Raw genomic sequence first — 57,671 nt, forward strand, 5'->3', positions numbered from 1 at the left:
TAAAATTTCCTTGCGAGAGTCGGTTTCAAGAATATCGACACTTCTTTTCTGAAAAAATAGAGCTTCTAGCCGTTTAAGCGCATGTAATTTTTGCTTTCTAGAAGCTTCTCTGACAAAATACCCTTGCCAAAGGTGGAAAGCATGGTTGAAAAGTTTCTTTAATCGCTGTTTAAGCAGCGGTTTATCCTCCATGTTTTGCATTTCTGCTGCTAGAGAACCCACGAGTTTTTTAACTCCCCCTTCTTCAAGTTGTTGATGAGCCGCCTTAAATAATTCTCTTAGCTCTTTATTTGTTAGAGAAGGGAGATTTAAGTTTTCAAAAGGCACCTCTTCTCTCTCAGGAATGGATTCAATAGCAGGAATAGGATGAGAGGTCCACCCTTCTTCTATAATCCCTTTTTCTTTTAACCATTCCCATAAGGTGTCTTTTGCAGGTCCTGGGCAAGAGGCGATAAATAACTTACCTTGTTGTGAATCGAGCAAAGCAAAACAATCGGATCGATCAAGCTGCTCGGAGAGAATATCGATCCCGCATAAAACTTCAATTCCCTGTTCTCGCAATGAGCAAGCAGCATGAGAAGTGGTGGCCGCAGAAATCCTCGCAAAAATGGCTTTGGCCGTGGATTTGCTATCCTGAAGATAATGATTAAAACCTTTTTCCAAGGTGGCATCTTGGATCAGCTCATTGGCTCGCGTTAATAAAGTGACTCCCCCTTTTGAAGCAATCGTTTCCCCTTGATAAACCGAAAAATCTTGCACATGTTCGCGTAAACGTTGTTCATTTACAAAAGTAGGGCTTAGCTTCTTAGAAGAGATTAAGGGGCGCGCCTGCACCAAAAAAAGGGTTTGATTCGAATAAACCCATTCCACTTCCATCGTTTTTTGAAAAAAGGACTGAATTTTTTCAGCCAAATGATAAAAAATAAAAAGCAAGGAAGGGCTTAAAGTTGCACTCGTGCGCAACTCCCACGGATTGTCAATGGTGACAAATTCCCCTGCTAAGCTCGCAACCATCCTTTTCTTTTTGAAAGGGATAATCGAATGAATGTCATCTGGATACACATAAAAGGTATCAAAAGGCTGGATGTTCTTCACCAAAGCTTCATTATGTCCGTAAAGAGCCTGAAGTTGAATAAGCTGGGGAGTATACCCTAAAACTTCTTGAGTGTGTAAAATCCCTGACACCGGAATGCCTAGGCGGCAACTGCTTTCGTAAATTTCCCCTATCATCACCTGGATAAATACTGCTAAAAAAGGGGTAGAGTAAGGATCATCTTCTCCCAAAGCACGCAAACGCAAAGATTTCACCGAATGATAAGAAGCGATAACTTTTCCAATCCCCACTGAAATGGCGGCAATATCTGGCAAAATTCCCGATTCCGAACGATTTCCCCCCGCATTTGAAAAAGTTTCCCCATCTTCCCGTCCCGTACTGCGTACCACTAAAACCTGATCTTTTTCCACCTTATGGGTTAAAAACTCCTCCAAGGCAGCGGAATGAAAAGGGTAGTTTGTAAATACGTGGATCAGGTTCTCTTGAATTTTCCACAAGCAGAGCTGGGCATCCGGACTAAAGGAGGCTTCTTCGGTTTGGATTTGAGTAAATATGGCCCAATCTTCTAAATATTCCGGGTAATACTGATCAATATGAGCAAATATTTCAGCATGAGCAAAACAAATAAATGGAGGGACACACACCTGAATTTCCGGGATGGATAACAAGTGGCACAATTCATTTAATTTAATAAGATTAGCGGCTTTATGCCCAAAATTAGTTTCCGGAATCACTCTCAGTTTCTACCCTTGATAAGCGTGTTGATCAACGTTGATATTTCCCGATTAAGACAGCTTTTGCAAGGATATGTCCTTCCATAGCCTCTAATACCCTTTTTTTTGAACTTCCTGTGGGTAAATTTAACTGAATGTCTAAGGCATATACTTGAATGACATACCGATGAGGACTTCCAGGCGGAGGACAAGGGCCCCTGTATTTATCAACATGAAAACTATTTTTACCTTCCATAGGAACTTGAGCCCCCTCTGCTAAAGTCATGAGATGAGGAGGGAGATTCCATACAATCCAATGGTCAAATACTCCTCGCGGCGCATCGGGATCTTCCATAATCAACGTTAAGCTTTTAGCATTTGAGGGAACATCCTGAAAAACAAGAGGGGGAGAAAGATCTTCCCCTTCACAGGTATATTTTTTTGGAATGGGGTGTTCATGCTTAAAGGCTGGGCTTGTAATCTCCATGTCCTTACTCGATTAAAAGTTACTCTGCGGAGTCGAGAGAATCTAATTTTTCTACCCGATCTCCTCGTTTGTGATCTTTATCTAAATTTTTGATCAAATTTTGGAAATCTTTAATGGTTTCCTGAAAAAGAGAAGCTTGCACAGCTCCCACTTTTTCCTGGGTAACTTTATCTTTAATCTGGTGAATTTCTGTCAAAAGTTTCCGCAGGTTCTTTATTTCTTCCTCAAAAGTAGGATGAGATCCCTGCATAGCTTTCACCTGATAATCCCCAAGATCCTTTAAACTTTTTAAAGCTTTTTGGGTCTCTTTTAAATGGAGAGAAAAGTCCTCTTTAGAAAGGGAAGTTTTAAATGCCACACTTTTAATAAAGCTCTCCAGTGTTTTGGAGGCTTGATTTAAAACTTGATAAATAGAATTTTCCATTTTTCCACCTTAAAGGTTTTTGCGTAGATCATGGGCCATTTCTAACAAGAATTATTTCAGAAAGCCCCTTTTATAGACGAGCATTTGCATGAGCTCGCCTGCCCAGCAAACGAGCTTTTTTCATATATAAGAGACAATCATAAATGAGAGGGAGACTTTAGTTTTAGAGGGGAAAGACAAGCTCAATTCCCCTCATGCAAGAGATGCCCTTCAGTGACAGCCAAAGGAGACGAGCCTCTATGACTGGATTCCACCTACCCCTCTTGTTATTGCTAAAAGCTTTATCTCTGTTTTTGGTGCATATTCAGCAACCTAGCTGATCTTTTTCTTTCTGCAAAAGCGCTATTGCCAAATAAATAGCTTAGTCCGTGCTGCAATTTCAAAGCTGGAGTTAATGAACAGCCCCCATGCTTATTTATAAAAAAGAAAGGTTAGAAGCTGTCTCGAAAAAACATTTTTAAAAAATGAAATTCGCAAAAAGATAATTTAATCCTGTTTTGGCTTCAACGAATGAGTGGATTTTTTAGGCGTACACGGGCACGCATATCCTTTTGCTTGAGTTAAAACAAACACCCCAATACCCATTCGATTAACTCAACCCCTTGGAGAAGTTACGCCTTACAAACCAGGCCAATCAAGGATATTAAGCACTTTGCCTAGGAAAGGGCAATTTTCACCCAAAACCTCGAGGGCCAACACGGCCTGTGCATTTTCCATCAGTTGGCTTTATCTCTTTTTAAGCCCTAATTTCTCTCTCTAGCCGCTTAAATAATCATGCTGCGTACAAGCCAGAAAAGGGCTAGTTTGCTAACTTTGCAAAAGCCAAGGATAAAGAGTGGATGGCTTCCAGAATTTAAAAGTCCCTTATATAGGGAAGCGTGTGAAGAAGCTCTTTTAGTTTCACCTTTGGGGTAACCAATACGCTATATTGGCTATCACAAACCTATCTTTCCCGACCCATGTAAAAAAAGAAGAATCATCTAATCGAGTTCCTCAGACGCATCCCTAAGCAGCCTTAAATCGCTTATTGTTTAATCATTCAATAATTTTAAGGTTTGCCCCAACCCCTTCTATCTCTTCATCTTGTTCTTCGATAAAAGATTGGGCCCCTTTTAGCAGATAAGCTGCTAAAGCAGTATCACCTTCATAACTCATACACACTTGCATATTTCCATCCGCAGAAGGCGGATCACAGGTGATAAGGACATAACAAGCATGGTTTTTTGCTAATTCTTTTTTAATTTGACTTGCGTCCAGACGCTTCATCCCCTCTCCTTAATAATGGGGTGTCCAAGAAAAAAATGAAAAAGAGCGTTCCTTTATCATTTGGCAAAAGTCTCTAAAAGGCCTCATCAATCCGGATTTGGACCACTATTCGTCACATTAGCCGAAGCGCAGATTTATTACAAAGTCAAAACAAGAATTTTTTCGGGCGCCTCCCTCCCTTCCCCATTCCCCTTGCAAAAAAGAAAAAAACATTTGTCATGCGATCTATTTTCTTTATATAGTGCGATAAGAATCCTATTAACTTGGAGCCATCCAATGGCAATGCATACTTTTTTTCATGATGGCAGATGGATCCAAGCTAAATTCAGCCATTTCACTTATAAAATGACCTTAAATAGAAACAAGATTGACCGTGGAGAAGCTATAAGGGGGGCTTTAGAAGCTGCTTTATGCCGTTTTAATAGTCGGTCTTTTCTTTCCAAAGAAAGGAAGCCCCGTACAAAAGCTGTACAAACTATTTTAGGAGGGCTAAACGCTTTACAAGAAGCCCTCAGGCTCCTTTATGCGTATGGAAAAAAAGCTGCTAAAATCTTTAGCAAGCCATATTCGATGTTTTCCAAAAATCCTAGAAAAGCCGCTCAGGAAGCAGGCAAACACTTTTGGGAATCAAGCCATAAAGTTTATGCAAGGGTGGCTAAAATTTCAATTCCTCAAGCCGATAATGGCGTTAAGGGCCTTCATAAGCCTCGTGGAGTGACAGCTGCTTTAGGACTTTTTAGATTGCCAGGCCAGCTTCCCAATGGCCACATGGTTGCCACCCTACTGGCTTTTAAACCTAGTGAGCCGGCTCCTTTGCACAGCCTCGGTATACAGCTGATTATTATAGCGATTTTGTTATTTCAACTGAAGGGCGTCTTTTACAAATGTCAACAAAGTTTTTCCCAAAATCATTCTATCGACAGGGTTTACAATGAATCAAGCGTACGAAGTCAATTTTGATGGATTAGTGGGACCTACCCACGCTTATGGCAACCTTTCATACGGAAATGCCGCACCTTTAGAAACCCAAAATCTTCCTTCTAATCCAAAAGCTGCAGCCTTGCAAGGATTAGAAAAAATGAAGAGGTTGCATGACTTAGGTATCAAACAAGGTGTACTTCCCCCTCCTGAACGCCCTCATATCCCTACTCTGCGCAACTTAGGATTCACTGAGGTAGAAGAGCGTTTAGGCGCAGCTGTTTTTAAAGCTTCTCCGGAAATTTTTTTCAGCTGCTTTTCCGCTGAAAACATTTGGACAGCCAATGCGGCCACCATTTCTCCTTCTATAGATTCTTCCGATAAGCACGTACACTTTACCCCCGCAAATTTATGCAGTAAATTTCACCGAGCTTTCGATTACCAAACCGCCCAAAAAATCTTAAAAACCATCTTTTCCAATCCTATTTACTTTACCCACCACGACGCGCTCCCTTCAAATAGCTATTTTTCGGATGAAGGATCAGCCAACCATACTCGCTTTTGCAGCCGCTATGAGCATCCAGGAGTGCAGTTGTTTGTGTATGGAAAATCAAGCTTTCACCCCACAATTATCCAACCTTCTAAGTTCCCTCCTCGTCAAGCGGATGAAGCCAGCTTCGCCATTGCCAGAATGCATAAACTATACCCAAAACATACCATCTTCGCTCAGCAGAATCCAGCAGCCATTGATGCAGGCGTATTTCACAATGATCTTATTGCCTTGGGGAACCAATATGTATTTCTTTATCACGAAAATGCCTTTTTTCAAACGGAAGAAGTGATTGAAAATTTGCAAAAAAAAGTTCAAGAAGTTTGCTCAAGAGACCTATTTTTAGTCAAAGTGCCCAAGAAACGGATTTCCCTTTCCCAAGCCGTGAAATCGTCTTTATTTAATTCTCAACTTGTCACTTTAGAAAACCAGTCGATGGCAATTTTGGCCTCTCAAGAATGTCAAAAGATCCCAGCAGTTGAACTTTTTCTACGCGAGCTTACCGAAGAAGCTCACAATCCCATAAGCTCAGTGCATTATCTCGATCTCCAAAACATGCAAAATGGAGGAGGGCCTGCTTGCTTGCGATTGCGAGTGGTCCTGACAGAAAGGGAATTAGCCGAAACACATCCGCACGTGTTATTCTCAAATACCTTGTACCAAGTACTTACCAAATGGATTCATAAACACTATAGGGATCGCCTGGCTCCAAGTGATCTCATGGATCCCAAGTTAATTAAAGAAAGTCGTGAAGCTCTAGATGAGCTCACAAAAGTTTTGCAGCTTGGTTCCATTTACTCGTTTCAATAGAATTAACGCTCGATTGCTGTTGCAAAAGCCTCTCAGCAGCTGTGCGGATAGCCTGGCTTTGCGTAGGAAAAGGGTGTATAGATTTAGCTAAGGCCAGTAATCCCTTTTCCGAAGCCATTGCGACGCCAACTTGCGCAATTAAATCGCCAGCATGCTCCGCCATAATATCTGCTCCAATGATTGCATGCGATCCCTTTTTCACCATAAGCCTTACAAACCCGGTGGTTTCTTCATCCAAAATCGCGCGATCTACATCTGCTAATTCAACAACCGCTATTTCTGTAGCAATTCCACGCTCTTGAGCTTCTTCTTGACTCAAGCCGACATGAGCAATTTCAGGAGAAGTAAAGGTACACCAGGGAACAATTAAGGCATTTTTTTGTTCTTGGCCATCTTTTAACGCGTTTGTTACCGCTATAGAAGCTAATTCTTTAGAAATATGGGTAAATTTATATTTGGAGGTGACGTCCCCAATCGCATAGATATTAGGATTAGAGGTCTGCAGAAAATCATTCGTTGAAATCCCTTGATGACTGTCATAGCTCACCCCTGCTTGGTCAAGTCCTAGTCCTTCCACTACAGGTGCTCTGCCTGCAGCGATGAGGATTTCATCCACGGGGATGCTCGTTGAGTGCTGATCTAGGTATAAAACTTTTTCTTTCCCTTTTTTCTCCACACGCACGACTTTAGTTTGAGTAAAAATCTGCATCCCTTCTCTTTCCAATTCTTTCCGCAAACGCTCTGTTGCCATAGGGCTATCTTTCGGAAGCAGATGAGAGCCATGTGTCATTAACGTTACCTGAGAGCCAAAGCGCAAAAAAGCTTGCGAAAGTTCACAGCTGATGGGCCCTCCCCCTATCACCCCTAGCCGAGCAGGTAAAGTAGATAAGCTAAATATGGTTTGATTCGTATGGTAATCGGCCTCACTCAAGCCAGGAATTTCAAAGGGAACAGGTTGGGTACCAGTCGCAATGATGGCTTTTTTAAAATTAATGATTTGTCCACTCACTTCCAATTGATTAGGCCCGATAAAACGTCCTGTTCCTAGAAAAACATCTATGCCTAATTTTTTAAAATGCTCGGCAGAATCGTGCGGAGAAATAGTAGCTTGCAAACGATGCACTCTTTGCATGACTGCATGAAAGTTTACCTTCCAATTTGGAGGAATCTCCACTCCAAATTGCTGAGCATGACACACTTCTGCAACCAAACGGGAGGAACGGATCATCGCTTTGGAGGGGATACATCCATAACTTAAGCACTCGCCTCCAAAATGTTCTTTTTCCACAAACGCAACCTGGGCATCCAATTTTTTTGCTAAGGTAGCTGCCGTCATTCCACCCGGCCCGCCCCCTACTACGAGAAGATCATAAATGGCTACAGGCTTAGGATTCTTCCAATTTAAGGGAAATACGTCTTCTTGTAATTGGGCGCTAAATGAATGTGGGGGTGTATTTGAATGGACCATGGAATCCTCCGGTTATATCAAATTTTCTTTTAAAACATGCAAAAAAAATTGTCAATCCATGCCCTTCATTCCATTTGTTTAGCAAATTTATTCTATTCTCCTTATAAATTAAAAATTAAACAACCTAGCGCTATTTTCAAAAAAAATAGTTTTTAAGTTAAAAAATAACTGCAAAACAAAAAAAGTCTAAAATCCAGGTAAAAAGCAAGGCGGAAGAAGTGATCCGCCAGCATATTTGACATAAAAAAGGAGGAATCATTATGCAACGCAAAGGTTCAGCAGTATGGCAAGGAGATTTAACCCAGGGAAAAGGTATCCTTTCCACCGAAACGGGCGTCCTTCAACAAACCCCCTATTCATTTAAAACTCGCTTTGAAAATGAGAAAGGCACTAATCCCGAAGAATTGCTAGCAGCCGCTCATGCCGGATGTTTTGCTATGGCAATCTCTAATGAATTAAGTAAGGTAGGAATTACGCCTAAAGAACTTCAAGCTACTGCGACTATTTCCCTAGATAAAGTTCCAGATGGCTTTTCTATTACCAAAAGCCATATTGATTTAATTGCCGACATCCCTAATGCAGATAAAGCCAAATTTGAGGCCGCCGTTAAAGCTGCAGAGAAGGGCTGTCCCGTTTCAAAACTATTCAAAGCAGAAATCACTGTTTCCGCTAAACTTAAATAGTTTTTGATAAATAGACATTCACCCCCTGGCTTAAAACTAATCCAGGGGGCAGCAATTATACGAGAGGTGCTTTCGCATTTTACGCGCGATTGTAAATTTATTTAATACCGAAAAACCATTGGACTTGACTAACAATTAATTTATATTTCAGCGCAAATGAACAAAAATCGCTGTTGACCTCAAAAATTCAAGTTTGCAATAAACAATAATTGAGGCAAGGATAGGGTTCTTCTGTAAAAGAGAAGCTTCAGTAGGAAACTTTTCTATCCTTGCATTTGGTAGCAAAGTCCGATAAATATAGTTGCAGCCACTTGGCATTGAGCTCAATTGATAGGTCCTTATGTATTCTTAGTAGGACCGAGGCTATCTAGCTGTTTTCGCCATTTTACAAGCTCCAAAGGTAGCTTTTTTCTTATTTTCTTGTAGCTGAGCTTCAGTTTATGCCTGGAAGAATACGTGATTCTTTTGTCTGAAATTTGAAATCGTTGGCCTTTCAATGAGAGGCTATCCTCGGCAAAGAAACAAACCCTAGCGATTAAAGGAAATACCCTAATGCCCATTTTTAATAAAGCATTTCTATTGACTATGGTCAGAATATGATAGGCAATATGCCTGTTGACAGCAGAAACATCCTCCTGGAGAATTTGGATAAGAGTAACTAGCCCTTCCTCAGGAAGCTCATCTCCTTGCTCTGCTACGACTCTTAAGACACTGGCAACACGCCATTTTTCATCAGAATCACCTTCCTTGAGAATTTGAATAAGAGCTGCTAGCACTTTTTTAGCAAGCTTGCCTCCTCGTTTTGCCACCGCTTGTAAGGTATCGATAGCACGCCCTTTGGGAACGTAATCTTCCGTCTGGAGAATTTGGATGAGAGCAACTAGCGCTTCTTTAGGAAGCTCATCTCCCTGCTCCGCCGCTGCTGCCAGGACATTGACCACACTCGTTTTGGTAAGAGAATCAGCCCCTTGGAGAATTGGGATGACAGCAACTAGCACTTCCTTAGAAAGCTTGCCTCGGCTGTGCGCCGCTGATCCTAGAGCATGGATGACATAGTTTTTAGCCTCGGAATCTCCCTCCTTGAGAATTTGAATGAGAGCAGATAGCGCTTCCTTAGCATCCTCGCCCCTTTGTTTTACAGTTGCTGCCAAGGCATGGGCTGCATAACGTTTAGCATCACAATTATTCTCCTTGAGAATTTGAATGAGAGCATCAAGCGCTTCTCTAGGAAGCTTGTATCCTTGCTGCGCCACTGTTCTTAGAGCATGAGCAGCATGCCCTTTGTCATCCAAATTGCCTTCTTTAAGAATTTGAATGAGAGCAGATAGCGCTTCCTTAGCAGAATTTCCTCCTCGCTCTACCACTGCTACTAAAATAGGGATAGCATACCCTTTGGCCTCAGAATTATCCTCCTTAAGAATTTGGATGAGAACATCTAGCGCTTCGCTAGCTGAGTTTTCTTCCCGCTTCGCCAAGGCTCCTAGGGTTTCGATAGCACACCCTTTAAGAATAGAAGTGTCCTCCTTGAGAGTTTGGATGGCAACAACTAGCACTTCCTTAGGAAGCTTGCCTCCTTGTTCTGCTACTACTCTTAGAACATTAGCAGCACGCCTTTTATGATCAGAATTACCCTTCTTAAGAATTAGGGTGACAGCAATTAACGCTTCGTCAGAAAGCTCGTCTCCTCGTTTTGCCACCGCTTGTAAGGCATCGATAGCACACCCTTTGGGAAGGGGATCTTCCGTCTGGAGAATTTGGATGAGAGCAACTAGCGCTTCCTTAGGAAGCTCATCTCCTTGCACCGCCGCTGCTGCCAGGACATTGGCCACACTCGTTTTGGTAAGAGAATCAGCCCCTTGGAGAATTGGGATGACAGCAACTAGCACTTCTTTAGAAAACTTGCCTCGATTGTGCGCCGCTGTTCTTAGAGCATGGATAACACGCTTTTTAGCCTCGGAATCTCCCTCCTTGAGAACTTGAATGAGAGCAGCGAATGCCTCTTTAGCATCCTCGCTTTTTTGCTGTGCTGCTGTTACCAGAGCATCGGCTGCATAAAGCTTAGCATCAAAATTATTCTCCTTGAGGATTTGAATGAGAGCATCTAGAGCTTCCTTAGGAAGCTTGTATCCTTGGTGTGCTATTGCTTTGAGGGCACTGGCAACAGATATTTTGACACCAGAATCACTCTCCTGGTGTATTTGAATAAGAGCATTTAGCGCTTCACTGGGAAGTTTGCATCCTTGGCACGCCAGTGCATAGATAGCATACCTTTTGACCTCAGAATTATCATCCTTGAGGATTTTGAGGAGAACATCTAGCGCTTCCTTAGCAAAATTACCTCCTAGATTTGCCCCTATCCCTAAGGCACGGATAGCATGCCTTTTGGCCTCAGAATCGTCCTTCCTTAGGATTTGGAGGAGAATATTTAACGCTTCCTTAGCAAAATTGTCTTCTTGGCCTATCATTATTCCTAGGGCATCGGCAACGCACCTTTTGACATTAGGATCGCCCTCTTCGAAGACTTGGGCAAAAACATCCAGCATTTTCTTAGCAGAATTGCTTTCTTGACCTGTCATTATTCCTAGGGCATCGGCAACACGCCTTTTAGCATTAGAACCATCCTCTTGAAGAACTTGCGGAGTTGGCGCCTTCTTAGGAAGCTTGCCTTCGATCTGTGCCACTGCTCCTAGGGCATCGGCAATATGCATTTTGGTATGAAAATCGTTTTCCTGAAGAATTCGAATGAGGGCAACTAGCGCTTCCTTAACAAATTCCCCTCCTTGGTCTACTATTGCTATCAGGGTAGAGGCAGCAGAATCTTTCGCAAAGCCACGACTCTCGCTAAGTATTTGAATGAGAGCATCTAGAGCCTCCCTAGCAAATTCGCCTCCTTGATTTACCATCACTGTTAAGTCAAGGATAACACGACGCGTGATAAAAAAATCGCTCTTATTGATGAGAAGTTGTGTAAGAGCGGTTATAGCTTCCTTAGCAAGCCTGCCTGCTTGCTGTGCCACTTTTCCTAGAACACAGGCAGCAATATTTTTGGCAGTAGGATTACCCTTCCTAAGGGCTTGGATGAGAGCATCTACTGCTTCCTTGGCGAATTTACCTCCTTGTTGTACCACTTCTCCTAAAGCATCGGCAGCACAACTTATGGCAACTACATCGCCTTCCTTACCTCCCTTAAGAATTTGGATGAAAGCATCTATTGTTTCCTTAGGAAGCTCTTCTCCCTGCTCTACCGCTGCTTTCAAGATATATCCAGCATTAGTAGTAGAATCGTCATCAGAATTCTTAAGAAATTTAGTAATAAGCCTTACTATTTCAGGAGGTAACTTTTGCCCTGTTCGCATGATCTGTCCTAAATTGCTTAACACATTTTCTTTTGTCTGAGGGTTGGATAACAATTCTCCGATGGCGTACATTACTTTAGGATGGTTAAAAAGGTTTCTATTTCTGATTAGTCGTCCGAAGTCTAAGCCTAAAGAGGAGAGACACGTAATATAGCTCTCCATGAGCTTAATAAAACCTGTATACTGCCTCACTATAGCAGGATTTTGGCATTCTTCAAAGCACTCTGCAATCAAATTAAGTTCGCTTCTGACTGCTAAGTCATGAGGCTCAGAAAAAAGGTCATCGAAGAAGGACTGGAGGACACCCGAATTCAAATACTTCCGATCGCTTGATGTAGCGAGGGAAAGATAGCCAGCAATCATACGCAAAACTAGGCTATAGCGGGGTTCAAACTTATACTGCCACACAAAGTTTTGGCATGCTTGCCTTTCTCCTTTAAGATATTGCTTGGCAACTTTTGAAGCGGTTAGAAATTCTTGAAAAGTTAAGTGAATAAAATACCCTTTTTCTTCCGCTTCGGGGATGCGAAGAATTCCACAATCAGTAAGCTCATGGGACGAGATTTCATTCTCTTTACTAAAGCGGACGATTTCTCGTTTGTTCAAATAAAGGGTGTCTTTTTCCATGGCAAAATTGGCCATTTCTTCAAAAGCGGTGGCAATTTTGCTAACTTCTGAATTTTGGCGCAGGTTTTCTTCTGTTAAAATGTGCTCTTGAGTTGGGCTAGATGGATCCTGGCCAATTCTTCGTAACAAAAACCGCTGATACATCCAGTTAATCATCCGCTCATAAATGGCAGTCATCGTAATGGGATGGTTAGAATCAAAAAATTTTGGGTCTTCATGAAAGAGACAGCACAGTAAAATTAAGAGCATAGGAATGCGGGCAAGACTTGAAACTTGGGGAGAACTCTTTAAGAGGAGACGAAGCTTTTCTTTTTTCTCTTCGGCTTTGTCTTGTGTGAAAAATTTATCGATATAACAATCGACTCCTTTTTTATCAAAACCTAGAAGCTCCAGATCACAAGAGCGTTTAAAAAAACATCTGCCAGGCCGTGAAGTGATTAAAATATGAGGAAATAATTCTTTTAGCTCCTTAAAAGCTGTAGCAAGGCTGCTATTACCTTGGGCACCTGCTGAAAGCTCATCATAGCCGTCTAAGATAAGCAAAGTTTTTTCCCGAAAGGCGGGATCTTTTAGGCAAAAGTCGATGACTCTGCGATCAATTTTGCCTTTATATTCTCTCGCAATCAGATCTGCTGGAGTGTAATCTTTATCCTCGGGATATTTACTTAAGGTCAGATTTCTTAAGGGAATCCAAAAAAGGCAGGCAAAGATGCCTTGCCAAAGCTCTCCTTTTGCCCAACGGTAGCTAATATAGTGGCATAGGGTACTCTTACCGCTTCCAGCAGAACCTTGGAGGTAAATTTTTTTAGCATTTTCTTTTTGAAGGCTTTCGTGCTCAAAGAGCTTTTCAAGTTCAATCTCCTGCTTAGGCTCGAAGATGGTTTCATAAGTTGGAATACGCTCATCTTGAGTATAATTAGAATGCTTATCCAAAGCTTGATCGCGGGTTTTTCTTTCTTTATTTTCAATAATACCTAAACGCACATAAATTTCTTCTAACCGGACTTTAAATTCCCCCTCTTGCGGCGTTTTAATTCTAAAAATGGAAATAGTTTTTTGAGAAAGGTAATGGTTTCGAAGAAAGCTTACGAGATATTCTGGATCTAGTTCTGCCTGCGATAAGGACGGCCCTCCATTATATTGAATAATAGTTTGTACATTTAGCTTAGCTTTTTCCTCTAGGTAGAAATTTTTAGCGCTAGCTCGTGGGGTGTTAAACGCAAATTTGGTTTGTAAATCGGGCCCCAGGCTAGGTTCACAGTAATCAGGATTACCAAAAGAAGATTGTTCTGCTAGGCTAATTACTTTTTTCTTATGCTTTTTTGCTAATGCTAATTTTAGAGCTGTTTCTGCCGGATAGCCTGCAGCAACTAAGGCTCGAGAATGCTTTTTGTAAACCCCTCCCTTTGCCCTGGCTTCGCTTGTACCCAGTACTAAGCTTTCTGCATGCTCGCCTACCTCACGATCTATGTCTATAGCGATCCCTTTCCTGGTAGGTTTAGGAGGCCTAGCACTTTCAGTAGGCTTTGGAGTAGAAAGAGGAGTTGGCTGAGCAGCCACAAGCGTGGCATCTGCATAATTGGGTCTACCCTTAGTAAAATCATAGATTGCGACAAGAATGTTTCCTATCACAGGGATTAGCAGTACAATACAACGAGAAAAGCTTTTTTGCTGTAAATGCGCGTAGTAATGATTTTTTGAAACATTTACTTTTTGCTTCCGTGAAAGCACCACATATTTTTGGAATAAATCAATCAAATTAGTTAGGGTACTTATCACAGGGATATAGTCAGATACTTGATCTGCTTTTAATAAAAAGTTAACATTTTTTATCGGCATTGGAATTGTCTTATTTAATTGTTAAAAATAATCTATTTACAGGATAAGTTAATGTCAATGGCAAACGGAAACTTTAAATAGCAATAAGCGCAGGGGCATCCCAATGTTGATACAGGAGTTTTTCTGATTGTTTGTGCAAAATTGAAAATGCCAATTTATCTATGTAAATCAGCCCAGGCATTTGCTAGGCATAGTCTGTATCTATAAGCCATAAAGCATAGAAAAATGCGATGATGTAACCCCTTCCAAAATCCTCCTTCTTAATTTGATGTAATCTAACAAGTACTCAACACTTCTTTCATTTCCGGCAAATACAACTAAGGGTAAAGGTGCCTGTTTTCCACCGTTTTTAGCTTCCACAAGGATAGGATGGTATCGCAGTAAAATGTGAATAATATCGATGCGATTGTTTAGCGAGCGACAAGCGTAATTCAGAGCATTATATTGAGAGCTATCGAGTTTTTTTACATCTGCATTTTGGTTAAGCAAAAATTGCATAATAGGCATAGATCCACTCTTGTTAGCAAAATGTAAAGGCATTTCTTTAGTTGCTTTTCCTGCTAAAACGCCGCGGCGAGATTTTATATTTTGACTTCCAGCGAAGAGATACATAAGAATATTTAGATATGGCCGTGCGGCGAAATAATAGATTAAGTTTTCTCCCCTTTTCTCTAAGCTGCCTGGGTATTCATCAAGAGTTTCTCGATCAAACCTGTATTCTCGCATGTTAAAAGCAAAATATAATTCATAGGCGGTGCTTAGATAAAAAAACCCATGTAGAGAGGCTTCCTTTTTTGCCTCTCTTAAAAATTTGTATCCTTGCACAATTAAATTTTTATGCAGCTGGGGCGCTTTAGTTGCAGCCATTCTTTAGCCATTTACCCTGATAAACTAGAGGCTGTGGTCGTATGATAGTGAAAAACGGAGATAGATTGTATAGTCTGCTGAGAATATTGCCCTAACCGGATATTTTAGCACTAGCCTGGGGATTGACAAGCCCAGGCTTAGTTGGCAAATCAAAATAAAGAGCCATAGAAGGCTCTTTAAGGCTATGTTCATAGTCATAGCCAGGCTCTCTAAGAGAGCCTGGTTTGATAAACTACTTAGTTGGCTATTTTCTTTCAAATGCCATTGCTGTTATTTCTCGGAATGTTTCTCCGGAATAACCTGCGGCAATTATAGATAGAGACTCATCTTCCTGAACCGCATCGCTTGCCGATACTTCCGTTGCGCCCATCACCACGCTTTTTGCATTTTTACCTAGCCGACGGCCTATATCCTCAACTCTTCCTTCTCTACCTGTAGAAATCTCTTTCTTGGTAGGCTTAGGAGCCTTAGGAGCTTGAATGGGCTCTGAACGGGAGGTAGCAGAGGCTGAACCTTCTCCCTCTGGTTCTTTAGCTTCATTTCGCAAAGGAATCCGTGGGTTTTGTCCCCATAGATATCCCTTTTTCTCTAGTCTAGAAGCGTAAACCAAACCACTTAATTTAGCGCTAAGCGATAAATAAAGCCTTTTTTCGTTTTCAAAGTAATGCTTTTTTTCCTCTTCAGTCGAAAAAGGATACAACTTTCGAATTAACTCAAGCGTTTTTTCAGGCTTTTTGGCATCTGAAATAGAGTTGTCCGCTTTGATGCGATGGACAATTTCTGCTTGGTTATTTAAAAGGGCTAACTCTTCCTTTTTTAAGGTGGAATAAGCGTTTTGCCTTACCTGCTTAGATTTAAGATAGCTAAATTGGGGAAGATTCTTTCTTTTTTTCCCTTTTGCTAATGCTTTTATAATCTCTTGAGGGAATTCAGCTTGATGCCCACTAAAGACTAAGTTAAAAATCCGCTGACCATACTTGGCGGTATAGTAAGCCACCTCTTCAGGAGAATAATTTTTATGAGTTAGTTCTTTAGTATGCAAAAGCTTAAAGCCTACTTGCTGCAAGGCCGAGCCCAACAGGGTTTGTTGGGTGATGGCAAGGTCTTTAACACCACTTTGCCCATTTACCACATGGTAAACCGCTGAACGACACACATAGGCCTCGTTGGCAAATGTGCTGGCTAAGATTTGGTGAAGATGGTAGTCTGTTTGCAACTGAGCGATCTTTTTAATGTTTTCACGCAGAGAATTTTGCAAATCCTTGCATTTTTTTTCTAATAAAGCGCATTTCTTTTTCTTTTTTTCGATCAGTTCTTGGGTATCTTCATCATCAATACTATGATCGTATTTATTCAAGACAGCTAATTCCTTATCTAATGCTTGCCTTGTTGCCCTTAATTCCTTTATTAGAGGTTCTTTATCTCTCTTTAAAGCTAGGATATTTCCACGGCAGGTCGTAGATTTCTCTAAATACTCCCCATATAGCCTGTTAAGAGCCGCGACTGTCATATCTTGTTTGCGTACTGGTAAAGAGTCTAATTGCCTTAACTCCTGAATTTTAGAATTAAGTTCGGTTGTATGGTGGAGATGTAAATTCTCTACCCCTTGAAAAATGGTCTCATAGTCCTTCTGGCAAAGTGAAATATGGGTTTTTAAGCCATCCTCATGCAATTCTGCAGAAAGTATTTTGTTGAGTTTTTTCTGAGCCAGCTCTTTAAATGCTTGCCACTCCTCTTCTTCCAAACTAAACCGGAGAGAAAATAAACTCGCAGTTATTTCTTGCACGTGTTTTTTATATTTATATTCTTTAAATATTTGAGTAAATTCTTCTTCCGAAAAAAGCCGCTTCCCTTGAATTAAGGGATTATTTTCTTCATCGTGCAGAAATTTCGGATAGTTTTCTTGATCGTTTGCTAACGTATCGGTATAGGCATTTGAATCTCTTTGAGAAGACGAAGTCATCTTAAATAGTTCTTCGGCAATTTCATAGAAGCCCTCAATCACAGCGTTCGTGATGCGACCTTCAAAATCGGGACCTCCATTTTTGACTCTTACGGCTGCATGCTCGAAGAAAGAATCTTCTCCTTTAAATGCACTAAGAATAGAAGTGTCAATATCGGAAGTTAATTTGCGGCTTCCTGGAGCTTTAATCGCAATTTTGCACTCTTGCGTCTTTTCTAAGCCTGCAGGCAGCCGAGCTGTTTTCTGCGTGACTACAAAATGATACCATGTGGCCGTGAAGTTATACCCGCCGGTCGACGTTTTTGCTATGTTACCTGCTATTTCGGCAGCTAAATTGAAATAAGCCGAGGGAAATATTCTTAAAATCGCCTCTCGGTAGCTGGCATAGTCGACTATATCGCGGTCCTCTATATGTTCTTGCATCTGCTGTGCAGCTTGCCCTTGAGAGCCATCTGACCGTATAGTCAAGACGTACTTTCTCTTAAGGGTTTCCCAATCAGTGTCTCCTAATTTTTCAAACCTTTGGATCGCCGGAAAATCTTGTGAAATAAACATAATTCAATCTTTGGTTAATGTAATTCTGCTTTATGGAGAAAAATGAATACTAAAACCTGAAATAATTACCTAGTTTATTTCAATTTTAAATTCATTTACGAAACAATTTTAAATAAATTTATACTTTCATGCAACTATTTTATTACAATTGATTTTTTTACTAAAAACATTATTAAACTAAGTAAATCTATACTTGTTATTTTGATAGATAAAAAAATTGGCAAATTAAATAGCTTGCTATCTGGATCTTCAGCCATAAATCCGATTTTCTGTTAGGTTATGCTTAAGCCGGATGCTCGATGTTTTTTGTTTACTTAGCCTTGGATACGCTCGTCGCCTTCTTCCCTATTTTTATCTTGGAAAACTGTTTGCTCCCAATTTAAGCTAGGGATAAAAGAGTGATCTCTTCCTAAAACCAGCGAGCATGCTAGAAAAAACCGCATATCCTACTAGAAAGAGTAGCAAAGAAGCTAATGTCGTCATTATTGATAGCCAAATTGCCAAGGCTACCGAAAAGATCTCTGGGGATACGGATGCAGGCAAGAAGGTAGCAAAAAAAGGCTCACAAGCCTTTTTCAGAAGAAAAAATCTTAAAGTTAAGAAGAAATTGGGCAGATGCAGGCTATCAAGGAAGTAAACTCAAAGTTATGCAGGCAAGCATGACAGAAATCCACAAGCTATCAAAAGCCTCTCTTCTCCAAGAGTGGAAATATAGCATTGTGATTAAAAGCTATATGGATACCCACTAGAAGCCGCTAAAAGCACCGTCTAGAAAATGAATAGTAGAAAGAGCATTTCCCCAAATAAACGATACCTAGAATGAATAAAAATTATAAATGCTTTCTAGAAACAGCTCGTAGATGCAAAGGCTGGGATCATTAGAAATTTATCAATTAGTTAAACCTTAGGTATCTTCTTAAGAAATTAAAAGTCTCGATTTTCATAATTTTTTAAGCATACATGAGGAATTCCATTTTTTTGAGGCGTTCTTCTGCTTCTAACCAGGGAAGACGGCTCCCATTCTCAAACATATTGCGATAAGCCAACCTAGCAATCTCTGTGGTAATAATTTCACCTTTTACCAATTGTTCTACAAGCCAAACGGTCCCATGGCATTCTACTCCATATGTCTCAGCTACTTTGCGAAGATACTGATCGCCCGTTAACAACATCGCCTGTTTTTCTTGCGCAAGAACTAGGGCAAATAAATCCATTTTGCTAGGTTTAGGATGGAGTTGCGACAGGCGGAAAACCTCTGCCACAGCTTTAGACGGTAAGCTGCACAGTTTTAAACCCTTACTCATAAAGTGGGAATGATGTTGTCGAAGTTCCTTTTCGAAAAGAACATCTGGTATGCAATATTCAACCTCTGGCAAACAAAACATGGCTGATTCTAGGCCGCCCAGTTCCATATCGATGATGACATTGGCATCGCTAATTGCTATAGCTCGATGTATGTTTTCACCATTGCTATTGACGCTGTTTGTATTCATCGATCATCCTGAAAACCCTGAGCTGATCAAGGGAGATATTGAGTAATTCGGCCGCTTTCGACTCACTGATATAAGATTCCCCTAATGCGTGGAATAGCATTTGCTCAAATATATGCGCTTCATCGGGGGGCAATTGCGGATCAGGCTCTTTCTTACGCCATCCCCTATGAATGAGGTCTCTCCTAAGAAATTGAAAATAGCTTTCGCTGATAACCTGCGCCTCTTTTAGCCGATAAGAAATTGCCGCCATACTAAGTCCATATTTATACTTAGCTAAGGACAATTCTTTCCACTCGACTGCACCGCGCTTTTCTCCAAATTCTTGAATTACCGAGGGTTTAGGAAACAAAAATGCTCCTGCAAAACGATGACAGGCTTTTTCTTCATCCATGTCAGCTGGAATCTTATCGTGCAGAAAAAAATGTCCTAATTCATGGGCTAGGTTAAATCGTTGTCTATCCCCTGGCCAATATTTGCTAATCACAATAAGGGGCTCTTCGTGGACAAAAGCAAATAAACCATCAAAGTTTTTTTCCTCAATCTCTAACCGTATGACCCGAATTCCTTGATTTTCCATCACGTCGATTAAATCGTGAATGGGGGAAAAACCAAGCTTCCAATCCTCTCTTATTTGAAGGGCAACTTTCTCTATATCTTCTAAAGAGTTAATTTTTATTAAGGGAACTTCATTTGGGTTTAAAGGACTTATAGGAGGGATAGGATAACAATGTTCTAATTCTAAGCGACGCTCGAGCTGATCGCGAATATTAAACTCAATTGCTTTAAAAGCCTTAACTCCTAACGCAGCTTTCTTTCTAAATTTAATTTCTCCTAAAGAAACATTTTGCGAGCGAAAGAGATGCTCTAGTGAAATCTGAAGGGAATTTGCGATTTCCATCAACACATCTGAAGAGGGAAAAATTCTTCCAGTCTCATATTTTTGAATTGCAGTTGCGCTCACTCCCACTTTTTGGGCTAAAGTCCTAAAGCTAAAGCCTGCAGCTAAACGAGCCTGGTTTAAACGTATGCCAAATAGATTATCCATTATTAATATTTCTCCTTGGTTTACATTTTCTCATAATTTTAATTAATTTGTAAACCAAAAAAGCTCCACTTATTTAGCTTTTGGATTGCCTCCCTTTCATTCTTGTTAAAATGGTAAAAGACGATCCGATTTTGTGGCCATTTTCCTGCCTTCTTTTTGCACGATTTTGACGGAGAAGCTTTCTAGGAGCCTTGAGATTTTTAGTTCATACAGCCAAGAGTAAGCAAAAGAGGCGGGTATTTTTTTTGAAAGGCGAAATAGACAAGGCTGTTTTACGTTTAACAAGCCGTTGCCTATTTTGCCACTATGCTAAGAAACAAGCCTAAACTTGAAAACCCAGAACTCGCTACTTCATAAGGAGCAGACGATTTCGTCTAAAGGACTGGCATCCTCTCAATTAAATTCTTTCAATGGTAAAAGATGGGCGATGAGAGGAATCCCCCATTTCCCATAGGTCATCTGCCTATTAGGCTGTACTTGAACTAGCCCTAATAAATCCTAAAGATAATGGGAAGGGACTCATTTTCTCCTCTTCATTTAAGAAGATTTTTTAGGAACTTTTGCCCCTTTTTTTCTTGCTTCAGAAAGACCAATGGCGATTGCTTGCTTTGGATTGGTCACTTTTTTGTGACTTTTTCCCGATTCAAGCTTTCCTTCTTTCATTTTATGCATAGCTCTTTCTACCGATTTTTGTGCTTTTGGACTATATTTAGTCATAAAAACCTCCACATTTAAAAGAGTTATTGCTTAACTTTTAAATTAAAGCCCTTGAGCTAAATGCAGGTGATGAGGCCCTGCTCAGGCAAGCTCAAGAAGCCTTCTTTTTCTATCCAGTTTAAGTGTTTATAATTTCCCCTCCGTTCGGATGCAAAAATTGTCCTGTTATAAATGAGGCATCGTTTGAAGCAAGGAAAACATAACAAGAGGAGACTTCATTTGGCTCTCCTGCTCTTCTCAAAGGCACATCCGAACCAAATGTTTCTACTTTTTCAGGGGAAAAGGTAGAGGGGATTAAAGGTGTCCAAATAGGCCCTGGAGCCACCCCATTAACGCGAACTCCCTTTTCTGCTAAATTTAGAGCTAAAGACCGCGTGAAAGCGACAATTGCTCCTTTGGTAGAAGAATAGTCAATTAAATGCTTACTACCCCGATACGCTGTGACAGAAGCTGTATTGATAACTGTCCCTTTAGTTTGAATGAGATGCTTCACCGCTGCTTTTGTCATAAAAAAATAGGCAAAAATATTGGTGCGAAAGGTTCTCTCTAATTGCTCTTTTGTAATCTGTTCGATCGATGGCTGAGGGTGTTGCTCACCTGCATTGTTGACTAAAATATCCAACTTACCAAATTGAGAGATTGCTTTTTGAACTACAGACTCGCAAAATTTTTCATCCCCCACATCCCCTGCTAGTAAGACACACCGCTTTCCCTTTTCCTGCACTAATCTTTCTGTTTCTTTGGCGTCATCATGTTCATTTAGATAAACGATCACCACATCTGCTCCTTCCTTAGCAAAATCAATCGCCACTGAACGGCCAATCCCACTATCCCCACCCGTGATAATAGCGACTTTATTTTCTAGGCGATGAGCACTTGCCGATAATGGTTGCTCTTTTGGCAAGGGCTGCATTTCGCGCTGCTTCCCAGGGGGAGATTGCTGTTGTGAGGGTCTCAACCTTTTGGGTTCTTCCTTTTTCATAACGCTCTCCTCTCGAAAAACATCCCTAAAAGGAATAAGGCTTTATACGCCTTATTCCTATAGGCTTTAGAAATTAGTATTTGCTTCCAATCCTTACATTGCTTTTAACTGATTTGACTCCTTCGATTTTTAATATTTCATCAATCAGATCTTGCAGTTCTTTTTCGCTACCTATAGAACCTGTAATGGTGACAACACCGTTGGAAGTATTTAAGGAAATTTCTTTGTAGCTATCCCAAAGCCATCCTCTACTGATATGGTCACGGATTTTTTTGTTGAGTTGTTGATCGGCTAATGTAGCCCCTCTATCTTGAGGGAATTGCTTTTCTTCACTCCCTCTTGCTGGTGCTTCTTGCACAGAAATATAGCTGGTCAAACTTTTCACACCATCCATATTACGAACTTCTTTTTCAATTTTCTCTTTATCGGCTTGGGTTCTCACCGTTCCTTGTAAAGTCACTGCCCCCTTATAAACTTGTATATTTATCTGATCATAGCCTCTTGAAAACCATCCTGAACTTAATTTTTCACGAATTTTCCTAGCTAGCTCTTGATCGCTACTTTTTTCTGCATAAGTAACGGTAGAAGAGCTAGAGTAAGAAGGGTTTCGCTGGCTAGAATAAGGGGCATTACTTTCAGAAGTATAAGCACTCAGTGAAGAGGCTATACTCAATCCGAGAGCTAGAGTAAGGTAGCTTAGATATTTTTTTTTGTTCAAAAATAATCGGTTAAACATACTGTCCTCCTTTAGATAATTGAGCTAGAAAAGTTCTAGCAATTGTAATAGCAATAACATGCAATACAATGAGAAGAGTGATTGAATAGCTTAATTTTTACTATACTGTAAGCTTATTTCTATCATTCAACCACTAAACCCATAAAATTTAATTTTCGTATAGCAAACATCTCCTAAAAAACTTTCAAAAAATTATTTCCTATTAATTTAAGGCTTTTTTCCGATCAGCTAATAAAATTAGCTAAGCTGCCTTTCAAGCTGAAATCTTTTCTAATACATAACATCATCTTTTATTCATTGCAACCCATGTCGTTTTTTTTCTTGAGGCACATAGTAGAAAAAAGCAAAACGGATTTGTTTATTTGTAAATTCATAGAAAACAAAAAAAGCTATTACAGCTGCTTATGAAGCTAAATAAGAGGATCCCCTCTTTAGAACTTACCGATCATAAAAATTAAGATTAAGATTGCACTCATCACATTCAAAAGCTTTAATAAAACCTTTTAGATCCTTCATTTAAGCGGGTAAATGCAAAAAAATTATCTAGCCTATTTAGAGGCTAAACTTTCGCACTTAAAAACTAAAGGGCTTTATAAAGAAAAAAGGGAAATGACTTCCCCACAGCAGACTCATACTGGCAGCTCAACAAAGTTTCACTTATTCTGTTTTTGAGCTTCCCGCTGTGGGCGTTATTTATGGAACGCAAACCATTCATACACAACTTGAGGAACGGATATCTCACTTTCTTGGAATGGAAGAGATTCTCTTATACTCCGCTTGTTTTAATGCCAATGAGGGCCTTTTTGAAACTCTTTTAGGCCGTAAAGAGGCTATCCTAAGGGATGCTTAAAGCGCGCCAGTATCATCGGGGGAATTCGCCTTTGTAAAGCTCAAAGGATACTTTGCTGAATATGTCAAAACCCTGCCGAAAATATCTTTAGGAGGCCGCCTTCTATTTTCGAGCGGTATTTCAGCGATATTTGGTCCTTATGGCAATGGAGTCCACACGGCCTTACCTTTTAACTTAGTGGGGAAAGATGGGCTTATCACTAGGGCGGTTGGTTAAATAGGCCCTATCGCCCCTCTCCCCTCCTCTTTTTCAATGCGGCAATCCCGTTAGGCGCGCTGCTAGGTTGCCATTAGCATTAAGCAAGGGTATTTCAGAGTAGCAAGGGCTCCCTTTCTATCGTTTGCTAGTTCAATTGAATGAAACCGACAATCTCCCCCTTTTGAAACTCAGGCTTTAAATGGTATTTATCGACAAGTATTTTTAAGGCATGTCTCAGAGCCTTTTTATCCATAAAAATTTTTGTCCACTTCATGAATAAGCTTTCTAACAATGCCCTATTTTTCTCTCTCTTAGTAGGGACTTTCATCACCCAGCAGATATAATCACTTATAAGTGTCATCTTTTTTAAAAAAGTTTCCTCTAAGATAGGAAAATCCATTTTTTTAATAATGTCCAAAAGTTGATCAAACAGATAGCACCCCTCCTCAACCCGTTCTAAAAAAGCCCCTGACTGCAGAGCGTGATATAAAAATACGAAAGCCTCCTCAAAGTAAGGCAAAAACTCGTCTGAACTCCACTCTCCTCTCTTTTGAAATAAATAGATCCAGAGATTAAATGTTTCCATAAACAATCTATGAACGGTCTCTTTGCCTTTTTCAGTTTTCTCAAACATTTTAACTGAAAAGTCAGGATTGCCCGTTAAAACTTGCGTAAAATAAAAAATCTCCGTTTTGTCGTCTATCATGTTTAGCCCTTCATTTTCTAGGAAATCCCCAAAAAGGCGATAGCACCTTAAAATTAAATCATACCCCTTTTCCCCCCTTTTGAGGAGGATATCCTGAAAGTATCTCAGTAATTCAAATCTTTGAAAGCAAGGAAAGGATTTTTTGCTTAAGGTTAGTTTAATAAAAGCTTCGATTAAAATATTTTCAGCGCGGCACAGCTCCTGCTCGCTAATTTTGCCCTTTTTTTCGGTTTGCAGCCTATGCAAGATTTTATTCTGCTTTTTATTTCTTAACGGCTCTCCCTCCCAAAATATTTTTTCAAATGTTTTTAACCACTCCTTTATTTTGCCTAATTTTAAAATTTTTTCCCGCTGGGAAAGTTTTAGGGGGGGAGAATCGTAGAAATCTAGAAAAAGTAGAGAAATAAACTCATTAAACAGCTCGAAATCTCCCCTGAGGCACATTTTAAGGGTTTCTTCTCCAAGGCTATCTAAATAAGGAGAGAATTTCTCGTACTGTTCGGCAAAAATCCCCTTCATAATGGCTTTAGAAAGCAGAAAAGCCTTTATATCCCATAATTCATTTGAACAGTTTCTAGAGGACAAAACATTAAAAAACCTGTCTAAAACTTTTAAACATAGCTCTTGTCCATCTTTGGTTCCGTCAGCAAACACAAAAAAGCTTTGGGAGGCATCAATGACAATCTCTCCATTGGGCCGAAGAAGGACGCTGGGCGTAAATACCACCTCAGTAACTTCATCAAATAATTCATGCCGGTTTGCACTCTCTAATACCCAATCAAGGCATTCAAAATAATTCTCCATGCTCTCTTTTACTAAAGTTCGGCTGTAATTTTTAAAAGCTAGAATGCTTTTTAAGCTGCTTTCTTCATCTGGCTTATTCCTCAGCATCTTAATTGCCTCTCTCACTATGCCAGCCACTTGTGCTTGGGATAAGGAAAGTTTTTCAGGAAAAGCACCCTGCGCGTAAAAATATATTTTACAGAATCTCTCAACGTCTGCTTGAAAATAATGGTTTTCTTCAATAACCCCTATCACCTTCTCTAGAGAATGAGGAAAACGGCTATGGTTAAAACAGATAAGCTTTTCCATTAAATGGAAAAGGACCTTTTGGAGATAAGTCTCAATATGGGGGTCATGAGGATAAGGATTCTGCGGATAAAGATCCCAAAGAAGGCTCGTAAACCGAGTCAAATAATAAGAAAATGTTTCATAATAGAGGGAGGGAAAATCTCCTGCCGAAAAACAGCTGAAAAAAATATCGGTAAATTCAAATAGGCGTAAAAACACCGGCGGATCTAAAAAATAGGGAATCGGTTTGGGAATAACCTTTTCAACCTTTATTAACTGTTCAGAGTTTCTGTTAGCTAACGATGAGTGGTAATCAAACAATACGTCTAAAAGAAAATAAGCCCGTTCTTTTTTCTTTAATTTTTTTCTATATTCTAAATAACCATCGTAAGGAGTTTGTTTAAGCCATAGGTATAACATTAGGTTAAAACATTTTATAAAAGTGCTTTCTTTAATCGGGTTTTCTCTATTATTTTGAAAAATATTTTTAGCAGCATTTGCTAAACAAGTCCTTCTCTCGTTTGGAAAATTCTCAAATTTCAAAAAATGTTGATAAAAAAGCTCAATGGCATACACATGTTTTTTTTGAAGCAATCGGGTAATCCATTCGATAATGATCTGATCGGCCTGCTCTTGGGTAATCACACGAAGGACTAAAGGACTTTCTAATAAGTTAAAGAGAGGCTTTGTGAAGGATTCATCCCACGAAGTAATTTTTTTGCTCCATCGCTGGAAAATGGAGTAACATTCCGCTCCTTTAGCACAAAAAAGAACATCCTGTAATGCAGAAAATTGCCTTCTAATTGCCATATTAGGATGGGTCAAACATGCCTCCGCGATTGGCTCAACGAATTGAAGCTCTCTTTTTGAAGAGTAGAGGTGTAAAATTTTTAAAATTTCCTTAATCAACGCCCGGTGATTCACATGCTGAGCTTCATGCGAGCGCTCTAGCAAAATAAGAAGGCATTCTTCCTCTTGCAAACAAATCTTCTCTTTTTCAAACCGTTTTAACAGCGCTTGAGCTCCCTTATAAACTTTTCCAATTTTTGGATGCTTAATCCGCTTTCTTATGGGAGAGAGAAAACTTTTATGCTGGTAGAGGTATAAATAAAAATCCTCTTTTTGCCTGCTCAAACTTTTATCTGAGAAAAACCGAGCAAGAAAAGGATCTTGTTCCCATTGATACGCATCAAAAGTTTTATCCTTTTCAAATAAGGGCAGGCAATTTGATAAACAAGCTGCCTTTTCATGAGGGTATTGTAAAAGAACATCCTCTTCTATCACTCTTTGGCGAAAAATTTTAAGAAAATTTTCCTGTATAGCTGTAGATTGATTTCGATTTATTTTTTCGATCAAATCTAACCAGTAAAGCGGTTCATTTAACTCGCCTATTGCCAAAATTTGGAGATAGAAGTTTAGATCGTTCGCGTCTTCACAAGCAGAAAGTAAAAACGGGCGTACAAGCTCAGAAGCGTGTAGCATCAAATCTGTGATCACTTGATGGCCACATTGTTCAATTAAAAGGTAAAGAGGGGCGAGTTTTTTTTGCCTTAAACAGTGTTCTGCCAAAATTTTCCAGGCAAGATCGCGGCTTTCTTGCTCTTTCCATTTTTTTTCGTAAAAAAATTTTAACAGAAAATAAAACTCCGTTTCAGAGGACAAGTCTAAACAACAAGCCAACTGAATGCATATCTGGATAACGGCTGGCGATGGCTCCGAAAAATGCCCTAAAAAGTGCTTGATCCAGAAAAGGGCAAAAGGGATTTGAGACACCTCTAACAAACGTGAGATCAACATCTCATAAATTGCCGGATTAAAGAGGGTGGGACCTTTTTTCTCGGTATACTCTTTCCACAAAGAATGGAAAGCTAAAATTTCTTCCGGATCGCAGGACACCTTTAAAAATTTTAGGGACCAGCGATTCATTTTTTTTAAAAAAATATCTGACTGAGGCTGCAAATACTGATGGGCAATCATTAATTGAACGATCTTGGCGAATATCGTTTTAGCAGGTAATTGGAGGCAAAACTCTAAGATATTTAAATTTAAAGTTTTCAAACATTTCTCCAACTCAGCGGGAATACTCTTAAAAGACAGCACAGTTTCTATACAAAATAGCGCCTGTTCAAAGCTTTTTTCCGTATAACTTTTAACAAAAACTTCACGGACCAAAAGTCCTAATAATTTCAAGTGCGGCCTTGTAAGCTGATCTATAAGGGTTTCCCCTGCTAAAATTTGAAAAATTTGAAAAATCCACCCCACTTTTTCCTGTTTATCTTCTTCAAAAAGCTCCGCAAATGCCCTAAGGGAAAGAAGCTTAATCAGAGAATCGGCTAATTTTTTATTTTTTAAGCTCTCCGGGCTTCCCAGAACTCTTGAGAAAAATAGCCTAAAAAATTTTTGCCGAATGGAACGGTTAAATTTAAAAATTTTTACCAAGCTATCGGCTGCTTGGGCGTAATGCCCCCTATCAATTTCGAATTGCAAGGCATTGAGAAAGATTTCTTCCTGATCTTTCTCTGAAAGATAAGGGTAATAGGATGGGAAAGGAACGCTCATGGCAGTCACACGCTTCCCTCCTCCCCTGATAGCCTCGGCCACCAGAGCGGTAATCCGAGAATCTTTTTGAGAATGAGAACAAATAAAATTCAAAATCTCATTTTTTTCCACATTCCACGTTGAGCCCTTATCTTTAAATAAATTTTCCGCCAAGGAGAGGATTAAAGGTAAATTTTGTTGATTCCACACCCCCCATTTTTTCCCTTTTTCCCAAAAAGAGATAGCTCTAGGTAGGTCTTTTATTTGAACCAGTCTGCTGAAAAAATTATTCCAAATGAAATGATCGGAAGGCCCCCAAATTTTTTGCTCCATTAAAAAAAACAAAAAACTACACCCAAATGAATAAGATTGTTTTGCTAGAAGATGTTCAAAAATCTTTGAAAAAATTCGATTATTTTGCGCTCGAAACCTTGCCCGATGTAAAATCAAATCTCTTTCTTTGAAGAGAGAAAAAGAGATTTTCAAATGCTCGACCAGAAAGGGAAACCTCCCTTCTAACAAGGCTTCTGTTAAATCCAAAAATAACTGATAGCGGGATTCTAACTGTTCAACAGGCAAAGAACAAAGCGATCTATACAAATCAAAAGCACATTTTACATCTAGCTGGATCAGTTTATAGATCATCGGAATATAATCACTTTCTTTTTGCTTTAAAACCGTGCGATCTTTTTTCCAGATTTCCGTTACCAATTGATAAGCTCTGGGGCTTTGAATGCCAATAAGAGCCCATACCCAAGCCACTAGGGGAGAAGCACTGTGACAATAACTTTGAAAATGATCATACATGACTCTGGCAGTACTGGCCCAAGGCTCACATCGGGAGTAAATCAACAAGTTTACTAATTGCGTTCCCATTAATTTTTTTCTTAAAAAATCTTTCTCCGCTTCAAATGCATAGGCATACTTCTTTAGAAGAAGCTCTAAACCGCAAGTTAAGGGATTAGAGGTCTGACAGGCTGCTAAAAGGTGATAACTTAAAAGAAAGCTAAACGAGTGTTTTTCAAATCCCTTAAATTGGATAGCCTCCGCTAAGGGGGTCAACAAAAAGGATAAATAATGAGCATAATCAGAAAGTTGAGAGCGTTCATTCCAATTAAAAGCATTTAAAGGAAAATAGGCGTTAAACACTTTTTCAAGATAGGTAACACTCGAAGACCCTCTTGCAATAAGCTCTAAACACAAATGATAGCCTGCGCAAGGTTCTAATGAAAGGAAAATAGTTTTTCCATCTTCTTCAATTTTAATGGCGGGAGCGCCTTCATGCTTAGTTAAAACAATGCTCAATTTCTCATATTTAAAAATTGGCCGCTTTACGCCAAGAGCTAGGATGGCAAAACATTGCTGAACTTGCATCACTTCTTGAAACGATAACCCCCATACCAAGATCCCTTCTTGAATTAAAGAGAAAATCGAGAGGGAGTTTTGATAGCTTGCGTTAGCAAGAAGCGTGAGGCAAATTTGGTCTAATTCCTCAGACCTTACATGATGCCTAATGCTCCAGCAAACATTATAAGCCATTGCCAGGCGCATTTTTATCTCATGTTCTTCATATTTATTCTGGTATTCTAAGATGGCAGAGGTGACCCTTTCTACCGCATTTCTCCCTTTTTCACTCAAATAATGGTTGCAAAATTGCCAAATCAAACTTTTTTGCATGCATACGTCGGAAGCCATCCTGAATCCCCCTCCATAATCTCGCCGTCCTTCAGAAATAAGGGCAATAAGATTGGCAAAAGATTCGTCAGTTATATTGTCAAAATGATTCACATGCAAAATTTTCGTTAAAAAATCGGTTAAACCTTGTAAGGCATCGTTTTGAGCTTCTATTTCAAGCTCTTCGGTTGCCTCTCCAATAGGGGTAACTGGCCAATAGATATTCGGCATAACGGGCAAATTTATTTGACATGCAGAAAAACTTTCTAGGGGGATACCCACTTGCGATTCTAAGAGGTGCAGGGCTTCCCTGCTTTTAAAAAAGAGCAAACATCTTATCTCACCCTGCGCGCTCCTCAATGCAATTTGACGTTTTTGATAACTTTCCACAAACATCTTACCTGGATAGCTTGCTAAACGCACAGCGATAGAGCGATAGGTTCTTTCTAAAAGCTCTTCCGACTGAAAATAAAGCTCTATTATTTCTCTTTGAGCAGCATGGTCCCCTAATTCAGTTTGGCTTTCTTGCTCCCAAGTTTTTTTTTGCCCCTTGGTTAACACATTTAAAAGACGGCAAAAATAACTTTTTCCTAAAAAATGGCATCTTACATCTTTTCCTGCATATTTAACTCTGATCTCCGGATTATCGAAACATTCATTTAAAAGATGTTGGATCGTGTAACCCGCTGCTTTGCCAGAACCTTGAGCAATGATTTTGTATAAAGCTAAGCATACCTTGTCAAATTCAGGTTTATCCAGAGCAAAAAATCCCCTTTCCAAACCTGCTTTAAACTGTTCTGTTAGCCTCCCATATTGATCCGTATTTCCTGCTAGCATCATCTCCCCTAAAATTTGATCGGCTTCATCTAAGACGGGAAAAAACTCGTGGGTTTTTAACTGAGAGAGAGCAGGGTCAGGAGGAAAGGAGGGAGAAGGATGGTCGGGGATGGGACTAATTAAGAAATAGGGATTTAATTGTGTTTGAAAGCTTAAGTTTAAGAAAGGGACGTTCATATTTCTTTTTCCTGAGTCGTATGAGTGATTGATCGGTCCGTGTTGCTCGATTTGCGTTAGAAGAATTTTCAGTTTGAATAAACTAGCAGAGTAGAAATTTAAAATATTTTGCTAAAATGGTTGATCATGATATTTATTTAAATAACGCCTTCCTACTTGGATTTTATTGCTCTTTTCATAAATACGCAGCCATTTCTTGCACAGCTCGCGAACTTTTTGCTTACAATGTTCGGTTATTTCATTTTTTTTCTTTTGATGAATAAAAATTTTAGTGAGTAAAAGTTCCATTAATTCATTGTCTTTTTTATCCTTAAATTTTATGAATTTAGCATTTTCTAGCAAACTAATTAATATCTGATCTAAAATCTCGTAATAGGGATCGAATAAATCGGGCATACCTAGCTCACAAAACATATCGAGAAAAGTGATCATGCTAAAATAAAAATTCACCCAGGTAGAATGATCATGTAATTGATAGCGGGCTCCTTTAAACAAATTTTTAACAATTTCTAGATACAAAATAAATCCCTCTTCTTTTTCAGTTGGAGCCGACCTCTTTTGCAATTCAAGAAGGTTAGTTAAAAAATATACATAGATTTTACTTTCTTCATAGGTTTCAAAGGGGATTTTTTCTAACAAACTTGCTAAATTTTTATAGGAAGATAAAATGAATTTTTTCCCAATTTTTCTTATATTTAAATGGGGATGCTTAAAAAAATACCTTTGGATAACTTTTAAAATGTATAAACCTCTTTTTCTTATTTTTTCGGGGCAGGAAACAAATAATCCTATATAATCGTTCAATAGGGAGGCTTCGAGTAAAAACTGATCTTCAATTTTTTCAGAAATTAGAGACTCTATTTCTCGGCTTAAGATTTTTTGCTTAAGTTCTTTGTGGGAGGAGGGCAATATCTCTGCAAATTTTTTTAAATAAAAATCGCACTCTATTATTTTAATCCTGAGAGGATTAGAAAAAAGCTGATTGGTAAAATAATAGTTTTGAAATAAACACTCCAAAAACTTATCTACATAGTGCTCGGGGGCCTCCCGCATCCGTTCAAGCATGACCGTGCCAATTTTTTTTAAATAAAAGTAAAATAAGTGCATACAGTCATCGAAATAATTTCTCATCGAAAGTTCGCTCAAATAAAACAACCCTATTTGAATAAAACTCTTACAACTTAATCTTTTTTCCATGTAGAAAAATATTTCTTGGGTAATGCTCAGTAAAAATGGCTGTATTTCTGCTTGATCTATTACCGTGCACTTTATTAAATCCAATTTTACGCTATAAAAGTTAATAACTTTCATAAACGAATTTTCATTGGCTAAATTTAAAAGGCATTTTAAAGAATCGAGATAGATGTCTTGCGATTTGACAAATGTTTGAGCATGCTTAACAAAAAATGCAAATCCATCATGAAAACTTGAAAGCCCGGTGTTCCCAATTATGCGTTTTAAAATGCGACTAAGAATTTCTGATTGCTGGAAAGGTAAAATTTCTAAAGCCTTCGGCCATTTTTCAAAAGCACAAAAAAATAATTCGCCGTACAGATCTGCCCTATTTTCATATAGCCTGGTCCTTGCGGCGTCTCCTAAAATTTCATCCAAACCTTCAAAATATTTCTTCTTGTTTTGTTTGAATTGAGCAAGGTAAACAAATTCTTGAATGGTATTGATAAAGAAATTTTTAAGTTCTTCTCTTTTTTCAGGAGTTAAAAAAGAGAGCAATTTAATTAATTCTTTCAAGCTAGCCTTTACAATACTCGCAAACTCCGGATGGCTCGATTTAACGCTAAAATTATACCCCAACATGATTTGCAGGTAATTAAAACAACGCTCAATAACAAGAGGTTCCTGTAAGGAGGGAGCGCCTTCACCAAGTATAGTGTCCAACTTATTTTCCATTAAAAGAGCTAGCACAGGATGAGCATGCGCGAAAACTTTTCTCCGGGCCTCCCCCGACATTGTTTTTCCAGTTAAATAAAGAATAAAAAAAGCCTGGAATAAAATTGGGGTTTGTTGGCTGATATCTTTGCTAAAAATTATTTGTGAAATATTCTGCAAGCCATTTAATCGTTCTGTAGGTAACTCACTGAATCGCTCAAAATTGTCGAAGAAAAGGTGAATCGCCTTTATTTTTTCATAGGGGGTGTCTCCTTTTAGTAGCTTCGTTTCTAACCATTTGGCGTAAAGTAAATCTATTTCACCTTTAGTTAAAAAGCGCTCTAATTTCTTTTCTGCTAGAATCTCAAAATTGGTTTTTGCAAGTGTATAAAATGTCATCTGATGGGTCAGAAGTTGGAAAAAACCTGGCGGAATTTCCCGAGGCTGCTCATGGGTAATAAACTTTAAGATTAAATGGCTTAACACCTCTCTCATTTGGGGATGTTGCAAGGAAGCCATTGATTCCATCATTTTATTTAGCAATTGGGGCTTTAAAATTTTTAAGTAATCGGATAACAATTCGACAATAAGAGGGGCTAGATCTTCTTCAGAAAAATGAACGCGTTTAACTAAAACGAGTAAAAATTTCTCAGCGGTTTGTTCTTCTCCTTCAATAAAACGGCTCTTAAGCACTCTACAGCCTAAAGATACTAAGTTCAAATTTTCATGATTCAACAAAAATGCAATCACGCCGTTATCTGCTTCCCTAAAGGCTTCCCGTTCCTCTTTTTTTAATTTTTTATAAAACTTTTGCCATGTTTGAATATGTTGAGAGGCCTCCTCTATTTCAGATTTAACTAATAAGCCTAGGACGTTTTTAGATATTTGAGTGTAAAAGTAGATTTTTTCATCTCTCACAAGGGGGCTCTCAAAAAAAATAAAGACCGCTTGATTGGCTATCCAGTATTCCACAGAAAAAAGAGGAATGAGGGCAATCAGGCATTCTGATTTCTGTGAAGAAGAGGCAGGAAATTGCGTGTTATGTAGAACTTTTTTAACAAATAAATTATAAAAATATTCATGGGCCTGTTTTGAATTAAACTGCTGAATCTTTTCGATTAAAAAATGCCAATCCTGGAGGGTTTCTATTTTTCCATGCTCAATTAAGCTTAAGAATGGAGGAAAACCAAGCTGTGCGGGAAAATGGTTTAATAGGTCGCGGGTTTGATCTTTAAGTTTTAAAATAACATTTTTTCCATGCTTGAGAATGAGAGGGTATAAAGGTGCATAACGATTCCTGGCGATTAATTTTTTTGCAAAAGAAACCCACTCAGGTTGATAGTCGTATAATTTTTCTAACAATTCATTCTCTTGAAAAGGCTCTAAAGTGCCACTCACTTGTAAACATAATTCAAAATGAGAAGGAGACAAGTTTGATGAGCAGGAAATTAATTTAAGGGTCCAATAGAAAGCAAATGGTTTTGAAACGGGCAAAAAGCAAAAAATAAACTTTTCAATTAATTCCACGCTTATTCGAGAACTAATTCTCTTTTTTTTAAAATATCCTTTACATAAATCGTGTACTCCTAAAAAAGCCTGTGAAGAGGCCTTGGAATCGTTTAAAACTTCCAAGGAAAAAAGTTCTAATTCTTCTTGCGCTGCATTTAAACAAGCATTGTAACTAAGCAACTGAACTAACGCAAAAAATGGCTGTGAACCTGCTTTCGAATAAGCATATTGTAATAAGCGGATGAGATTTTTTTCTAAGTATTCTTTTAAGCGATGAGGGAGCTTTTGAAATTTTTGCAATAAATCTAGGCAAAATTCACCAAAGTCTGAAGATAGGGGGCTATCCAGAGTTTGTTCTATTATCAGGATAAATAAGTTTTGGAGAGGAAGAGAAAACTGCTCCAAATTTAACTTGTAGGAAAAATTTTTAACCAGCTTTAACAGGCAATTTGTCTTGAAATTTTTATCCTGCTCCCCCGTGTAAAATTCGGGCGAAAATATTTTTTGTACACCTTCCAGATGCCTGGCTGAATGCATGCTAATTATTTCTTGTATTAAAGCATGGATTAATTTTTGAAAAACCTCCTGGCGGTCGCCACCAGGCTTATGAGGCAAAATTTGATGGACAAGGACCAAACTTTCATCAATATTTTTGTTCGCAATTTCGCAAGTTAGCGCATTCAACAAAATCTGCAGCTTTTCGTTGCGCGATAAATACGTCAAATAAGCCGCAGGAACTTTTCGCACTGCAGTGATTCCCCCCTGCTGTTGAATATATTTGAGCACTAAAGGATAGATACGATCATCTTTTAAACGAGAGGCACAGATGTAATTTAGGATTTTTGAGAATTCCTCCTGAGGGGGGACGTCTTTTTTTGCTAATTGTTCTGCCAAAGACAAAGCATTTTTTATATGAGCTTCCTTATCGTGCCAAACTTTGTATTTTTTTCCTCCATTCCAAACGGATAAACCTAACGGTTGGAATTTTTCTTCGGATAAAATATGTTGTAAGCAGTCTCTCCAAAGGCTGGAGACGTCTTGATAAACTGGCTCTAGAATATTTTTTTCCGCAAGTACTAATAAAAACTCGCGCGCCACGGCTAAATGTTTGAGAGCAATTAAACGGGCAACAATTTCAATAAAAATAGGTACACTCTGATTTTTGAATTCTTCGAATTCTATGTGCGTATAAAGAGATCTTCCCGCCTCCATATAGGAAATAAGATCTTTAGCCTCACAAGTTTCTTGTAACAACTTAGAACCTAGGTGAATAAAAAGATGAGAACGTTTAGCTCGATTGAGTATGGGAAAATCTTTGTAGCTCTTAAACATGCGCAGAGCGACTAGCACCTTTATATGCGTTAGTTTGTAGACCAACCGAAGGGTGATGTTTTCGTTGTTTTGTAAAGCAGGAGTATTTTTCCAAATTTTTTCTACCCGTTCAGCTGCGTAGATAGTTTTTGAGCTTAAAATTGCTTCTATCCAAGCTAAAATCGTTTTTCGGCCTTCTTTTTTTAGGCTTTCAAAGGCGCTTATTATTTTTACACTCACTTCTTTCCAGGGAGTAACTAAATTTAATAAGCCTTCCATTTGCTTAAGGAGTAAATCTGCTCGATCGAAAGTATCAAAAAGGAACGGAAAATTCTCTAACATGAGATTGATATAAGCAAGCCTAGGCTGGCATGTTTGAGATGCTCCTAAAAGCATATAGCTGAGTTTGCTAGTGAAAGCTTCTTGATTAAATCCCCTTTCCCGAATTTCGCTTTGTAAGGGATCTAGAAGCGGAATAAGCTGCTGCGGATAAGAGGAAAGCTGGGACCCTTCTTTTATTGAGAAAGCGTCCAGGGGGAGATAAGCAATCAACAATTTATTCAAGTACACTTGGGCCCGTGGTTCTTTAGCAAGCAATTCCAAGCAAATGCGATACCCACTTAGCGGATCAAAAGGAAGAAAAATGGAATTTCCCCCTTCTAAAATTTTAACTGCCGGGTTTCCCTCATGTTTTGTTAAAAAAATACGCAGAGCTTTCTCTTGAAATCTTGGATTTTTTACTCCGAAACTTAAAATGGCAAAGCATGCATGTATTTGCATAAGTTCTAGGAAAGATAATTTTTGTCGAAAAATGCCTTCTTTGATCAAGGCAAACACCGAATAAGGAGTCTCTTCTGTTACCTTGTCAATTAAAGAGAAAAAAAGGCGGTCTATTTGTTCCGAAGGAAAAAATTTTCTAAGGCATAAACAGGCATTGCATGCCATAGCAAAAGCCATTTTTTTATTGCGAAAATGGTGTTCTATTAAATGATTTATAATCTTTACTTTTATCTTTTCTAACGCGGCTTCGTCCGCCTGCCCGACCACTCTTTTTAACGTTAATTCCTCTAAAAGACTTTCTGTTTTTCCTTCTTCTAGTGCATAGATGCGCCTTTCTTGCGAAAGAAGAGCGATCAGCATAACCCAGGCCTGTTCATTTAAATGGACCACATTTCCGTGAACAATTCGGGTCAAAAAGTCTGTGATTCCTTGCGAGGCATTCTCATGGCCGTCTTCTTCCTCTAAAGGAATACCCAGCGGATAAACTGAAGCTGCCTCAAGAAAATGGCTTACTTCAATAGAAAGCTCTTTTTCAGGGAAAGAACGGTCTCTCTTAGAAGAAAAAACTAAATCGCTTATTTCGAGACTGTTTTCCCAGGAAATGAGAGAAAAATTTGGCAGAATTTTTCGGTTTTTTAAGCCCAACTGCCGAATCGTTGAGTAATCGGATTGGGCTACATTTGCTAAAAAGTTGATAGTTTCATCAACCATGAATTTTGCGGAAGATGCAACCCGAGGGTTCCTCAGCAAAATAAAGTAGTCTCCATCATGTTTTTGGTGGGATAGTTCTTGGAGGCTTCCCTCATCTAATTCTGTAAGTTCGCCATGTGAAATCATGCTTAAAAAAAGAGCAAAATACTCCTTCAAGTATCTTTTCACTTCACTTCCGACATAATAAGCTTTGGCCGTGTGAGCATATTGAACTTCCGCTTTAGCACACAAAGCTTCAAGCATATTGCCCATACAAAAGTGCCCCTTGTGAAATTTTCTCTGCAGAAAGAGATTTTTCCGTATCTCATCAAGCTGTTGTTCTTGAAGCGGCGGAGGCCCTTTAAATGTTTCATAAAATTTTTTTGTTAGAATCCCCTGAATATCCATGTATCCTAATTGGATGAAAAAGGCCACTCGCTTATCTAAGGGATCTTCTGCGGGAATAAAGGGAAGAATTTCTGTTTGGAGATCAGAGGAGGCTTCTTCCAAACTTGAAAGCTTTAATTCATCCAGGGGTGGTAATGGAATAACACCCTCTGTGGATGTTAGAGTAGGCGGCAAGACTGGATGAAACATGCGAAGAATCCCTTTTGCAAATCAGCTTTCTGTCACTAGAGGTCTAAGAATTCTTCTAATTTTCAGCGGGTTTAAATACCTGTCAACCAGGAGCCTGAATATTCACAACCAAAAATCTACACTTTAGATTGAATTCTTATCCAATTTATTTAAAAACTTTTCGCCTTTAAGCACTAGGCCTCTTTCGCAATCTCTTTTCCTTGGTTTTTTGGGATTTTCTCACGTATTCCCCTTCGCTTTTTGACATACTCAAAGAGGGCAGATAAAAAGCCAGGCAAAAAAGGTTTGAGTAAAGGCAAGAAAGATAAACAAAAAAGATTTCGAAAGAAAGCTAAAAGTTAACTAATATATAATGTAAGTTGCACGTAACTAAGTTAATACGAGCATCAAGGCATGCTTGGAAAAGTGTAGAAAATAAGGTTAATAGCAGAAGCCCAAATCGAATTCTTTGCGCCCCATGGATTTACATGACTTTGTGAATTTGAAACATATTAGAAAATTTATTGAAAGAGCATTCGGCGTGATATCCAGGCTTTTGCCGAAAGTTCATGCGACTGCTGCTGAAGGATTTGAAATTAACGTTTTAGGTTTTTTAGTAGCGGCTTCAACAACTTTTTTATCAATATAGCAACTTGCAACTTACATCATATAGTGTTTTAAGTTAAAAATTACATAGGTGCCACCCATACGCTAAAAATAAATAATCAATGGCCTCTGACCATGAGGCAAATTTTTTTAAGCTTTCTCTAACCTTTCTTTTTAAATTGGCCCAAAAACGTTCGAGGGGATTCAAATCGGGCGGGTAAGGCGGCAAAAAAATCACTCCACAACCATAGGTATAAAGCATAACTGTTGTTTTTTGGGATTTATGGAAGGTAGCATTATCCAGAATAACAACTTGACCAGGTCGTAGTTCTGGAATCAAATAGCGCTCTACCCAAAAATTAAACAAGTCAGTATTGCATGTTCCTTGGTAGCATAAAGGAGCCATGATAGCAGGGCTCGCTTTGGCAACAATAAAACTCTCTCTTTGATAGCATCTGCCTAAAATTGCACCAAACCCAGCTTTGCCCACAACAGATCTAGCCCGCGGTCTGTAAAAGTATTTATCAATCCCGCTTTTATCGATGTCTACTCGATCTTTAAGAGGCACCTTTTCTGTTTCTTTTTGCAAGGCTGCTCGTTTGGCTCTGTCCCTTTCTTGGTAGAATGAAGTCTTTTTTTAAGCTGATCTTGTGCCTTTTACAAACATAAAAAACTGCTTGTATGGTTACGCCAAAATACTCGGCGATTTCTCTAAGATAGGAGTCTGGATGAGAACGAATAAATTCTCGCAATAATTCTCCTTTAATTTTCCTAGGAGAAGCCTCTCTTACTTTTGGTGCTCTAAGTTTCCTTCTTTCTGCTTTTAATCCAATTCCAGCTTTTTATCTCGGTAGCTTTAGCTTTAGGACCCTCTGATCCTAAATAGTGCATCACACTTTTCTTAAATCGTTTGAATATGCCATACACACATGATATAAAAAATCAGGTGTAAATTTCAAATTAAGGTACCATAAAAAACCCTGAACCTGCGCAAAACAAATTCAGGGTAAAAAAAATTATAAGTATTATTATTAAATAATTAATTATTATTAATTTACTTTTTATGTTTTCTTAATTGCTTTTTATCTTTTAAGATAGCACGAGCAGTCAGCTTAACCGTTTCTAACCCCCCACTAAATCCTAATTGGCGCATCATAACATCCAGGTGGAGAACTTCCTGATGGAGAGCTTTATTGATAGTTTCAAGATAGGCGATTTTTTTCAAAATCTGGGTTATAGTCATCAATTCCTCCCGCTAAAAAGCCTTAAATTATGCATAGATGTTATGAACAGCTCTGATATAATCACTCAAGTATTAACATTCCATAAAGAATGAATGAAAATTGAATTAATTTTATGATTCTGGTACTTCCTTTTCTTGCGTTTCATCATTTGGATTTTGGCCAAGCATTTCTCCCCCAATCCACTTAGCGGATTCAACTCCTTTAGGAAACCCTACTTTACGAAGCAATTCATCTAAATCGCACACTTCTGTAGTCAACTGATCATTTACGAATTCGAGGTAGGCTAGCTTTTTTAAGAGTTCTTCTTTAGTTTTCATAATGCCTCCGTAAGAGTTTCAACGTATTGGTTGCGAATTTGATGCCAAGATTGTTCAAATTCGAGTAGCCGTTTTTTTATTTCGAGCCCGCAAGAAAAGCCGCCCAGAGAAGATTTTGAGCCGATTACCCGGTGGCACGGGATGAGCAGAGGAAAATTGTTCCGCGCACATACCGTTCCAACTGCTCGCGCCGCACCCGGCGAAGCCACAGCTTTTGCTACTTCTCCATAGCTCGCCAATTGCCCAATAGAAAGAGTGGTCAAAAATTTCCAAACCTTTCTTTGGAAAATAGTCGTAGTGGGAAGGAAAAATAGGTCTGGAAGAGTAGAGGGCTGATGGATTAAATAACTCTCCATCCAATCATGGATGTGGGATTGGATTTTTTTATTCTGGGCAAAATCTCCATAAAATCGCCACTCAATCCCCTTTCTTTCATGGAGGGTTAGGTTAATCTTGTGAATTTGATTGTTAACGAGATTAAAGTGGACACATATCGCAGGCCCACAGGGCTGTCTAATCGTTTCAAAGAGAGGCATTCTCATGTTTGACCTCTGAATGTAAAAAAGAATAATAGAATGTTTATAAAGTCATACCAAGCGAGAACCCCCGATTAAGCAGTTCTCTGATTGCATTTGAAAACAGAAAATTCCGGTAGGTCGCTAACCAATTAGGGAAACTAAAGCTGAGAAATAAACTAAAAACTTTTAATGGATTCTTACTAAAAGCCTATTTCCGTGGAAAAGTATAAAAGGGGTTATGTTTATTTGCACAGCCTATGATTCCTTATTTTCAGATTTGCACCAGCTGCAACGGAGAGAGCAACAACCGTGGCAAAAATTTCAATTCAAGAAACTTCTTTTCAAATCTTCTGTTTAATGCGCAACCAAGATGGCAGAATCGTCGATTAAAATATAGGGATTTTGCAAATTTAGCTAAGCTCATGCTTTTAGAGAGTCTCACTCTTCTACACAATAGGACGCTTACTCTCCTGCCTATTAGGCTTTCTCCTCCACAGGTTTTTACAACTCTCGGAAAGAGCCCTTTAAGGGAGTTATTTTACCTCATATATAAGGAAAAACTGTTAGAAGGAAAAAATCGGCACTCGCTGAAAAAACAGAAGGATTTATTCAAGTTCTGGGAGAGCAATGGAAAAAGCAAAATTTTGCCAGGGGAAAAGGCAAGAGCCCATCTAAATGTGCTCCTGCGCTATTTTTAACGAATTTTTGGGTTAGCAAGCAAATCATAGCTAATTTTGCTAACCGGCTTGCCTTGGTAATACCATTCTGTTTTGGAGTTATCGCCTAGATAAAAGGCCGAAGGTCCATGTTTCAGATCTTCTTGCCACGAGATTTCTTTCACAATTTCTGTCCCGTTGCGGTAATGGCACTCTATTCCATTCTTTTTTCCATCTACGTATACTACCTCAGAGATTTTTTCCCCATTTTGATAAGTCGTTACTACGCCATTTAAATTTCCATTTGCCCATTCTTCTACTGTCTGCGGCTCTCCTCCAGCGTAAAAGGTTTTGCGCACGCCATGAATTTGGTCATTCACATAGGGAATCACCTCTTTTGGCGCTCCATTTGGATACACAGTCGTTCTTAAAACGAGTCGCCCATGTTCGATTGTATCTGTAGCTAGCAAAGCTCCATAAGGATCGCGAGTGAGACGTGTCCCATTTCCATTGACCACCGTCGATTCTACTTGATGAGAGGGAGTAAAATACTCAGCTTCGATTAGAAGAGAATCGACATACTTTTCTCGAAATTGAGGAGATCCGCTTTCATACCAAACTGTGATGCATTGCGACGTGGGAGAAAGATATTGGACTTCACGCATAGGAATTCCTGAGGAATAGTAAGTTAATTCAGATTTCAACTGACCATGTTCATAACTTTCCATTTTTTCCACTGTTTCCCCATAAGGAAAAGTATAAGTCGTTTCACCATGCAACTCTCCATTTACATAATTCTTGGCTACGACTACTCCATTTTTAAGGGTAGATACAACTTTACCATTTTCTCCCCTTGAGGCCCAATCCTCTTGAGGGATGGTAACCCCATATTTATGGACATATCTGCAATCTACAATTTCTTCTCCATTAATGCAGGCCGGCTTTCTTGAGCATCCATTTGCAAGCACTGTCATCCCTATTAATCCTGCAATCCATACAAACCGCATAGTTAAACTCCCTCCATTATCTTATTTTATAATCCTTCAGTAGAACTGATTTGTTCTGTTACATATCCTATAATCCGTGCATGATCCCTATCTACTTTTTCTTGTGCAACAGTTTTTTTTGCATCGCGATAAGTCAAGCGGAACGTGACATTTTTACAATCTTTCCCTAGCTTCTCGCTGCTGTAGACATCAAGCAGCACTACTTCTTCTAGAAGGGGGGATCGGGCCGCATGGATCCAATCAAAAACGCTTTGGATAGGTATACTGTTTTTTAAAGTTAATGTCCAGTCACGTTCAGATGACGGATAAATAGGTACTTCTTTCATCCTTGGTTCTGTTTTGCGAACCCGCAGCAAATCATATAAGTTAAACTCTGCAAAAAAAATGCGTTGTCCCACATCTAACTTTCGACATATCGAAGGGTGAACTTCTCCAAGGGATCCAATTTTTAAGGCTCCCACTTGTACACAAGCGCGCCTGCCTGGATGAAATATAGCAAGTTGGCTTTCTTCAAATGTAAAAGAAGGAATACGCAGTTCTTGTAAAAATGTTTCCACAATCCCTTTGAGATCGAAAAAATCAAACTCTTCGGGTTTATTTCCCCAGTGGTGTGGTCGACTTTTTCCTGTCACAACAATGGCTGCGACTGGGTCTTCGATATAACGGGCGCCTTCTTTAAAATGCACGCGCCCTAATTCAAAACCGCTGATATTGCGATTTTGCCTATCCCAATTATGCTTAATTACCTGAAGAATTCCTGGCAATAAGGAAGTGCGCAAAACGGATTGCTCGATTGAAGTTGGATTGACCACTTTTACTTGAGCTTCTTCTTGCATGATTGAATCGCCAATCAATTGTAATAAAGTGGGACCGATTAAATCGCAGGTTAAAAATTCTTGCAGCCCTGCCGCAATTAATTGCCCTCTCACTTCACGTTCAAAATGAAAGAGAGGGGTGTGAGGGATGTTTGCACCGTGGTAACGAGGAGCCTTCTTTTCAATATTGTCATATCCATAAATACGGGCGACTTCCTCGATTAAGTCCACCTCTAAAGACACGTCATGTCGATACGTGGGAATTTGAACCTCAAAGAGATCGTGTCCATCATATTGTACGGAAAACCCCAGTTTTTGGAAGATCGATTCCACTTCACTTGCACTTAAGGCGGTTCCTAAAAGGGCATGGACGCGAGAAAGCCTGCATGTCACAGATTTAGGAAGGAATTCATGAGATTGAATGTCTAAGATGCCTTGAGCTATAACTCCTCCTGCAAGCTCTTGAATCAATCCCGTTGCCCGATCTAAGGAAGCTAGCACTTGATTAGGATCTACCCCTCTTTCAAAACGTTTAGAAGCATCTGTTTGCAATCCCAAGGCTTTGCTTGCCTTTCGAATGGAGCGCGGTTCAAAACAAGCAGCTTCTAACAAAACCGTATGCGTTTGATCATTAACTTCAGAGTTTTGGGCCCCCATGATGCCTGCTATGGCAATTGGCTTTTGGCGATCGCAAATCAAAAGCGCCCCTTTAGGAAGATCTCTTTCTTTCCCATCTAAAGTGATCATTTTTTCTTCTTCCTCTGTGGCTCTCACCCTAATTTCGGCCCCTTCTATGGAAGCAAAATCAAAAGCATGCAAAGGATGCCCCATTTCCAATAAGACATAATTGGTGACATCCACTACATTATTGATAGGGCGAATTCCACATTGTAAAAGCCTTTTTTGCATCCAGTCTGGAGAAGGTGCAATTGATACCCCTTGAATAAGGCGACAAGCATAGCGTGGAGTACGCCCGGGATCCATGACTATAACCTTTACTTGCTCTTGAATAGGCTTGCCAGTTTCTTGCAAATGGATAGTCGGGAAAATGAGGGGAAAGTCTGTGGTAGCTGAAAGCTCACGGGCCACTCCTAAGAGGCTCGAGCAATGAGCCAGGTTGGGAGTCAAAGAAATTTCGAAAATCATATCTCCATATATAGAAGCAAGATCAGCCCCTTCTTGAAAGTGTTCGCTAAATTCTATAATCCCATCATGCCCCTCTGATAAATTCAGTTCCGAAGCTGAACATAACATCCCAAAAGATTCCACCCCCCGAATTTTCGAGGCCTTGATTTTAAATGTTTTGCCTTCTTTATCCTCAAGCGTTGCGCCTACCATGGCAAAAGCTGTTTTGATTCCAGGCCGGCAGTTTGGAGCGCCACATACGACTTGATATTCTTCAAGGCCATCGGTTACAGTGGCAACGCATAATTTGTCTGCATTGGGATGTTTTTCTGTTTTTAAAACACGCCCAATCACAACTTTTTGAAAGCCAGCTGAAATTGGTATCAGAGCATCGACTTCAAGACCAGCATTCGTTAGTTTTTTTTCAATTTGATGAGGAAGAAGGGTTAAATTAATCCACTCTTTTAGCCACGATAAAGGAATTTTCATAGTGTTTGATCATTATAAATGGTGATTAGGTTTGATTAAGTATGCAGGATAATTAGCATACAGGATTTTGAATAGAATTCAACAAAAGGAAAGCAAGCTCCCTTAAAAGGGCTTCCCTTCTGAAGAATCGCTTATTCTCTTGAATTTCGGTTTTTTTTCTGAGCCCTCGGCTGTCTTAAATTTAATCAGCACGCTATTTTCTGCGCAAAAATCCAGCCTCTTGCTGTCAAACCGCTGAGGATCTCTTTTCAAAATCCCTAAAATGCAGATTATTTCCCCTCCCCGCTACATTCAAGAAAGGCAGAATCTAAAATTTTTTCCCAAATAGGACGCTGCTTTTCTACCTCATTTAACTTTTTCGTCGTATAGCGCAATACCCAAGTGGATTGAGGAGTTTTAATTAATCTAAACCACTCGTGTTGGGCTAATGGCCCGTTGCCTGGGATAGCCCATTCAAAAAGCAGATCATTTTCTTTTTGCTTAAGAACGTTGCTTTTTACTTCAGCCGGATTTACTCCCTTTTTTAAACTTTTGATAAATTCTGCGTAATACTCATAGGCAGAGATGGTAATCGGAACCAGTTTTTGAACAGTGACCAGCTCGGTCCAATTATCTACGGCCTCATCATTGAGCGTGTATTCTGTAATAGAACTGATGGGGTCGCTTCTTTGAAAGCCAGCTTTCCACTCCCGATTATCAAAAGAAAACAGTAATCGTTCTACCCTCTCTTTTCCTTCTACCAGGGAGGATGACATTAATAAAAGGGTGCATAAAAAAGAAAAGATTTTAAGAAAGGAGGGCATAAAAATTCCTTTGTTTTTTTTAATCATAAAATCGAGAAATAATCAGATGCATGCTAGAATTTAAGGCCCCAACATGTCAATAAATTTAAAAGAAAATTTGGGCTAAAAGGACGCATGATAATTTCTTGCCATTTAAAAGATACCTATTTTTATGCATGGCTTAACTCTTGCCTGAGCTTAAACTAGTGTGATAGAGGCCTTTCAAACACCCTTACTCATAGGAAATAGCTTGTATAACCTCTCTCGCAGGCATGTTACAATAAAACAAGAAGGAATGACGGCTCTGCTCACTTCTATAAATGTCAATCGGAGGCTTTCCACCGAAAGTTGGAACCTTTTAAAATTAAATTCAAGTTTCCATAATTTCTTCTGGATGTTATGCTTAATCCTCATTACCCATCTTTAAAACATAACGGAGGTTACTTATGACTACTGAAAGAACGCTTTCTATTATCAAGCCCGATGCAGTTGGGAATAATCACATTGGAGAAATCATTGCACGTTTTGAAAAAGCGGGAATTCGTATTGTAGCTGCAAAGATGAAACACCTTTCTCAAGCCGATGCAGAAGGATTTTATGCTGTGCATAAAGAACGCCCTTTTTTCCGCGACCTCGTCTCATTCATGACTACAGGTCCTGTGCTGGTCATGGTTCTTGAAGGGGAAAATGCCATTCTCAAAAACAGAGAAATCATGGGTGCTACAGATCCTGCAAAAGCTGCCCCAGGAACAATCCGGGCAGATTTTGCAAAAACGATCGATGAGAATGCGGTACATGGATCTGATGGGCCTGAAACTGCTATTCAAGAAATTGCTTATTTCTTTAAACCAGAAGAAATTTACGCACGCACTCGTTAATTTTTCTTAGGCATGCTCCTTTTCATTGATAACTTGGATTCGTTTACTTACAACTTAGTCCATCTTTTTCAAGAATTAGGAGCGTCCGTCCATCTTTTACGAAGCCCTTTTTTCTGCCTGGATGAATGCATACGCTTAAATCCTACTCACATCGTGGTAGGACCAGGTCCAGGTTCCCCTCAAGAGTATCCTTATTTTGCCTCTCTCCTTTCTTGCTTTTCAGGGAAAGTTCCTATGCTTGGCGTGTGTTTAGGCCACCAAGGGATTGCTCAATTATATGGCGCACAAGTCAAAAAAGCTTTAAAGCCTATGCATGGTAAGGCCAGCGCGATTTATCATCAAAAAAAAGGGATCTTTCACAATCTCCCTTCTCCTTTCTCAGCTATTCGGTATCACTCTTTAATTGTAGACCGCGCAAATTTTCCCGCTTGCCTTGAAATCACAGCACAATCTATTGAGGGAGAAATCATGGGATTCAAACATTCCTTTTATCAAATTGAAGGGGTACAATTTCATCCCGAATCTGTTAAATCTGAATATGGAGCTAGGCTTTTTCAAAATTTTTTAAACCAAACTTGCTAAAGGAATATTATGTATTCATTTATTTGTATTTTGCTAACTTTGATCAACACTTCTCTTTTTGCCCACCAGCCAGGCGCCTCTGAACAACAAACCCTTTCTATCATTAAACCTGATGCTGTCGCAGCTAAGCATATTGGCCACATCCTCTCTCGCTTTGAAGAGAATGGATTGCGAATTGCCGCCCTCAAAATGGTCAAACTCACTAAGGAGCAAGCAGAACAATTTTATGCCGTTCATAAAGATCGCCCTTTTTACAAAGATTTAGTGGAGTTTATGAGTTCAGGCCCGGTGGTAGTTCTCGTTTTAAAAGGAGAAAATGCGATAGCAAAAAATCGCACCCTTATGGGAGCGACCGATCCTTCTAAAGCTGAAAAAAACACTCTACGCGCTGATTTTGCTCAGTCGGTTACCAAAAATGCAGTGCATGGCTCAGATAGTGTAGAAAACGCCCAAAAAGAAATTTCCTTTTTCTTTAGCCCTTCCAACATTTATTAAATTCAATACAGTGCGACGTGCAATTTTCCATCGGAAGACTGCACGTGCAAGATTTAAAATAAAATTCAAAAATGATGGGCCTAGTTGTGCCCCCTGTTTTTGAACTAAGGAAAATAGAAATAAAGAAAGAGCTCAGGCGTCTTTTAATGCTTTGTCATCTGCCCTTTTGTCGCGCTTGAACTTAAAAGAAACAATTTTCTTAAACATCCCAGTTGTAACATTCTTGCTTCCCCCTTTGACACACACCGTGGGTTCCTCTGAGGAGATTAACTCAGTCTTAGTCAGAGAAAAAGAAGTGTGTTGTAAACGCACGCCTTTTTTAACAATAAGTTTAAAAAATTTATAGACCGCTAGACAATCGAAATAAGCCCTATGACCTTTTACAACAGGCGTGGCATCAATCAGGCAAACGTTTTTGGCAATAGGGTATTGCTGGACGGCTTTATCCAGAATCCCGAGGGGTTGCGAAGGATCAACAAGGCGACGCCATGGCAAAACTTTATCCTTGCAGGAATAAAACACATAAATTTTTTTAGCCTTAAACAAGGCTTGCTTTAAAGTGGTGCATCCTCGATCATCGCATTCAAAAATACTTGTTTCTTCAATCGCTCCCCCTAAAAGGAAAAGATTGTCAATTCTAGGGCTATCGCTTTGATTTAATGCATGCATGGCAACGACCGTGCCCAGGCTATGAGCAGCAATATCTACCTGCTTAGCAACCGATCGTATAGAACTTAATATGGGGGGCAAACGCTGCTCAGCTGCCCGCAGCCCATTCTTTTCCGCTTGAGTGTATTCATAGACTTTTGCGCAAGCAGGATATAAATAACCGATAATCACGTCATAGCACTTCTTCGCCTTAGCAGAAACTTTCCACAACATTTCTAAAGCGCCTTGGTAATCCACGGTAAATCCATGGATAAGGATTAAAACTCTGCAGTCGGAAAAACTTCTCAAATCAAAATTTTCATATTCACATACATTTTTTATAAGGTATTCTTGTTTACTACACGAAGGAACTTGGCCTTTAATATTGGTAAATCCAATAAAAATCTGCATGATTTGCACCACAGGTGAAAACTCATAGCGATTTTCAAAGTTAGCGCGATCGCTAATCAAATAACGGGCGTGTTCAGGCGGTGAGTCTGATATTGGAAAAAGTTTACTTATTCCCTCTTCCGAGTCAGAATCGGAATCTGGATAAGGATAACTTTCATGTAATGAACTTGTTCCTTGCATCTGCATCGAGATCTCCTCCCTTTGATTTTGTGAAAAATTCTGACAAAATATTTTACCAAAGTATTTGAAATAAATTCATCAAAAAAAATGCTTTACATGTGCATCTTTAAGCTTTCCCTATTTGCCTCGAGCTAATCCGAGGAATTGAAAAGAAAAGGGAGTAAGAATGAACTTTTTTCAATAAAAGTGAGGCCGGATACTTTTTAAGCTTATCTCTTTTTTTCATAGAAGAAAGGAAGCCCCATAAGATTTATGGGGAGCTCGGCTATGGGAAAATGTGAGGAAAGAGATAGGCATCCTTAGATGAGCTTAAGCTAGAAACAGTTGAAAAAAAGCTTCAAAAAAACTTTAGCTAAAATCAAAAAGATGGATTGTTGAAAGCATTTTTGCCTAGCTAAAGAAATTTCGACGATTAAGCCACAAGGGGAATATAACTCACGCCTTCAAGCTTTAAATAGGAGGCCTGAGAAATATATAGAATAGGATCTGAGAAGTTGAGCCATTTACGCTAGGTCCGTAGGCACTCTCTTATACGTTAACAACTCCCTATTTTTCTTCCAAATTGCCTTACTTGCATAAGATAAGGGGTTTTACTTTAATCCACTATTAAAAGTGTTTATGTTTGTCTCCTCTTTAATTTTTCTTAACAATTTACTTTTAAAATATTTGGTAAATTAATTTTAAAATTTTTAATAAAAATAGGAGGAGCTATGCATATAGATTTTAATCACATCGATCCATCTTTCCCTGTTTATACACAAAAGGGAATTTACAGAACTTTTACAGGGAAACCCGAAAAAGGATACAAAAAAGTTTCTTCTAATCAATTAGTTGAATTATTTTCCGAGTATGCAAAAAAGAATGAAACTGCCGTTTCCCAGTCCGATCTCAAAAAAATGAAAAAAATAATCAAGCCAATTGCCAATCAACAAATGAAACAGACAAATAAAGTCTGCCGCGCGATAGGGAATTTTTTTTCCCGATTTAAAAATTTTTTCTCAGGTAAAGGCTTCTATTCGTCCCAATATCTTCATGAACAAACTACCACAAACGCAAAAAACCTTATCACCCTTTTAAATGCTAAAAAAGAGAAGGTCAAAAAAGATGAGGATAACCCGGCAGAAAGCCTACCAAAAGCAGAGGCAGAATTACCCGATGAAAAATCTGTAAATGACTCCACGCACCCGCAGCCTACGCCTATCGACACTCCAACCGAGCCATCCGTACCTGCTGATACCCCCATCCCCTCTTCTACCGAGAAATCTGCCAATACGAAAATCGAGCCAGAAAAGGATCCTTCCCAAAAAGCTGAAGAAGAAGTTGATGGATATCCCGATGCTCCTTATGACGAAGGTGACTCTACCTTTGACCCTTCAGAAAATGAGGGAGAATCTTCTGCTACGGCTAAAAAGCTTGCAGGCCTTGCCGCTAATCCTACAGAAAGGATTGATACATCCGATCCAACCATTCAAGAAAATAAAGCTGCAAAACAAGCATTGAAAAACTTTTTAAGCCATATCACCCTGAAGGAAAGCCAAAAAGCAGTAGAGAAATTATGTACTTCGCCTGACTTAGGCCCAGAATTTTATCCCAAATTTTTCCTTGAATTTCAGGATATTTTGAAGGCTTTACACCGATACGTTTCAACCGATCAAGAAAACGAGCTGCCTTCTCCTTTGCAAGCTCATAAAAAAATAGAAAATGAGGCCACTAAAGCAGAAGAAAACCCAAGCCCCAGGAATTGGAGGAACGTTCTCAACCGAATTAAGGCCTATGTTTTTCCTGCCAATCTGCCTAGCACGCAGCTCACTTTCAATTTGTATGGGTTAATGGAGGATTATGCCCCTGCGTTTCCGCAAGGCCCAGCTTTGATTAGTTCCATGGAACAATACCTTCGAGGCATGTTAACAAAATCTCGAAAGGATCCTGAAAAAATTAGGTTTATGGATGCTTTAAAAAACTATGAGGAAAATCAGCCTTTCCAAGATACCCTTAAAAAGCTAGCTCAAGACTTAGCTTAATTTAAAAATTTCCCTCTCCAACCGGCCACGGGGAGAGGGAAGCTTTTTTAATCATTCTTCTAGAATGTCTAAATGAGCCGCAAAGATTGCGACGGTATCTTTAATAAATTGATACTGCTCGGGAGTTTGCACCAGTTTTCCGCGGAACGTGCGCATTCGCATAATCCTTTCTGGAAAATTTACATAGCATTTCTAGCTTTTTCCTACCTTACTGTAATGGAATCCAATCTAGGGCTCTTTTAAATAGCCTATTATAGGTAGCGATTTCTGGATTAAGTTTATCCTTAAATGCTTTATGAACTTTCCTAGATTTTATTGATGGCGTCTTTTTGTCGCTTTTTTTGGCTGAAGAATTGGGAGTATGAAGGGAGGGTTGAGATTTAGAATGCTGGTATTTTATAGGTACTTGGGGGGGACAAAGAAACGATATTCCATTAGAAATAATCTTTATTAGCTTGCCTAAAAAAATCTTTTTTTTCAAATAACAAATTTATTTCTTGGATGGTTTAATAAAAACCCAAGAAATACCTGAGTTTTAATTTAATTATATTAAGCCATTTGAAAATATTATTTTTTGTGTTTTTGTTTAGCTATAATAATGACTGTGTTGAAAAATCGGTTTAAAAATTTAATTAAAATTTTCAAAAATACTTATTTCTTATTTCTCCAGTTGCCAATCTTCTCATCTTGGTGAACAGAATGCATCTGAATCTGCTTTCAACCTTCTGACGTTCAATTGTTTTGGAAAAGAATCGATCGCCCCATAAAAGTTTCAAACTGGAAAAGGCCGTTTCCACTAAACCCCGGTGATTATAGCCTGTCAGTTTTCCCCCCAAGTAACCTAGCATGTCGATTGCCTCCAATACCTAATATTTCCGATATGGCTATATCTCTCTCTCCATTTTTGAATTTATATCTTACATTCTTTGGAGGTGGAATTAAGGGTTTAGCTCCCTTCTATTTGATGGCTTTGCGTGCCTTCTGCCTATCGTATCCTCCATCGGCAATCACTGGTTTATGAATTCCCTATCAGATTTAAGCTGTACAATGGCATACACAAGCGCCCACCCGCTCCGCTGAACAGCGGCAAGCACTACGTCCCTATCGACTTTAAGCTGTACACTGGCATATTCAAGCGCCCACCCATTCTGCTGAACAGCGGCAAGTACTACGCCCCTGTCGTCTTTAAGATGCTCGCTGGCATATTCAAGCGCCACCCCATTCTGCTGAACAGCGGCAAGCACTACGTCTCTATCGGCTTTAAATTGCTCGCTGGCATACTCAAGCGCCAATCCATTCTGCTGAACAACAGCAAGGATGAAGTTTTTATCGGCTTTAAGCTGTTCGTTAGCATACTTGAACCCCAGCACATCATGCTGAACAACAACAAGGATGAAGTCCCTATCGGCTTTAAGCTGTTCACTGGCATACTCAAGCGCCAATCCATTCTGCTGAACAGCGGCAAGCACTACGTCTCTATCGGCTTTAAACTGTTCACTGGCATACTCAAGCGCCAATCCATTCTGCTGAACAGAGGCAAGCACTACGTCTCTATCGGCTTTAAACTGTTCACTGGCATACTCAAGCACCAATCCATTCTGCTGAACAGCGGCAAGCACTACGTCTCTATCGCCTTTAAGCTGTTCACTGGCATACTCAAGCGCCAATCCATTCTGCTGAACAGCGGCAAGCACTATGTCTCTATCGCCTTTAAGTTGTTCACTGGCATACTCAAGCGCCAATCCATTCTGTTGAACAGCTGCAAGCACTATGTCTCTATCGGCTTTAAGCTGTACACTAGCATACTCAAGCGTCAATCCATTCTGCTGAACAGCGGCAAGTACTACGCCCCTATCGGCTTTAATTTGCTCGTAGGCATACTCAAGCGCCAGCCCATTATGCTGAACAACGACAAGGATAAAGTTTTTATCTGTTTTAAGCTGTTCGCTGGCATATGCAAATGCCAGCCCGCTCCACTGAACAACGACAAGGATGAAGTTTTTATCGCCTTTAAGCTGTTCGCTGGCATACTTAAGCGCCCGCCCATTCTTCTTAACAGCGGCAAGCACTACTTTCTTATCATCTTTAAGCCGTTTGCTGGCATACTTAAGCGCCCGCCCATTCTTCTTAACAGCGGCAAGCACTACTTCTTTATCATCTTTAAGCCGTTTGCTGGCATATTTAAGCGCCCGCCCATTCTGCTGAACAGCGGCAAGCACTACTTCTTTATCAACTTCAAACCGTTTGCTGGCATACTTAAGCGCCCGCCCATTCTTTTTAATAGCGGCAAGCACTACTTCTTTATCATCTTTAAGCCGTTTGCTGGCATACTTAAGCGCCAATCCATTCTGCTGAACAGCGGCAAGTACTACACCCCTATTGTTATATTTCCTAGTAGCAAAATCATAAATTCCTACAATAATATTTCCTACAACAGGTATTAAAAGGACAATACAACGGGGCAAACTTTTTTGCTGTAAATGAGTATAGTAGCGGCTTTTCGAAATATCTGCTTTTTGCTTCAGGCGAAGAACAACGCATTTCTGGAATAAATCAATCAAATTAGTTATTACACTTACAATTGGAACGTAGTCAGATACTTTATCAGCTTTTATTAATAAATCAACGCTATTTGTTTTCATTTTAATTACCGTAATTTACTCGCCTAATAAATTATTAGCAACAAACAACAGATTAAATATCAATAAAAAAAGAAAATCTTGTAACGATTTAGAATCAATATTGACATAATAAGAGTAAAATAAGGAGTGAGGAATTGTCTGTTACATCCCTCTTGGGGTAAGCTTAGAGGGTGGAGAAAAAAGTAAGCATAAACTAAGACACCAAGTTGAACTAATTCCAATATTTAAGCTATAGAGAACAGCTTTTTGCCCAATCATCAGGGTAAAGGTCCTGAAGTTTAGTGGCAGAATGGTCTAAAAGACGCTTCATTCAAAAAAACTAAGCCTTTCAGACTATGCTTAAGCTGCCTTTACGTTAAATTAGGGCTCGATAAAATTTTCCCGACATAAGCTTACTCTTTATTTTCTCAATGAATTTATCAATAATCGGAGGTTTTTTTGACGAATCAGCAATCGTTTTGCTGATAGTGCTTCTCATCAGGCGTAGTATCAAAATGCGGGAGAGCTTCTTTTTCATCATTCTTGTAGAATTTCTAAGGGAGTTGCAAAAATGGCTACCGTGTCTTTAATAAATTGATACTGCTCGAAGGTTTGCACAAGTTTTCCGCGAAACGTGCGCATGCGCATAATCCTCTCTGGAAAATTTACATAAATTTCCTTTAGGCTTTTCCCTTGATGGATTTTTTCATTAATCTCTGTACATAAACTATGAATGGCAATAAAAGTTCCGGTACGGCCTACGCCTGCACTACAGTGACATAAAAGAGGGCCCTCGATATGCTTCTCGAAAACCTTTTTCAAAAAAACTTCAAAAATCGCATCATCAGGCGCTTCAAAATCAGGCCAATTGATATAATGCAATTGGGTTACACGTCTGATCTCTTTGCCTTCTTTTGAAAACACAAAAGTTCGCTCCACAATTTGTTCAGTTTTACACCGGTGAGTCGCTATAAGAGAAACTTCGTAGCCATTATCTAATCTCATCGGAAACAGCTGACTTTCCCAATACCTGGTAGTTTTTCTTAATTTCTCGTTTTTTGATTCTTTTATACAATTAACTAAACAGACTACCACTTGCACACCCTCTTGAATAAGAAGAGTAAAGAAATCGGGAATTGTTTCTTGGATCGGCTCTTGGGTAGAGATGTAGGTTTTTTTACCCAACTCAATTAAGCTGGCGTTAATATAATGCGTGCCATCTGAATTGCCAAAGAAATTTTGATTATAAGGAAGAATGTTAGAATAGCGGTTTTTTCTCATACAAATAGGCCTCTGAGATAGATCGCAGACATATCCCTTCTTCTCTGTTAATTCATTTTCGACAAGTTGATCGAGTGCCATCCATTCTTCTTCTACTGGTGCTATCGGTTGGACAATAAGCTGCTCTAAAGAAATATCAAATTTTGACAAAAGGGTTTTAGAGGAAGAACTAAATTTCTGAATGGCTTGGATCCCTTTTTCCGCAGCCTCTGCTGAAGAACCGAGAAGATTAGAAATAAAAAGGCTTCCGTGCAGAATTTCGTCTAAATCTTTATAAAGAGGGGATGAGGATAAAGGCTTCTGTGTGCCAATTGATAAAAAGGTTTGAGCAAAGCGAGAGATTTTAGCTAGGCTTTCCGCTTCTTCAGATGAAAGATAAGGCTCAGGCCCCGGTTTATAATGCGCTCCAAACATTAGCTTCTCTATCAGCCTTTTGTTCTCTTTCATTTCCGCTGAAATGGGTCCTAAACCTTTTTCACAAGATTGGAAAGCATCGATGACTTTTTTTTGGTTAATCCATCCCTTTCCTCTGCACCAATAGATAAGGCGATAAATTCCCCTCACAATCCATAAGGCGTGAAGATTTACACATTGAGAGGCCTGTCTTAAGGTGAATTTCCTGTCAGCTATTTCAAATTCTAATAACTGGGTATAAATAGACTTAAAACGTGAAGAGATCTCATTATTCATATGGCATCCCCCGTGTAAATGCATGAGTGGTCACCATACACCCTTCATATCCTCCACTGCAATACAAATTTAATAGCAGCCGACAAGCTTAAACTGTTAAAGTTGATGGGAGCTTATCTTTTTAACAGAAATTTTAGCGCATCTTGTTTCATTCTCAAATGGATGCTGTACAACCCATTTGCTCGGTTGGGTGTCAAGCTGGCACTGATTCCTAGCACTTCCAGATAATCTGGAGGACATTTTAAGATGGTCTCAGGAGTTTCTCCACTATAAGCTTGAATTAAAATAGCCGCTAATCCAGAAGATATTAAAGCGTCGGACTCTGCTTCAAAATAAACTTTTCCTTCTTCCATGTAAGAATGTAAATACATGGTGCTTTGGCAACCTTTAACCTTGTTTTCAGGAATTTTTAAAGCTTCTAGGAGGCGAGGCAAGCCTCTTCCTAACTCAATAATTTTTTGGTATTTTTTCTCCTCTGTCAAGCATGCTTTGAAAATTTCTTTTAGCGTATTTTGTTTTTCTAGACATGATACAAACATCATTTAACCTTTATTGCCCTCAAGCTTTGTTTAATAAGCATCGGATGCTTTTTGCTAAATTCGCCCTTAGTTTTTTCTCGCGAAACGCTTTTTTATTTGCTCAGATAATTTGATTTGCGCGGGTGTTTCTAAGTAAATCATATGCCCTGAATCATAAAAGTGCGTTTGAATATTATCCTTCAAAGTTTGTTCTAAGCCTAAATGGTTTACGACATAATGAACACTAAAATAAGGGATTGCCAAATCATAGCACCCGGCGGCAATCAAAACTTGCAAACCTCGATTTTGACTTAAGATCCTCGCCAGGGTTGAAGATAAATTGAGATAACGATTGGAAGCCCCACTATACTCCCACGGATGGACTTTCCCTAATATCTCATATTTCAGGTCGTTTTTCCAATTTAGGTCTTGAAAAAAGTATTGATTTAAAGCCGCAGCAAATTTACCACCTATCATTTTTTCGCCAGGATCAGCTTCACAATTCGTATAATAAGGCTCTCTTTCTATTCCCATTAAACGGCAATCAAAACGACCTATCGATCGATGTTCCTTTCTAAAAAGTTCTTTTCTGAATTGGTGGGGAGCAATCCTTAAGCGATTTAATAAGATGTAATCCCTATTCAATCCTGTATAATAAGCGATTTTATCGGCGATTTGTTGTTTACCTTTTTCGTCCAAGTAATCCCCTTGCAAAAGGGCATGTCCGTAGTCGTTTAAAACAAAAGCTTCCACCTCTTCTAAAACTTTTTGCAACGGGCGGTTTAACAATTGCCTTGGAAGCTTCTGGTGGTACCAAGCTGCCGCCGTATAAGAGGGCAAGTATAAAAGGCTAGGCAAATCATTTCCATCGCCGAACCCATAGATTGTCTGATAATCAATCACAGGTGAAATTAAAACAAGTCCCTCCAGCTCTATTCGATGCTGATTGGCTAATTCTTCCACCATGCCTATGGCACGCGCGGCGCCATAGCTCTCCCCAATTAATATCTTGGGTGAACCCCATCGGTTGAATCGAGTCACATAAAGTCTGATAAACTCAGACATCGCTTTGATATCCGCCTCATAGGCGTGAAAAGATTTAGGATCTTCTCCTTCTGCGCATGTGCTAAAACCACTTGACACAGGGTCGATAAAAACTAAATCCATTTGATCCAAAAGAGAGTGGGGATTCTGCTCTAAAGAATGCTTGGGGAGATTAGAGAATAGGTCGTCAAAAACGAGGCGCTTGGGACCAAATGCACCTAGATGGAGCCAAACAGAAGAAGAACCTGGCCCCCCATTAAAACAAAAAGCAATGGGTCGCGCAGGATTATTCCCATCTGTGCGGGTATAAGCAATATAAGACAAGAAAGCCTTCGGTTTTTTGTTTTCGCCTTCAACCGCTAAGGTTCCCAGCTGAGCGGTGTAGGGAATAGATTTATCCGCTAAAAGCAGGGTATGCTTAGTCTCGGTAGTTAAATTTTTAGCTTCACTTTCTATACCATAAACCGCAGAAAGTAAGCAAAAGAGCCCCATAAAAATCAAGTGTGTCATGATTTCCTTCCATAAAAAAGCGTGATGAAAATAAGTTTAAAGCGAAGGGGATTTAGCGTCTATCTTTGATTAGCTCTGCCGAATAGATGGGCACCCCAGGACAAGAAAGGATAGGGAAATAGAGCTTTCAGAGTCTTAACTTGCCTATATGCTTTTGAACAATGAGACTCCGCTCCCCCTAATTGATTAGAGAAGTTTAATTCATCCATTCATTTATTTTTTCAATTAAGGCTTCATAATCCATCCCTTCAATTTGAATCAATTTATGCCGGCTCGTTTCCCCTTGAATAATTTGAATGTGTTGCTGTCTTATTCCTAAAAATTTTGACAAGAATTTGATGACAGCCTCATTCGCCTTTCCCTTCTCTGGCGCCGCAGAAATATGAAGTTTTAGCTTATGATTTTCCCAGCCTGCTATCCCCTTTTTTGAGGAATTTGGAATCACTTTAATGGAAAGGGTTGTTTTCAACATAGGCTTGTGCTTATTTAATTTATAATGGATTTAAATTTTACGAAACGCATTTACTAGAAAATAACTTGAAATCAACTAGTTTAAGAAGTCCTGTTAAATACACTTTTAACGGTTTTCGCTGCTTTCTTCCTTTGCTTGCCCTTTGGTAATTTCCCAAAAATGCAACAAATGATTGCGTAGTGTTTTAGTTTTTAAAATTGCAAATTTTGATTTTTTAATATATTCAGGCTGTGAATAAAAACTTAAAATTTTCTGAAATTGTTGCATGGTATGTGTTGCATCGCCACATTGAATCTGCATAAAGTTTGAATCTAAAATAAAGCCTTTATTTTCGTCTAACTTAATGTAGTTAATTGCATGCCCCTTAGTCTCGCTGCTGTAAAAAGTCACCAAATAAATTCCCG

General features: G+C 39.2%; 39 protein-coding genes and 1 pseudogene (2 of these 40 only partly in view). 8 read left to right on the plus strand and 32 right to left on the minus strand.

Translation table 11 applies throughout. From position 1 onward, the window contains the following. From PARA125_RS06085 to PARA125_RS06100, 4 genes are all read right to left on the minus strand, one after another. On the minus strand, positions 1–1,788 hold the 5' portion of the coding sequence (locus PARA125_RS06085) for a PEP/pyruvate-binding domain-containing protein (RefSeq protein ID WP_213157828.1). The gene continues 2,265 nt to the left of window position 1, outside the view; only the first 1,788 of its 4,053 coding nucleotides appear in the window; its start codon is at positions 1,786–1,788; the stop codon falls past the left edge of the window. A gap of 31 nt (positions 1,789–1,819) precedes the next feature. After that, a complete protein-coding gene (locus PARA125_RS06090; protein ID WP_213157829.1) occupies positions 1,820–2,254 on the minus strand; it encodes a YbhB/YbcL family Raf kinase inhibitor-like protein in 435 nt (144 codons plus the stop codon). Between the two features lie 19 nt (positions 2,255–2,273). Next, a complete protein-coding gene (locus PARA125_RS06095) occupies positions 2,274–2,678 on the minus strand; it encodes a hypothetical protein (RefSeq protein WP_213157831.1) in 405 nt (134 codons plus the stop codon). A 1,035-nt stretch (positions 2,679–3,713) separates the two neighbouring features. Beyond that, positions 3,714–3,944, minus strand: a complete 231-nt coding sequence (locus tag PARA125_RS06100; RefSeq protein ID WP_213157833.1) for a hypothetical protein — start codon at positions 3,942–3,944, stop codon at positions 3,714–3,716. A gap of 276 nt (positions 3,945–4,220) precedes the next feature. Here PARA125_RS06100 and PARA125_RS06105 point away from each other — a divergent pair, with 276 nt between their 5' ends. Further along, the gene (locus PARA125_RS06105; RefSeq protein WP_213157835.1) at positions 4,221–4,904 is read left to right on the plus strand and encodes a hypothetical protein; all 684 of its coding nucleotides are present in this window, start codon (positions 4,221–4,223) and stop codon (positions 4,902–4,904) included. Beyond that, the gene (astB, locus tag PARA125_RS06110) at positions 4,876–6,222 is read left to right on the plus strand and encodes an N-succinylarginine dihydrolase (protein ID WP_213157837.1); all 1,347 of its coding nucleotides are present in this window, start codon (positions 4,876–4,878) and stop codon (positions 6,220–6,222) included. The genes PARA125_RS06105 and astB overlap by 29 nt, the downstream gene beginning before the upstream one ends. Here astB and PARA125_RS06115 read toward each other — a convergent pair. Then, on the minus strand, positions 6,179–7,690 hold the full coding sequence (locus tag PARA125_RS06115) for a mercuric reductase (RefSeq protein WP_213157839.1): 1,512 nt from the start codon (positions 7,688–7,690) through the stop codon (positions 6,179–6,181). The two genes, astB and PARA125_RS06115, sit on opposite strands and share 44 nt — an antisense overlap. A 260-nt stretch (positions 7,691–7,950) precedes the next feature. On the opposite strand from PARA125_RS06115, the gene PARA125_RS06120 reads away from it, so the two are divergent. Further along, the gene (locus PARA125_RS06120; protein WP_249274224.1) at positions 7,951–8,373 is read left to right on the plus strand and encodes an OsmC family protein; all 423 of its coding nucleotides are present in this window, start codon (positions 7,951–7,953) and stop codon (positions 8,371–8,373) included. Between the two features lie 338 nt (positions 8,374–8,711). Here the strand turns inward: PARA125_RS06120 and PARA125_RS06125 are convergent, their stop codons facing one another. From PARA125_RS06125 to PARA125_RS06170, 11 genes are all read right to left on the minus strand, one after another. Beyond that, complete coding sequence (locus PARA125_RS06125; RefSeq protein WP_213157840.1) at positions 8,712–14,195, minus strand: HEAT repeat domain-containing protein; 5,484 nt, start codon at positions 14,193–14,195, stop codon at positions 8,712–8,714. A 201-nt stretch (positions 14,196–14,396) separates the two neighbouring features. After that, a complete protein-coding gene (locus PARA125_RS06130; RefSeq protein WP_213157843.1) occupies positions 14,397–15,062 on the minus strand; it encodes an ankyrin repeat domain-containing protein in 666 nt (221 codons plus the stop codon). A 244-nt stretch (positions 15,063–15,306) separates the two neighbouring features. Further along, a complete protein-coding gene (locus PARA125_RS06135; protein WP_213157844.1) occupies positions 15,307–17,580 on the minus strand; it encodes a hypothetical protein in 2,274 nt (757 codons plus the stop codon). Positions 17,581–17,894: 314 nt separating this feature from the next. Continuing rightward, entirely contained in the window at positions 17,895–18,023 is a 129-nt protein-coding gene (locus tag PARA125_RS09980) for a hypothetical protein (RefSeq protein WP_283248336.1), read from the minus strand. Positions 18,024–18,530: 507 nt separating this feature from the next. Beyond that, positions 18,531–19,073, minus strand: a complete 543-nt coding sequence (locus PARA125_RS06140; RefSeq protein ID WP_213157846.1) for a PIN domain-containing protein — start codon at positions 19,071–19,073, stop codon at positions 18,531–18,533. Then, positions 19,051–20,118: a helix-turn-helix domain-containing protein gene (locus tag PARA125_RS06145; RefSeq protein WP_213157847.1), complete on the minus strand. Its 1,068-nt coding sequence runs from the start codon at positions 20,116–20,118 to the stop codon at positions 19,051–19,053. Before PARA125_RS06145 ends, PARA125_RS06140 begins: the two co-directional genes overlap by 23 nt. Before the next feature lie 537 nt (positions 20,119–20,655). Beyond that, the gene (locus PARA125_RS06150) at positions 20,656–20,835 is read right to left on the minus strand and encodes a DUF6496 domain-containing protein (protein WP_213157849.1); all 180 of its coding nucleotides are present in this window, start codon (positions 20,833–20,835) and stop codon (positions 20,656–20,658) included. A 118-nt stretch (positions 20,836–20,953) separates the two neighbouring features. Beyond that, a complete protein-coding gene (locus tag PARA125_RS06155) occupies positions 20,954–21,817 on the minus strand; it encodes an SDR family oxidoreductase (protein WP_213157850.1) in 864 nt (287 codons plus the stop codon). A gap of 73 nt (positions 21,818–21,890) precedes the next feature. Further along, a complete protein-coding gene (locus PARA125_RS06160) occupies positions 21,891–22,553 on the minus strand; it encodes a BON domain-containing protein (protein WP_213157852.1) in 663 nt (220 codons plus the stop codon). Positions 22,554–23,746: 1,193 nt separating this feature from the next. Then, complete coding sequence (locus tag PARA125_RS06165) at positions 23,747–30,604, minus strand: hypothetical protein (RefSeq protein ID WP_213157854.1); 6,858 nt, start codon at positions 30,602–30,604, stop codon at positions 23,747–23,749. Between the two features lie 111 nt (positions 30,605–30,715). Next, entirely contained in the window at positions 30,716–37,378 is a 6,663-nt protein-coding gene (locus PARA125_RS06170; RefSeq protein WP_213157856.1) for a hypothetical protein, read from the minus strand. Between the two features lie 378 nt (positions 37,379–37,756). Here PARA125_RS06170 and PARA125_RS06175 point away from each other — a divergent pair. Further along, a pseudogene (locus PARA125_RS06175) lies at positions 37,757–38,006 on the plus strand (IS982-like element ISPasp3 family transposase); the annotation flags it as partial. A 33-nt stretch (positions 38,007–38,039) separates the two neighbouring features. Here PARA125_RS06175 and PARA125_RS06180 read toward each other — a convergent pair. The 8 genes from PARA125_RS06180 to PARA125_RS06215 all read right to left on the minus strand — a co-directional run bounded on the left by PARA125_RS06180 (position 38,040) and on the right by PARA125_RS06215 (position 44,937). After that, positions 38,040–38,552, minus strand: a complete 513-nt coding sequence (locus PARA125_RS06180; RefSeq protein ID WP_213157858.1) for a transposase — start codon at positions 38,550–38,552, stop codon at positions 38,040–38,042. Then, the gene (locus tag PARA125_RS10175; protein ID WP_213157905.1) at positions 38,521–38,796 is read right to left on the minus strand and encodes an IS630 transposase-related protein; all 276 of its coding nucleotides are present in this window, start codon (positions 38,794–38,796) and stop codon (positions 38,521–38,523) included. Before PARA125_RS10175 ends, PARA125_RS06180 begins: the two co-directional genes overlap by 32 nt. A 221-nt stretch (positions 38,797–39,017) precedes the next feature. Further along, positions 39,018–39,206 (minus strand): hypothetical protein, encoded by a 189-nt coding sequence (locus PARA125_RS06190; RefSeq protein WP_213157859.1) that lies wholly within the window; start codon positions 39,204–39,206, stop codon positions 39,018–39,020. Positions 39,207–39,317: 111 nt separating this feature from the next. Beyond that, on the minus strand, positions 39,318–39,524 hold the full coding sequence (locus tag PARA125_RS06195; protein WP_213157860.1) for a hypothetical protein: 207 nt from the start codon (positions 39,522–39,524) through the stop codon (positions 39,318–39,320). Further along, complete coding sequence (locus PARA125_RS06200; RefSeq protein WP_213157861.1) at positions 39,521–40,066, minus strand: methylated-DNA--[protein]-cysteine S-methyltransferase; 546 nt, start codon at positions 40,064–40,066, stop codon at positions 39,521–39,523. Before PARA125_RS06200 ends, PARA125_RS06195 begins: the two co-directional genes overlap by 4 nt. Positions 40,067–40,736: 670 nt before the next feature. Further along, the gene (locus PARA125_RS06205) at positions 40,737–41,705 is read right to left on the minus strand and encodes a toxin-antitoxin system YwqK family antitoxin (RefSeq protein WP_213157862.1); all 969 of its coding nucleotides are present in this window, start codon (positions 41,703–41,705) and stop codon (positions 40,737–40,739) included. Positions 41,706–41,731: 26 nt separating this feature from the next. Further along, positions 41,732–44,134, minus strand: a complete 2,403-nt coding sequence (gene pheT, locus PARA125_RS06210; RefSeq protein ID WP_213157863.1) for a phenylalanine--tRNA ligase subunit beta — start codon at positions 44,132–44,134, stop codon at positions 41,732–41,734. Between the two features lie 269 nt (positions 44,135–44,403). After that, positions 44,404–44,937: a hypothetical protein gene (locus PARA125_RS06215; RefSeq protein WP_213157864.1), complete on the minus strand. Its 534-nt coding sequence runs from the start codon at positions 44,935–44,937 to the stop codon at positions 44,404–44,406. Between the two features lie 425 nt (positions 44,938–45,362). Between PARA125_RS06215 and ndk (PARA125_RS06220) the strand changes: the two genes are divergently transcribed. Genes ndk (PARA125_RS06220) through ndk (PARA125_RS06230) form a run of 3 tightly spaced genes read left to right on the plus strand, consistent with a single transcriptional unit; the run spans position 45,363 to position 46,871 of the window. Further along, positions 45,363–45,794, plus strand: coding sequence for a nucleoside-diphosphate kinase (ndk, locus tag PARA125_RS06220; protein ID WP_213157865.1), 432 nt, complete (start codon positions 45,363–45,365; stop codon positions 45,792–45,794). Positions 45,795–45,806: 12 nt separating this feature from the next. Continuing rightward, positions 45,807–46,376, plus strand: a complete 570-nt coding sequence (locus tag PARA125_RS06225) for an anthranilate synthase component II (RefSeq protein ID WP_213157866.1) — start codon at positions 45,807–45,809, stop codon at positions 46,374–46,376. A gap of 9 nt (positions 46,377–46,385) precedes the next feature. After that, the gene (ndk, locus tag PARA125_RS06230) at positions 46,386–46,871 is read left to right on the plus strand and encodes a nucleoside-diphosphate kinase (protein ID WP_213157868.1); all 486 of its coding nucleotides are present in this window, start codon (positions 46,386–46,388) and stop codon (positions 46,869–46,871) included. Between the two features lie 132 nt (positions 46,872–47,003). Here ndk (PARA125_RS06230) and PARA125_RS06235 read toward each other — a convergent pair whose 3' ends face one another. Further along, positions 47,004–48,116, minus strand: coding sequence for an alpha/beta hydrolase (locus PARA125_RS06235; protein ID WP_213157869.1), 1,113 nt, complete (start codon positions 48,114–48,116; stop codon positions 47,004–47,006). 704 nt (positions 48,117–48,820) lie between these two features. Here PARA125_RS06235 and PARA125_RS06240 point away from each other — a divergent pair. Continuing rightward, on the plus strand, positions 48,821–50,131 hold the full coding sequence (locus PARA125_RS06240) for a hypothetical protein (RefSeq protein ID WP_213157871.1): 1,311 nt from the start codon (positions 48,821–48,823) through the stop codon (positions 50,129–50,131). Positions 50,132–50,772: 641 nt separating this feature from the next. Here the strand turns inward: PARA125_RS06240 and PARA125_RS06245 are convergent. The 7 genes from PARA125_RS06245 to PARA125_RS06275 all read right to left on the minus strand — a co-directional run. After that, positions 50,773–50,979 carry a hypothetical protein gene (locus PARA125_RS06245; protein ID WP_213157872.1) on the minus strand — a complete coding sequence of 69 codons (207 nt, stop codon included), beginning with the start codon at positions 50,977–50,979 and terminating at the stop codon, positions 50,773–50,775. Positions 50,980–51,138: 159 nt separating this feature from the next. Beyond that, positions 51,139–52,773 carry a DUF4116 domain-containing protein gene (locus tag PARA125_RS06250; RefSeq protein WP_213157874.1) on the minus strand — a complete coding sequence of 545 codons (1,635 nt, stop codon included), beginning with the start codon at positions 52,771–52,773 and terminating at the stop codon, positions 51,139–51,141. Between the two features lie 516 nt (positions 52,774–53,289). Beyond that, positions 53,290–54,723, minus strand: coding sequence for a protein tyrosine phosphatase family protein (locus PARA125_RS06255; RefSeq protein WP_213157875.1), 1,434 nt, complete (start codon positions 54,721–54,723; stop codon positions 53,290–53,292). A 113-nt stretch (positions 54,724–54,836) separates the two neighbouring features. Beyond that, positions 54,837–55,265 carry a SufE family protein gene (locus PARA125_RS06260; protein ID WP_249274226.1) on the minus strand — a complete coding sequence of 143 codons (429 nt, stop codon included), beginning with the start codon at positions 55,263–55,265 and terminating at the stop codon, positions 54,837–54,839. Between the two features lie 63 nt (positions 55,266–55,328). Next, positions 55,329–56,795 carry a S10 family peptidase gene (locus PARA125_RS06265; RefSeq protein ID WP_213157876.1) on the minus strand — a complete coding sequence of 489 codons (1,467 nt, stop codon included), beginning with the start codon at positions 56,793–56,795 and terminating at the stop codon, positions 55,329–55,331. Positions 56,796–56,991: 196 nt separating this feature from the next. After that, entirely contained in the window at positions 56,992–57,267 is a 276-nt protein-coding gene (locus PARA125_RS06270; RefSeq protein ID WP_213157877.1) for a DUF167 domain-containing protein, read from the minus strand. A gap of 105 nt (positions 57,268–57,372) precedes the next feature. Then, positions 57,373–57,671, minus strand: partial view of a hypothetical protein gene (locus PARA125_RS06275; protein WP_213157878.1) — the 3' portion only. It continues 1,255 nt past the right edge of the window; only the last 299 of its 1,554 coding nucleotides appear in the window; its start codon lies off the right edge, out of view; the stop codon is at positions 57,373–57,375.

This window comes from Parachlamydia sp. AcF125 (assembly GCF_018342475.1).
Lineage (GTDB): Bacteria > Chlamydiota > Chlamydiia > Chlamydiales > Parachlamydiaceae > Parachlamydia.

Coding starts and splice junctions, on each gene's coding strand:
- PARA125_RS06090 (WP_213157829.1), bottom strand. CDS start 2,254: ATGGAGATTACAAGCCCAGCCTTTAAGCATGAACACCCCATTCCAAAA.
- PARA125_RS06095 (WP_213157831.1), bottom strand. CDS start 2,678: ATGGAAAATTCTATTTATCAAGTTTTAAATCAAGCCTCCAAAACACTG.
- PARA125_RS06100 (WP_213157833.1), bottom strand. CDS start 3,944: ATGAAGCGTCTGGACGCAAGTCAAATTAAAAAAGAATTAGCAAAAAAC.
- PARA125_RS06105 (WP_213157835.1), top strand. CDS start 4,221: ATGGCAATGCATACTTTTTTTCATGATGGCAGATGGATCCAAGCTAAA.
- astB (WP_213157837.1), top strand. CDS start 4,876: ATGAATCAAGCGTACGAAGTCAATTTTGATGGATTAGTGGGACCTACC.
- PARA125_RS06115 (WP_213157839.1), bottom strand. CDS start 7,690: ATGGTCCATTCAAATACACCCCCACATTCATTTAGCGCCCAATTACAA.
- PARA125_RS06120 (WP_249274224.1), top strand. CDS start 7,951: ATGCAACGCAAAGGTTCAGCAGTATGGCAAGGAGATTTAACCCAGGGA.
- PARA125_RS06125 (WP_213157840.1), bottom strand. CDS start 14,195: ATGCCGATAAAAAATGTTAACTTTTTATTAAAAGCAGATCAAGTATCT.
- PARA125_RS06130 (WP_213157843.1), bottom strand. CDS start 15,062: ATGGCTGCAACTAAAGCGCCCCAGCTGCATAAAAATTTAATTGTGCAA.
- PARA125_RS06135 (WP_213157844.1), bottom strand. CDS start 17,580: ATGTTTATTTCACAAGATTTTCCGGCGATCCAAAGGTTTGAAAAATTA.
- PARA125_RS09980 (WP_283248336.1), bottom strand. CDS start 18,023: ATGCGGTTTTTTCTAGCATGCTCGCTGGTTTTAGGAAGAGATCACTCT.
- PARA125_RS06140 (WP_213157846.1), bottom strand. CDS start 19,073: ATGAATACAAACAGCGTCAATAGCAATGGTGAAAACATACATCGAGCT.
- PARA125_RS06145 (WP_213157847.1), bottom strand. CDS start 20,118: ATGGATAATCTATTTGGCATACGTTTAAACCAGGCTCGTTTAGCTGCA.
- PARA125_RS06150 (WP_213157849.1), bottom strand. CDS start 20,835: ATGACTAAATATAGTCCAAAAGCACAAAAATCGGTAGAAAGAGCTATG.
- PARA125_RS06155 (WP_213157850.1), bottom strand. CDS start 21,817: ATGAAAAAGGAAGAACCCAAAAGGTTGAGACCCTCACAACAGCAATCT.
- PARA125_RS06160 (WP_213157852.1), bottom strand. CDS start 22,553: ATGTTTAACCGATTATTTTTGAACAAAAAAAAATATCTAAGCTACCTT.
- PARA125_RS06165 (WP_213157854.1), bottom strand. CDS start 30,604: ATGAACGTCCCTTTCTTAAACTTAAGCTTTCAAACACAATTAAATCCC.
- PARA125_RS06170 (WP_213157856.1), bottom strand. CDS start 37,378: ATGTTTCATCCAGTCTTGCCGCCTACTCTAACATCCACAGAGGGTGTT.
- PARA125_RS06190 (WP_213157859.1), bottom strand. CDS start 39,206: ATGACTATAACCCAGATTTTGAAAAAAATCGCCTATCTTGAAACTATC.
- PARA125_RS06195 (WP_213157860.1), bottom strand. CDS start 39,524: ATGAAAACTAAAGAAGAACTCTTAAAAAAGCTAGCCTACCTCGAATTC.
- PARA125_RS06200 (WP_213157861.1), bottom strand. CDS start 40,066: ATGAGAATGCCTCTCTTTGAAACGATTAGACAGCCCTGTGGGCCTGCG.
- PARA125_RS06205 (WP_213157862.1), bottom strand. CDS start 41,705: ATGCGGTTTGTATGGATTGCAGGATTAATAGGGATGACAGTGCTTGCA.
- pheT (WP_213157863.1), bottom strand. CDS start 44,134: ATGAAAATTCCTTTATCGTGGCTAAAAGAGTGGATTAATTTAACCCTT.
- PARA125_RS06215 (WP_213157864.1), bottom strand. CDS start 44,937: ATGCCCTCCTTTCTTAAAATCTTTTCTTTTTTATGCACCCTTTTATTA.
- ndk (WP_213157865.1), top strand. CDS start 45,363: ATGACTACTGAAAGAACGCTTTCTATTATCAAGCCCGATGCAGTTGGG.
- PARA125_RS06225 (WP_213157866.1), top strand. CDS start 45,807: ATGCTCCTTTTCATTGATAACTTGGATTCGTTTACTTACAACTTAGTC.
- ndk (WP_213157868.1), top strand. CDS start 46,386: ATGTATTCATTTATTTGTATTTTGCTAACTTTGATCAACACTTCTCTT.
- PARA125_RS06235 (WP_213157869.1), bottom strand. CDS start 48,116: ATGCAGATGCAAGGAACAAGTTCATTACATGAAAGTTATCCTTATCCA.
- PARA125_RS06240 (WP_213157871.1), top strand. CDS start 48,821: ATGCATATAGATTTTAATCACATCGATCCATCTTTCCCTGTTTATACA.
- PARA125_RS06245 (WP_213157872.1), bottom strand. CDS start 50,979: ATGCTAGGTTACTTGGGGGGAAAACTGACAGGCTATAATCACCGGGGT.
- PARA125_RS06250 (WP_213157874.1), bottom strand. CDS start 52,773: ATGAAAACAAATAGCGTTGATTTATTAATAAAAGCTGATAAAGTATCT.
- PARA125_RS06255 (WP_213157875.1), bottom strand. CDS start 54,723: ATGAATAATGAGATCTCTTCACGTTTTAAGTCTATTTATACCCAGTTA.
- PARA125_RS06260 (WP_249274226.1), bottom strand. CDS start 55,265: ATGATGTTTGTATCATGTCTAGAAAAACAAAATACGCTAAAAGAAATT.
- PARA125_RS06265 (WP_213157876.1), bottom strand. CDS start 56,795: ATGACACACTTGATTTTTATGGGGCTCTTTTGCTTACTTTCTGCGGTT.
- PARA125_RS06270 (WP_213157877.1), bottom strand. CDS start 57,267: ATGTTGAAAACAACCCTTTCCATTAAAGTGATTCCAAATTCCTCAAAA.